This is a genomic window from Allorhizobium sonneratiae (genome assembly GCF_023700755.1).
Taxonomy (GTDB): domain Bacteria; phylum Pseudomonadota; class Alphaproteobacteria; order Rhizobiales; family Rhizobiaceae; genus Allorhizobium; species Allorhizobium sonneratiae.
The window spans coordinates 288,357-344,187 of record NZ_JAMKOJ010000003.1 but is presented as its reverse complement, the minus strand read 5'-3'; the positions used below and the strand labels follow the sequence as shown (position 1 = coordinate 344,187).

56 protein-coding genes (2 of these 56 only partly in view) are annotated in these 55,831 nt (G+C 57.8%); 26 read left to right on the top strand and 30 right to left on the bottom strand.

Annotation, left to right across the window (positions count from 1 at the left end; all coding sequences use genetic code 11):
• A protein-coding gene (ribH, locus tag NAC44_RS07245) for a 6,7-dimethyl-8-ribityllumazine synthase (protein WP_420839904.1) crosses the window boundary here: on the bottom strand, window positions 1-102 show its beginning. 351 nt of this gene lie to the left of the window's left edge; the window shows 102 of its 453 coding nt (coding positions 1-102); it begins with the start codon at window positions 100-102; its stop codon lies beyond the left edge, outside the window.
• Between the two features lie 627 nt (window positions 103-729).
• Here ribH and NAC44_RS07240 point away from each other — a divergent pair.
• Window positions 730-1,083 carry a hypothetical protein gene (locus NAC44_RS07240; protein ID WP_250939605.1) on the top strand — a complete coding sequence of 118 codons (354 nt, stop codon included), beginning with the start codon at window positions 730-732 and terminating at the stop codon, window positions 1,081-1,083.
• Window positions 1,084-1,269: 186 nt separating this feature from the next.
• Here the strand turns inward: NAC44_RS07240 and NAC44_RS07235 are convergent, their stop codons facing one another.
• Window positions 1,270-1,611, bottom strand: coding sequence for a hypothetical protein (locus NAC44_RS07235; protein WP_250939603.1), 342 nt, complete (start codon window positions 1,609-1,611; stop codon window positions 1,270-1,272).
• Window positions 1,612-1,703: 92 nt separating this feature from the next.
• On the opposite strand from NAC44_RS07235, the gene NAC44_RS07230 reads away from it, so the two are divergent.
• A complete protein-coding gene (locus NAC44_RS07230; RefSeq protein ID WP_250939601.1) occupies window positions 1,704-2,300 on the top strand; it encodes a TetR/AcrR family transcriptional regulator in 597 nt (198 codons plus the stop codon).
• Window positions 2,301-2,400: 100 nt separating this feature from the next.
• Here the strand turns inward: NAC44_RS07230 and NAC44_RS07225 are convergent, their stop codons facing one another.
• From NAC44_RS07225 to NAC44_RS07190, 8 genes are all read right to left on the bottom strand, one after another.
• Window positions 2,401-3,024, bottom strand: a complete 624-nt coding sequence (locus tag NAC44_RS07225) for a riboflavin synthase (RefSeq protein ID WP_250939920.1) — start codon at window positions 3,022-3,024, stop codon at window positions 2,401-2,403.
• Window positions 3,021-4,115: a bifunctional diaminohydroxyphosphoribosylaminopyrimidine deaminase/5-amino-6-(5-phosphoribosylamino)uracil reductase RibD gene (ribD, locus tag NAC44_RS07220; RefSeq protein WP_250939599.1), complete on the bottom strand. Its 1,095-nt coding sequence runs from the start codon at window positions 4,113-4,115 to the stop codon at window positions 3,021-3,023. Before ribD ends, NAC44_RS07225 begins: the two co-directional genes overlap by 4 nt.
• 4 nt (window positions 4,116-4,119) lie before the next feature.
• Window positions 4,120-4,596: a transcriptional regulator NrdR gene (nrdR, locus tag NAC44_RS07215; protein ID WP_250939597.1), complete on the bottom strand. Its 477-nt coding sequence runs from the start codon at window positions 4,594-4,596 to the stop codon at window positions 4,120-4,122.
• 12 nt (window positions 4,597-4,608) lie between these two features.
• Window positions 4,609-5,898: a serine hydroxymethyltransferase gene (gene glyA, locus NAC44_RS07210; protein ID WP_250939595.1), complete on the bottom strand. Its 1,290-nt coding sequence runs from the start codon at window positions 5,896-5,898 to the stop codon at window positions 4,609-4,611.
• 172 nt (window positions 5,899-6,070) lie between these two features.
• Window positions 6,071-7,399 (bottom strand): L,D-transpeptidase family protein, encoded by a 1,329-nt coding sequence (locus tag NAC44_RS07205; protein ID WP_250939594.1) that lies wholly within the window; start codon window positions 7,397-7,399, stop codon window positions 6,071-6,073.
• A 271-nt stretch (window positions 7,400-7,670) separates the two neighbouring features.
• Window positions 7,671-8,183: a transcriptional regulator LdtR gene (ldtR, locus tag NAC44_RS07200; protein ID WP_250939592.1), complete on the bottom strand. Its 513-nt coding sequence runs from the start codon at window positions 8,181-8,183 to the stop codon at window positions 7,671-7,673.
• Between the two features lie 132 nt (window positions 8,184-8,315).
• Window positions 8,316-8,792: a DUF6163 family protein gene (locus tag NAC44_RS07195; RefSeq protein ID WP_338022074.1), complete on the bottom strand. Its 477-nt coding sequence runs from the start codon at window positions 8,790-8,792 to the stop codon at window positions 8,316-8,318.
• Window positions 8,785-8,940: a hypothetical protein gene (locus NAC44_RS07190; RefSeq protein WP_250939590.1), complete on the bottom strand. Its 156-nt coding sequence runs from the start codon at window positions 8,938-8,940 to the stop codon at window positions 8,785-8,787. Before NAC44_RS07190 ends, NAC44_RS07195 begins: the two co-directional genes overlap by 8 nt.
• Window positions 8,941-9,146: 206 nt before the next feature.
• On the opposite strand from NAC44_RS07190, the gene hemB reads away from it, so the two are divergent.
• The 3 genes from hemB (at window position 9,147) to NAC44_RS07175 (ending at window position 11,637) form a co-directional block, all read left to right on the top strand.
• A complete protein-coding gene (hemB, locus tag NAC44_RS07185) occupies window positions 9,147-10,160 on the top strand; it encodes a porphobilinogen synthase (protein WP_250939579.1) in 1,014 nt (337 codons plus the stop codon).
• A gap of 155 nt (window positions 10,161-10,315) precedes the next feature.
• Window positions 10,316-10,789: an RDD family protein gene (locus NAC44_RS07180; protein WP_250939577.1), complete on the top strand. Its 474-nt coding sequence runs from the start codon at window positions 10,316-10,318 to the stop codon at window positions 10,787-10,789.
• 92 nt (window positions 10,790-10,881) lie between these two features.
• Window positions 10,882-11,637 (top strand): arginyltransferase, encoded by a 756-nt coding sequence (locus NAC44_RS07175; RefSeq protein WP_250939575.1) that lies wholly within the window; start codon window positions 10,882-10,884, stop codon window positions 11,635-11,637.
• 62 nt (window positions 11,638-11,699) lie between these two features.
• Here the strand turns inward: NAC44_RS07175 and NAC44_RS07170 are convergent, their stop codons facing one another.
• On the bottom strand, window positions 11,700-12,746 hold the full coding sequence (locus NAC44_RS07170) for a class I SAM-dependent methyltransferase (protein ID WP_420839897.1): 1,047 nt from the start codon (window positions 12,744-12,746) through the stop codon (window positions 11,700-11,702).
• Window positions 12,747-13,057: 311 nt separating this feature from the next.
• Between NAC44_RS07170 and NAC44_RS07165 the strand changes: the two genes are divergently transcribed.
• Window positions 13,058-15,094: a putative bifunctional diguanylate cyclase/phosphodiesterase gene (locus NAC44_RS07165; protein ID WP_250939570.1), complete on the top strand. Its 2,037-nt coding sequence runs from the start codon at window positions 13,058-13,060 to the stop codon at window positions 15,092-15,094.
• 133 nt (window positions 15,095-15,227) lie between these two features.
• Here the strand turns inward: NAC44_RS07165 and parC are convergent, their stop codons facing one another.
• Complete coding sequence (gene parC, locus NAC44_RS07160) at window positions 15,228-17,504, bottom strand: DNA topoisomerase IV subunit A (protein WP_250939568.1); 2,277 nt, start codon at window positions 17,502-17,504, stop codon at window positions 15,228-15,230.
• A 251-nt stretch (window positions 17,505-17,755) separates the two neighbouring features.
• On the opposite strand from parC, the gene NAC44_RS07155 reads away from it, so the two are divergent.
• Window positions 17,756-19,006 carry a hypothetical protein gene (locus tag NAC44_RS07155; RefSeq protein ID WP_250939566.1) on the top strand — a complete coding sequence of 417 codons (1,251 nt, stop codon included), beginning with the start codon at window positions 17,756-17,758 and terminating at the stop codon, window positions 19,004-19,006.
• A gap of 155 nt (window positions 19,007-19,161) precedes the next feature.
• Here NAC44_RS07155 and aspS read toward each other — a convergent pair whose 3' ends face one another.
• Complete coding sequence (aspS, locus tag NAC44_RS07150; RefSeq protein WP_250939564.1) at window positions 19,162-20,949, bottom strand: aspartate--tRNA ligase; 1,788 nt, start codon at window positions 20,947-20,949, stop codon at window positions 19,162-19,164.
• Window positions 20,950-21,308: 359 nt separating this feature from the next.
• On the opposite strand from aspS, the gene rnd reads away from it, so the two are divergent.
• The 4 genes from rnd (at window position 21,309) to NAC44_RS07130 (ending at window position 24,996) form a co-directional block, all read left to right on the top strand.
• On the top strand, window positions 21,309-22,460 hold the full coding sequence (rnd, locus tag NAC44_RS07145) for a ribonuclease D (RefSeq protein ID WP_250939562.1): 1,152 nt from the start codon (window positions 21,309-21,311) through the stop codon (window positions 22,458-22,460).
• Complete coding sequence (locus tag NAC44_RS07140; RefSeq protein ID WP_250939560.1) at window positions 22,457-22,969, top strand: GNAT family N-acetyltransferase; 513 nt, start codon at window positions 22,457-22,459, stop codon at window positions 22,967-22,969. The genes rnd and NAC44_RS07140 overlap by 4 nt, the downstream gene beginning before the upstream one ends.
• Before the next feature lie 105 nt (window positions 22,970-23,074).
• The gene (locus NAC44_RS07135) at window positions 23,075-23,992 is read left to right on the top strand and encodes a small ribosomal subunit Rsm22 family protein (protein WP_274706813.1); all 918 of its coding nucleotides are present in this window, start codon (window positions 23,075-23,077) and stop codon (window positions 23,990-23,992) included.
• The gene (locus tag NAC44_RS07130) at window positions 23,989-24,996 is read left to right on the top strand and encodes a DUF2891 domain-containing protein (protein ID WP_250939556.1); all 1,008 of its coding nucleotides are present in this window, start codon (window positions 23,989-23,991) and stop codon (window positions 24,994-24,996) included. Before NAC44_RS07135 ends, NAC44_RS07130 begins: the two co-directional genes overlap by 4 nt.
• On the opposite strand, the gene NAC44_RS07125 is transcribed toward NAC44_RS07130, so the two are convergent.
• Window positions 24,980-26,332 (bottom strand): Nramp family divalent metal transporter, encoded by a 1,353-nt coding sequence (locus NAC44_RS07125; RefSeq protein WP_250939554.1) that lies wholly within the window; start codon window positions 26,330-26,332, stop codon window positions 24,980-24,982. The genes NAC44_RS07130 and NAC44_RS07125 overlap by 17 nt on opposite strands.
• A gap of 296 nt (window positions 26,333-26,628) precedes the next feature.
• On the opposite strand from NAC44_RS07125, the gene mntR reads away from it, so the two are divergent.
• Window positions 26,629-27,090 carry a manganese-binding transcriptional regulator MntR gene (gene mntR / locus NAC44_RS07120; protein WP_250939918.1) on the top strand — a complete coding sequence of 154 codons (462 nt, stop codon included), beginning with the start codon at window positions 26,629-26,631 and terminating at the stop codon, window positions 27,088-27,090.
• A 35-nt stretch (window positions 27,091-27,125) separates the two neighbouring features.
• Here mntR and ppx read toward each other — a convergent pair whose 3' ends face one another.
• The 4 genes from ppx to NAC44_RS07100 all read right to left on the bottom strand — a co-directional run bounded on the left by ppx (window position 27,126) and on the right by NAC44_RS07100 (window position 32,778).
• Window positions 27,126-28,649: an exopolyphosphatase gene (ppx, locus tag NAC44_RS07115; protein ID WP_250939552.1), complete on the bottom strand. Its 1,524-nt coding sequence runs from the start codon at window positions 28,647-28,649 to the stop codon at window positions 27,126-27,128.
• A gap of 10 nt (window positions 28,650-28,659) precedes the next feature.
• Complete coding sequence (locus tag NAC44_RS07110; protein WP_250939550.1) at window positions 28,660-30,849, bottom strand: RNA degradosome polyphosphate kinase; 2,190 nt, start codon at window positions 30,847-30,849, stop codon at window positions 28,660-28,662.
• Between the two features lie 72 nt (window positions 30,850-30,921).
• The gene (gene hdaA, locus NAC44_RS07105; protein ID WP_250939548.1) at window positions 30,922-31,638 is read right to left on the bottom strand and encodes a DnaA regulatory inactivator HdaA; all 717 of its coding nucleotides are present in this window, start codon (window positions 31,636-31,638) and stop codon (window positions 30,922-30,924) included.
• Window positions 31,639-32,778, bottom strand: coding sequence for an AI-2E family transporter (locus tag NAC44_RS07100; RefSeq protein ID WP_250939546.1), 1,140 nt, complete (start codon window positions 32,776-32,778; stop codon window positions 31,639-31,641).
• A 399-nt stretch (window positions 32,779-33,177) separates the two neighbouring features.
• Between NAC44_RS07100 and purM the strand changes: the two genes are divergently transcribed.
• Window positions 33,178-34,251, top strand: coding sequence for a phosphoribosylformylglycinamidine cyclo-ligase (purM, locus tag NAC44_RS07095; RefSeq protein ID WP_250939544.1), 1,074 nt, complete (start codon window positions 33,178-33,180; stop codon window positions 34,249-34,251).
• Window positions 34,248-34,904, top strand: coding sequence for a phosphoribosylglycinamide formyltransferase (purN, locus tag NAC44_RS07090; protein ID WP_250939542.1), 657 nt, complete (start codon window positions 34,248-34,250; stop codon window positions 34,902-34,904). The genes purM and purN overlap by 4 nt, the downstream gene beginning before the upstream one ends.
• On the opposite strand, the gene NAC44_RS07085 is transcribed toward purN, so the two are convergent.
• The 7 genes from NAC44_RS07085 to NAC44_RS07055 all read right to left on the bottom strand — a co-directional run bounded on the left by NAC44_RS07085 (window position 34,894) and on the right by NAC44_RS07055 (window position 41,039).
• Entirely contained in the window at window positions 34,894-35,676 is a 783-nt protein-coding gene (locus tag NAC44_RS07085; RefSeq protein ID WP_250939540.1) for a sulfite exporter TauE/SafE family protein, read from the bottom strand. The two genes, purN and NAC44_RS07085, sit on opposite strands and share 11 nt — an antisense overlap.
• Window positions 35,676-36,107 carry a YeeE/YedE family protein gene (locus NAC44_RS07080; RefSeq protein ID WP_250939538.1) on the bottom strand — a complete coding sequence of 144 codons (432 nt, stop codon included), beginning with the start codon at window positions 36,105-36,107 and terminating at the stop codon, window positions 35,676-35,678. Before NAC44_RS07080 ends, NAC44_RS07085 begins: the two co-directional genes overlap by 1 nt.
• Window positions 36,107-36,514 (bottom strand): YeeE/YedE family protein, encoded by a 408-nt coding sequence (locus NAC44_RS07075; protein WP_250939536.1) that lies wholly within the window; start codon window positions 36,512-36,514, stop codon window positions 36,107-36,109. Before NAC44_RS07075 ends, NAC44_RS07080 begins: the two co-directional genes overlap by 1 nt.
• A gap of 11 nt (window positions 36,515-36,525) precedes the next feature.
• The gene (bigR, locus tag NAC44_RS07070; protein ID WP_250939534.1) at window positions 36,526-36,858 is read right to left on the bottom strand and encodes a sulfite-sensing transcriptional repressor BigR; all 333 of its coding nucleotides are present in this window, start codon (window positions 36,856-36,858) and stop codon (window positions 36,526-36,528) included.
• A complete protein-coding gene (gene blh, locus NAC44_RS07065) occupies window positions 36,852-38,138 on the bottom strand; it encodes a bifunctional sulfur transferase/dioxygenase Blh (protein WP_250939532.1) in 1,287 nt (428 codons plus the stop codon). The genes bigR and blh overlap by 7 nt, the downstream gene beginning before the upstream one ends.
• A gap of 193 nt (window positions 38,139-38,331) precedes the next feature.
• Window positions 38,332-38,928, bottom strand: a complete 597-nt coding sequence (locus NAC44_RS07060) for an NUDIX domain-containing protein (protein WP_250939530.1) — start codon at window positions 38,926-38,928, stop codon at window positions 38,332-38,334.
• Window positions 38,925-41,039 carry a molybdopterin-containing oxidoreductase family protein gene (locus NAC44_RS07055; protein WP_250939528.1) on the bottom strand — a complete coding sequence of 705 codons (2,115 nt, stop codon included), beginning with the start codon at window positions 41,037-41,039 and terminating at the stop codon, window positions 38,925-38,927. Before NAC44_RS07055 ends, NAC44_RS07060 begins: the two co-directional genes overlap by 4 nt.
• A 77-nt stretch (window positions 41,040-41,116) precedes the next feature.
• Between NAC44_RS07055 and NAC44_RS07050 the strand changes: the two genes are divergently transcribed.
• Both NAC44_RS07050 and NAC44_RS07045 read left to right on the top strand, forming a co-directional pair.
• Complete coding sequence (locus NAC44_RS07050) at window positions 41,117-41,968, top strand: 23S rRNA (adenine(2030)-N(6))-methyltransferase RlmJ (protein WP_250939526.1); 852 nt, start codon at window positions 41,117-41,119, stop codon at window positions 41,966-41,968.
• 27 nt (window positions 41,969-41,995) lie between these two features.
• Window positions 41,996-42,592 (top strand): glutathione S-transferase, encoded by a 597-nt coding sequence (locus tag NAC44_RS07045; protein WP_250939524.1) that lies wholly within the window; start codon window positions 41,996-41,998, stop codon window positions 42,590-42,592.
• Between the two features lie 68 nt (window positions 42,593-42,660).
• Here the strand turns inward: NAC44_RS07045 and NAC44_RS07040 are convergent, their stop codons facing one another.
• A complete protein-coding gene (locus NAC44_RS07040) occupies window positions 42,661-43,302 on the bottom strand; it encodes an outer membrane protein (RefSeq protein WP_250939522.1) in 642 nt (213 codons plus the stop codon).
• Window positions 43,303-43,688: 386 nt separating this feature from the next.
• On the opposite strand from NAC44_RS07040, the gene NAC44_RS07035 reads away from it, so the two are divergent.
• The 5 genes from NAC44_RS07035 to NAC44_RS07015 all read left to right on the top strand — a co-directional run bounded on the left by NAC44_RS07035 (window position 43,689) and on the right by NAC44_RS07015 (window position 47,981).
• A complete protein-coding gene (locus NAC44_RS07035; RefSeq protein WP_250939520.1) occupies window positions 43,689-44,486 on the top strand; it encodes an SDR family oxidoreductase in 798 nt (265 codons plus the stop codon).
• On the top strand, window positions 44,483-46,513 hold the full coding sequence (gene uvrC, locus NAC44_RS07030; protein ID WP_250939487.1) for an excinuclease ABC subunit UvrC: 2,031 nt from the start codon (window positions 44,483-44,485) through the stop codon (window positions 46,511-46,513). The genes NAC44_RS07035 and uvrC overlap by 4 nt, the downstream gene beginning before the upstream one ends.
• Window positions 46,514-46,635: 122 nt before the next feature.
• Window positions 46,636-47,226, top strand: a complete 591-nt coding sequence (gene pgsA, locus NAC44_RS07025; protein WP_250939486.1) for a CDP-diacylglycerol--glycerol-3-phosphate 3-phosphatidyltransferase — start codon at window positions 46,636-46,638, stop codon at window positions 47,224-47,226.
• A gap of 1 nt (window position 47,227) precedes the next feature.
• Window positions 47,228-47,482 carry a molybdopterin converting factor subunit 1 gene (gene moaD, locus NAC44_RS07020; protein WP_250939917.1) on the top strand — a complete coding sequence of 85 codons (255 nt, stop codon included), beginning with the start codon at window positions 47,228-47,230 and terminating at the stop codon, window positions 47,480-47,482.
• 1 nt (window position 47,483) lies between these two features.
• Entirely contained in the window at window positions 47,484-47,981 is a 498-nt protein-coding gene (locus NAC44_RS07015) for a molybdenum cofactor biosynthesis protein MoaE (RefSeq protein WP_250939484.1), read from the top strand.
• Window positions 47,982-48,047: 66 nt separating this feature from the next.
• On the opposite strand, the gene NAC44_RS07010 is transcribed toward NAC44_RS07015, so the two are convergent.
• Window positions 48,048-48,947, bottom strand: a complete 900-nt coding sequence (locus tag NAC44_RS07010; RefSeq protein ID WP_250939482.1) for a branched-chain amino acid ABC transporter permease — start codon at window positions 48,945-48,947, stop codon at window positions 48,048-48,050.
• A gap of 59 nt (window positions 48,948-49,006) precedes the next feature.
• On the opposite strand from NAC44_RS07010, the gene NAC44_RS07005 reads away from it, so the two are divergent.
• Both NAC44_RS07005 and NAC44_RS07000 read left to right on the top strand, forming a co-directional pair.
• Window positions 49,007-49,558, top strand: coding sequence for a CGNR zinc finger domain-containing protein (locus NAC44_RS07005; protein WP_250939480.1), 552 nt, complete (start codon window positions 49,007-49,009; stop codon window positions 49,556-49,558).
• Between the two features lie 103 nt (window positions 49,559-49,661).
• A complete protein-coding gene (locus NAC44_RS07000; RefSeq protein WP_250939478.1) occupies window positions 49,662-50,174 on the top strand; it encodes a hypothetical protein in 513 nt (170 codons plus the stop codon).
• A gap of 74 nt (window positions 50,175-50,248) precedes the next feature.
• Here NAC44_RS07000 and ndk read toward each other — a convergent pair whose 3' ends face one another.
• A complete protein-coding gene (gene ndk / locus NAC44_RS06995; RefSeq protein WP_250939476.1) occupies window positions 50,249-50,671 on the bottom strand; it encodes a nucleoside-diphosphate kinase in 423 nt (140 codons plus the stop codon).
• A gap of 102 nt (window positions 50,672-50,773) precedes the next feature.
• Window positions 50,774-51,457 (bottom strand): glutathione S-transferase family protein, encoded by a 684-nt coding sequence (locus NAC44_RS06990; RefSeq protein WP_250939475.1) that lies wholly within the window; start codon window positions 51,455-51,457, stop codon window positions 50,774-50,776.
• A 233-nt stretch (window positions 51,458-51,690) separates the two neighbouring features.
• Here NAC44_RS06990 and NAC44_RS06985 point away from each other — a divergent pair, with 233 nt between their 5' ends.
• From NAC44_RS06985 to NAC44_RS06975, 3 genes are all read left to right on the top strand, one after another.
• On the top strand, window positions 51,691-52,194 hold the full coding sequence (locus NAC44_RS06985; protein ID WP_250939473.1) for a DinB family protein: 504 nt from the start codon (window positions 51,691-51,693) through the stop codon (window positions 52,192-52,194).
• A 41-nt stretch (window positions 52,195-52,235) separates the two neighbouring features.
• Window positions 52,236-54,119 (top strand): ABC-F family ATP-binding cassette domain-containing protein, encoded by a 1,884-nt coding sequence (locus NAC44_RS06980; RefSeq protein WP_250939471.1) that lies wholly within the window; start codon window positions 52,236-52,238, stop codon window positions 54,117-54,119.
• A 463-nt stretch (window positions 54,120-54,582) separates the two neighbouring features.
• Window positions 54,583-55,443 carry a polysaccharide deacetylase family protein gene (locus tag NAC44_RS06975; RefSeq protein WP_250939469.1) on the top strand — a complete coding sequence of 287 codons (861 nt, stop codon included), beginning with the start codon at window positions 54,583-54,585 and terminating at the stop codon, window positions 55,441-55,443.
• 12 nt (window positions 55,444-55,455) lie between these two features.
• On the opposite strand, the gene NAC44_RS06970 is transcribed toward NAC44_RS06975, so the two are convergent.
• Window positions 55,456-55,831: the 3' portion of a DNA polymerase III subunit chi gene (locus tag NAC44_RS06970; protein WP_250939467.1), read on the bottom strand. It continues 74 nt past the right edge of the window; only the last 376 of its 450 coding nucleotides appear in the window; its start codon lies off the right edge, out of view — the gene reads right to left on this strand; the stop codon is at window positions 55,456-55,458.

Genomic DNA, 55,831 nt, shown 5'->3' with positions numbered 1-55,831 from the left:
CGCCTCATCGAGCGCCGCCTTGGCGCCGTCAAGCAAGGCGTCAGCCATATCGTCGTAAAAGCGGGCTTCAACGATCAAAAGATGCGGCGAAGATACGGACATGCTCATGGTCGGTCACCCCGGAAAACGAAACAGAGACGATGAATGAAAGCCCGGAGAAACCACGCCTGCCCCTGAATGGCAAGCGTTTTTCCTGTTCCGGACATGGAAATGCTGCGTGTTTTGAAGAATGAACGCTTGCCGCGTCATCCTGCGCGACCACACAGATAACTTTTTTGTGACATCCGCCCGCTCTTCGCAGATGCGAGACATGACACAGCGAAAATGCATCGCATTCGTCCCGGCGATCCTTCAAGTTCAGATCACGGCATTGTTTATCAATATGATTTTTGAACTTTTTCCTTGCATACAGACATCATTCCGTCCCCTGCAAAATCCGGCATTTTCATGACGCAATCTATGACGAATTTGTCATCAGTCAATCAACGCTCCTCCTCTGGAAAAAGCCGGAAATCGCGCTCACATCTTTGCTTGTGAGTGCTGCAAGGCAGCGAAAGCCTCTTCCTTATCAGAGGCTTCGCAGGAGGATCACCGGTCATGCGTCCTGAAAACAGCATGACGGTAAGACATCTCGGCAGTTCTCATAACAAACAGACTGCGCAGGATGCATTGCGAAAACCCATGGGCCTTTCTGGGGCAGTCTGCTGACATTGAACAAGGAGTAGACCGATGACATCAATCGGACAGTTGCTGAGTGCTTCAACCCTTGCCGCCGTTGCCTTTGGCGGTGCCGCCCCGGCAGACAGCGCCTCATCTGGCAGCGACCATGTTGAAACCGTGCGCAAGCCACTTTCGGACAAACGATTTGCCGTGACCCGTCTTAGCGCCCTTTCCTCGTCCGATCCGCTGCATGTGCAGCTTGCCCATGTCGATCCGCACAGCGCACAGGCGCGTCATCTGCAGGCCGCCGTCATCGCCAATCCGAAACTGCTGCACCATGTCGAGAAGCTTGGCGTCGATGTCACGACCATTGTCGCCATGGCGCAATCGGACGATGGGTTGATCACCGTCTTCACCGCCTGATATTGTCGAGGGATCACGATCTCCTTCAAAACTGTGTGCCTTTTAGGGCGCACAGTTTTGAAGGTGAAAGCGCAACCAGCCATGCCCTCGCTTCAGGATTGTGATATCTGCACAATCAATATCAAATCTATTTAACTTTATGGTTTTCGTGCTCAGAGATATGTCTTACTGATTGCATGAGACAGATCATTTCCCCCCAACAATACGCGCCTTCGTCTCCCACAAAGCCCTTACCTCATCCCAATCTGGCACTTGATCACTTTCAAAGCCCATGGTTTTGCCCGTCGCGATGGCTCCAAAACCCTTCATGGCTTTCAAATGGGCACCTGCGACAAGGTATCGGCGCATGGCGGCCTCATTGGTCCAGACAGTTCGCGTATGGTGAACGCCGTTGATGGTGCGGGCATCCACCGCCATCAGACCTTCCGCCTTCTTGGCCTGCGCCATGGCGGCAATAGCGTACCACCAAAAGCGCAGAGCGTGACGTTTGTGTTTCAGCTTGAGGCCAGTGATGGATATGTAGGGCATTTGCCTCTCCATGATTATCTTTACAGTGTCTAGATCTGTGGCTCAAATTTGAAGGCTGGTCAACGGCAATCTTGTCAGTGTAAAGATCGGGTATGAAGCAACCTTACCACCATGGCGCCTTGCGCACGGCCCTGCTGAATGCGGCAGAAGCGATTTTAGACCGAGACGGCATCAATGCCTTGACGTTGCGGGCAGCCGCACGCGAAGCCGGCGTGTCTCACGGCGCGCCCGCCCACCATTTTGGTGACGTGACCGGTTTGTTAACAGCGCTTGCAGCTCTGGGTTTTGAGCGTTTGCACGCCTATCTTGTGACGGAAACGTCCAATGCGGATCCGCTGCGCTTTGTAAAGCTTCTGGGCCACGCCTATGTCCGCTTCGCCCTTGCTCATAGAGGCATATTTCTTCTGATGTTTCGCTCAGAGCGGCTGGATTGGGCTGCACCGGACCTCAGTGAGGCCAGTGCGGCGGCTTTTTCACTGCTGACCAGCGATCAGCGTGTCGATGAACCGCATACAGCAGAGAACCTTCAGGCATTGATTGTTGCCAGCACACGCTGGTCGCTCATGCATGGGCTTGCCACGCTTTTGATAGATGGACCGCTTGTTGGCATCGCCTCTAAGTTTGAGGGCGCTGAGCTTGAAACGCTGATTGATCAGGTTTTAGAGCGCGGACTATCGGAACGGTTTTAAAGTTTGTCAGGGAAAACGGGAATAAAACCAATCTCCGCTTAGCCGATTGACTGCAATTGGCTTGAAGAAAAGCCCGGACGCCATCCGTCCGGGCTTCATGTCATGCAGGTTGAACCTGCGGAAACTCTGCCAGACGCGCAGCGTAACGCGCCATGGTATCCACCTCGAAATTGACGAAATCGCCCACCTTGCGCTCACCCCAGGTGGTGACCTCCAGCGTGTGGCGGATCAGGAGAATATCGAAATCGCAATGATTGACGGCATTCACCGTCAGCGATGTACCGTCGAGTGCCACCGACCCCTTGGGCGCGACGAAGCGGGCAAGATGCTCCGGTACGCGCAGGGTAAAGCGCATCGCATCCCCTTCAGCCTCGATCTTCAGGATCTCCGCCTTGCCATCGACATGGCCGGACACGATATGCCCGCCAAGCTCGTCGCCAATCTTCAGCGAGCGCTCAAGATTGATGCGGGTACCCTTCTGCCAGCTTCCAATGGTGGTCAGCCGCAGGGCTTCTTCCCAGGCCTCCACCTCAAACCAGCGGGCATTGCTGCCCTCTTCCGGCAGCCCCGTCACCGTCAGGCAGGTGCCCGAATGGGCAATCGATGCGCCCATGGCAATGGTCGCCGGATCGTAATGTGTCAGGATCCGCAGGCGGATTCCCTCTTTCAAGGGCGTGATCTGCTCCACTGTGCCAACATCCGTGACAATGCCTGTGAACATCAGAAATCCCTTTCATATTCCAGCAAAAGATCGGCTCCGAACACGGCCCGTCTGAACAGTGTGAATGCCGAAGGTATATTGTCCTTCGTCAGCGGCGATGCAAGGCCTTCCGGCCCGACAAGGCCTGCACCCTGATAAAGGTGGATGCGATCCACGAGATCCTGATCGAGAAAGGCCTTGGCCACAGCCGCACCGCCTTCGACCATCAGTGACGACAGACCATGTTCAGCAAGCCGGTTAAGGAGCGCTGCCAGGCTTTCCACCTGCCAGACCTCGACACCGACCGCCTGTAAGGCATGGCTGCGGCTTTGGCTGGCCTCGTCACACCGGAAAACCTCATCGCCGCAACAGGCGCAAATGGTTGGAGCCAGCGTCGTATCGGCAAGCTTTGACGGCACAGGCAATTCACAGCGTCGATCGAGCACAATCCTGAACGGCGACAGGTGATCCATTCCGGTCAGTCTGACGGTCAGTTCCGGGTTATCGGCTTTGGCGGTGCCGATACCGACCAGAATGGCGTCGGTCTCGGCCCGCAGCAGCTGCACCTGCGTGCGGGCGATGGGTCCGGTGATCGCCACCTGCCCTTCCCCTTGTCGGCCGATCATGCCATCGGCGGAAATCGCAAGTTTCAGAGTCACATGGGCGCGTTTTTCAACATGCCGGATGAGATAGGGCCTGAGATCCCGCATCGCCTGTTTTTGTAAGACACCGATCTCCACAACAATCCCGGCATCACGCAAGATGCCAATGCCACCGCCCGACACACGCGGATCGGGATCGACAACGGCAATCACCACACGCGCAACGCCGGCAGCAACCAGCGCATTGGCGCAAGGCGGGGTCCTGCCGTAATGGGCGCAAGGTTCAAGCGTCACATAGGCGGTCGCGCCGCGTGCCGCCTCACCCGCTTTTGCCAGCGCCTGGGTTTCGGCATGAGGCCGTCCGCCACGTGCAGTCACCGCCGCGCCGACAATAAGCCCGTCCCTGACGATAACGCAGCCGACGGAGGGATTGGTCGAGGTTTGCCCAAGATGCTGGCGGGCAATGCGGATCGCCGCGCCCATGAACCGCTCATCGTCACGCGGATCAATCATGGCTTTACTCGTTATCGTGGTCGCGGGAAATCTTGGCTGTGATTTCGGCAATCACCTGCTCGAAATCCTCGGCATGGGAGAAATCACGATAGACCGAGGCATAGCGGACGAAAGCGACGTCATCGAGACTTTTCAGGGCTTCCAGCACCTGAAGCCCGATCTGTTCGGAGGAGATTTCCGTCTCGCCCGAGCTTTCCAGCCGCCGAACAATGCCGGAGACGGCGCGCTCGATTCGCTCGCGGTCGACCGGGCGTTTTCTCAGCGCAATCTCAAAGGAGCGCACCAGTTTTTCCCGGTCGAAGTGCACCCTTCGGCCGGTCTTTTTCAACACGGTCAGTTCGCGCAACTGTACCCGCTCGAAGGTTGTGAACCGGCCACCACAATCAGGGCAGATCCGGCGGCGGCGGATGGCTGTATTGTCCTCCGCCGGGCGCGAATCCTTCACCTGTGTGTCAGCCGAACCACAAAAGGGGCAGCGCATGATCGTCTCTTTTTACAGATAGGGATACATCGGGAAGCGGCCGGTCAGCGCCACGACCTTGTCGCGCACGGCAGCCTCGACGGCAGCATTGCCCTCATCCGAATTGGCAACCTTCAGACCGTCGAGAACCTCGACGATCAGATTGCCGATTTCGGTAAATTCCGCTTCCTTGAAGCCGCGCGTCGTACCGGCGGGTGTGCCGAGACGCACACCAGAGGTGACGAAGGGCTTTTCCGGGTCGAAGGGAATACCGTTCTTGTTGCAGGTGATATAGGCGCGACCAAGGGCGGCTTCGGCGCGCTTACCCGTCGCATTCTTCTTGCGCAGGTCAACCAGCATCAGATGGTTGTCGGTGCCGCCGGAAACGATGTCGAGACCACTGGCCTTCAGCGTGTCGGCCAGCGTCTTGGCATTCTTGACGATCTGTGCGGCATAATCCTTGAATTCCGGCTGCAGCGCCTCGCCGAAAGCCACGGCCTTGGCAGCGATGACATGCATCAGCGGACCGCCCTGCAGGCCGGGGAAGACGGCGGAATTGAACTTCTTCGCCAGATCCTCGTCATTGGTGAGGATCATGCCGCCACGCGGGCCACGCAGTGACTTGTGAGTCGTCGTGGTGGCCACATGGCAATGCGGGAAGGGCGACGGATGCTGACCGCCAGCGACGAGGCCGGCAATATGGGCCATATCGACCATCAGATAAGCGCCGACCGAATCGGCAATCTCGCGAAAACGCTTCCAGTCCCAGATGCGGGAATAGGCCGTGCCACCGGCAATGATCAGCTTCGGCTTATACTGCTCTGCCTTTTTGGCAATGTCGTCCATGTCGAGCTGATGGTCGTCTTCGCGTACGCCGTAGGAGACGACATTAAACCACTTGCCGGACATGTTGACCGGCGAACCATGCGTCAAATGGCCTCCGGAATTAAGGTCGAGGCCCATAAAGGTATCGCCCGGCTGCAACAGCGCCAGGAAGACGGCCTGGTTCATCTGCGAACCGGAATTGGGCTGCACATTGGCGAAATTGACGCCGAAAAGTTTCTTGGCACGCTCGATGGCGAGTTCCTCGGCAATATCGACGAACTGGCAGCCGCCATAATAGCGCTTGCCCGGATAGCCCTCGGCATATTTGTTGGTCATGATCGAGCCCTGCGCCTCCAGAACGGCGCGCGAGACAATGTTTTCCGAGGCGATCAGCTCGATTTCATGACGTTGGCGACCGAGTTCCTTTTCGATCGCGCCAAAAATTTCCGGATCGGAGTCAGCAAGCGGACGGGAAAAGAAAGCATCGGTATTGGCCATGATCGCAGTCTCCTGAAAGCGTTGATGCCGTGGCGTATTACCTTTCCTGACGGCCAAGAGCAAGACAAGGGAACGACATTTACCGCTCTCGTTACGCAGCCGGCGAACGGCGCACAAACAAAAAGCCGCACAGCGTGCGGCTTTCAACATTATCGACGATCCAATCTGCCGATTACTGCTTCGGCAGGTTATCGTCTTCGATGGCGCCGGGGTTCTGCTCGACCCCGATATTGGATTGCAGCGCCAGCTGCTGATCGCCATCACGGTTATAGATGTCATCGCGGAACTGAACGATACCATCCTTGGCCGACCAGGCGGTGATATAGACGAAATAGACCGGTACTTCCTCGGTGAGCTTGACCGGTGTGTTCACGCGGCTGGCGATGACGCGCTCGATCTGCTGACGATTCCAGCCGGGCGTTTCCTTCAGCAGCCAGACATCGAGATCGCGAATGCTCTGCACCCGCACGCAACCGGAGGAATCAAAGCGTATGATCTTGTTGAACAGGCTCTGCTCGGGCGTGTCATGCATGTAGACCGAATAGGGATTATGGAAGTTCACCTTGGACGAGGCCATGGCGTTGATCTTGCCGGGATCCTGGCGGAACATCAGGTTCGGCGCCTTCGGGGCATTCCAGTCCACCGTATCCGGCGAGACTTCATTGCCCTTGGCGTCGAAGAGACGGATATTGTTGCGCGTCAGATAGGTCGGATCCTTCTGCATCAGCGGCATGATATCCTTCTGGATGATCGAGCGCGGTGCTGTCCAGTAGGGATTGAGGATGACCTCGAAAATCTTGGAATTGAGCACTGGGGTCGGGCGGCTTTCGCGCCCGACGATTGCCGTGCTGCGCAGCGCCACGCGGCCATCTTCAACCGCCTCGATATAGGCCGCCGGAATATTGACCTCGACATAACGACGACCCAGATCTCCCGACATGGCCTGAAGACGAACAAGATTGATGTTCAACTGGTTAAGGCGGATATCAGCGGGAACATTCATCGCCTTCAGCGTATATTCGCCGAGCGTACCATCGGTCGGCAGGCCGTGGCGGGCCTGGAAGCGGCGCAGGGCACCATCGACATAGGTATCGAAGGCGCTGGACATGCCGGCACCGCGCTGGAGATCGCCGGAAATCATCAGACGCTGGCGCAAGACCTGCACGCTGGGATCGGACACACCCAGCACGAGCTTGACGGTGGGATTGACCTGCGGCCAGCCGCCATTGGCGACGATCTGCTGATAGCTGGCGATCGCCTGCTGCATATACGGCATATTGCTGGCGCTCAGCATCGGCGTATTGGTCAACACATCAGCCATGGCGCGCGAGGTCTGTGCGTCGAACTGGTCATCCCAGTTGCCGCGATCACGGTCCTGAATGAGCTGTTGAACGGCGGATTGGGCAAAGGCGCTGTTGGCAAGCGTTGCCGCACCGGCAAACGCTGCCCCCCGAAGCAAGGCACGACGGGAAACGGGCAACATTCTCAACTTCTCCACCATGTGTTCTTCCTAAGCTCGGCGAGCGGATCACAACACGATCTGGCCGCCATTTCACCGCCTGTGAACGCAACAGACATATATCTTGTTCCACGCCGGTCTCTTCTCATGCGCTCCCATAGCAATATGGCTAAAGCTTGTCAGCAGGGTTGCAAACACAAACAGGAGTGTTGCAAACAGGCAACAAATTTTCGTAAACAGTGCAAACGGCCTTCTCAAGCCCGCGCCGGGAGGCACATGCCTCCCGCACGAGGATGCAACTGAAGGCTCTGCCTTACATGCGATAGGCGATCGTGTCGTTCCAGAAACGGTCGAGGCGCTGCAGCAGCCTGTTCATCTGGTTGAACTCATCCGGGCCGATGCCGCCGACCTTTTCGATCGAGGCAATATGACGCTCGTAAAGACGGGCAACGGTTTCGGCGATGTCCTGGCCTTCCTGCGTCAGCGAAATGCGGACCGAGCGACGGTCAACCCGCGAGCGTGCATGATTGATGAAGCCGAGGTCGACGAGCTTCTTGACGTTGTAAGACACGTTCGAGCCGAGGTAATAACCGCGGGACCGGAGTTCACCTGCCGTCAGTTCGGCATTGCCGATGTTGAAGAGCAGCAGGGCCTGAACGGCATTGACGTCATTACGACCCTGACGGTCGAACTCGTCCTTGATCACGTCGAGCAGACGGCGGTGCAAACGCTCCACCAGATGCAGCGAGTCAAGGTAAAGGGTGCGAACGCTCTGATCCTCGGCGTCCTGGGGTGCGGCTTGCGGCTTGATCTTGGTGTTGGTCATCTCTGAATGCCTCACTGTTTTGTTTGGCGGCTTTGTTCTTTTCACCCGCCTTGTGAGGGACAATATCGAATGCAGATAAAATTCTATTTAAAACGCAAGCTTAACAGAGGCTTACCAAGCAGGGACCCTGTATCAGAGTAAATCATTTCTTAGCGCAGCACTTGCCTTGCTATGCCGCTGCTGCATGAGAACAAGCTGAAAAGCCAGATAAACCAGTGCCACCAGAGCATGGAAAACGAGCAACAACGGCTCGCTTCCGAAGATCCGCGACCATATCCCATACATGGTGCACTGGATCAAAGCAGCGATCAGCCAGACCACCGCTCCCCAGGACGCCGCCATCCACAGCCCGACGGCCGCCACAGGAAAGATAACGGACAGAGACGACGCTGCCAGACGCCAGGGCACCGACAAAAGATCGAAGCGCCCAAGGCCATTGCCGGAATAGCCGATCAGCAGGCTCCAGAACTGCAGGCCCATGACAAGACAGGCCGTCGCGACGATCCTGAGGAAAATCACGAAGAGAAGACCTGTCAGGCTTTGCCGTGAAGCGTGAACGCTGTCATCCATCATTGCGTGAGAATAGCTGTATCCTCGCGTCTTAGCCATGGATGAATCCCGGTAAAAAGCGGCTTTCCTCCGCTTTCCGAAAGGAACTGACGACGTTTTGGCCAAGGCCAGTATCGCACGCTCGTGTACGGAACGGTGCATTTGCTGCCAAAACGGCTTCAATCGGATGTTTCTTGGCCGCATTCATCCACCTCTCCTTCTATTACGAATGGAAATGGGGCCGGGCATGGCTGACGGAAAGGGCCGGATCGGATTTATCCTTGCACATCGGCCTCTTCGTGCATCCCTCTCTTCAGACATTTCCGCTTGGTGCATCATGCCGCAGTGGGCAAATCTGCACCGGCGTGATAAGCGCAGGGTTCAGGAACCGGAAAGCACCGGAGGATGATGACCATGACAGACAAGACCCACCTCGTCGATGATATTACCGGCCACCGCCGGATGCGCCGCAACCGCAAGGCCGACTGGACAAGACGGCTGGTGCAGGAAAGCCGCCTGACGGTGGATGATCTGATCTGGCCGATTTTTCTGGTGCCGGGAACCGGCATTTCAGAACCGATACCTGCCATGCCGGGCGTCAGCCGCCTGAGCGTCGACCGGGCTGTGGAGGCCGTGAAGGAAGCTGCCGATCTTGGCATTCCAGCCATTGCCACCTTCCCGAATATCGAGATGGACCTGCGTGACCAGACGGGTTCCAATATTCTCGACGCCAACAATCTGCTGAACCGGGCCACGGCAGCTATCAAGGCCGCTGTGCCCAATATCGGCGTCATCACCGATGTTGCGCTCGACCCGTTCACCAGCCATGGACATGACGGGATTTTGCGCGGCGATGAGATTGTCAATGACGAAACCGTCGAGCAGGTGGTCAAGGCGGCGGTGATGCAGGCCGATTCCGGTTCCGATATCATTGCGCCGTCGGAGATGATGGATGGTCGCATTGGCGCCATCCGCCGCGGTCTCGATGCGGCAGGCCACCAGTCCGTCGGCATCATGTCCTATGCGACGAAATTTTCCTCCGGCTATTACGGTCCCTATCGTGAGGCGATCTCCACAGCCGGCCTGCTGAAAGGCGACAAGAACAGCTACTATATCAGCCCCGCCAACGGCACCGAAGCCGTGCGCGATGCCGCTCTTGATGTCGAGGAAGGCGCGGACATGCTGATGGTCAAGCCGGGCCTGCCCTATCTCGATATCTGCTGGCGGATCAAGGAAGCCTTCAGCCTGCCGGTTTTCGCCTATCAGGTCTCTGGTGAATATTCGCAGATCAAGGCAGCAGGCATGCAGGGCTTTATCGACGAGGAGCGGGTGATGATGGAAACGCTTCTCTGCTTCAAGCGGGCCGGCTGTGACGGCATCCTCACCTATTTTGCTGTGGAAGTCGCGCGCAAACTGGCAAGACAGTGAGATTTGAATTCCGCTTCAAGCCATCCCATATCTCTGGAAGAGCGTGAAAACATCAAGCCTTCATCCACAATGGCATGTTTTCAACTGAATGAACCCATGTCGTTCTCGCAAAACCGTTCACAGTTTGCGTGGACCATGCTGCCGGAGAAACGCGCATGAGCTTTGACCCGAATATCACCATCACCGTACCGCGGGACTGGCGCGCCTATAGCGGCGTGCTCTCCCGGCGCGTCTTTGCCTTCATCATAGATTACCTGCTGATCGGTCTTCTGTGGGTTCCTGCCGCCATTGCGGTATTTTTTCTCGGTGTCATCACCCTCGGCCTGGGTTGGATGCTGTATCCGATCCTGTTTTTCATCGTCGCTGGCCTTTATTTCGGCCTGTCGCTTGCAGGCCTTGGTCAGGCGACGCCGGGCATGCGGGCCATGGGCATTGCGCTGATTCGCCTTGATGGTGCAAAGATCGATTTCGTTACAGCCGTCGCTCATGTCGCGCTCTTCTGGATCCTCAATTCGGTGCTGACACCTTTCATCCTGCTGGCGGGGCTGTTCATCGAACGCTCAAGGCTGGTGCATGACCTGTTGCTTGGCACCGCCGTCATGCGCACGGATCCCGGATTTATTGGATGATTCAGTTTCAACTGTTCAAATCAGTTGACCTTTGCGAAACTTGCGTCATCCTGATACTTTAAGAAGTCGAAATAAAGGGTGCATTTCGGCGCATGAACACACAGGCTACGACCTCTCCGCAATTCTACCTGACAGCGCCCGCGCCCTGCCCCTATCTGCCCGGAGAAATGGAACGAAAAGTCTTCACCCATCTGGTCGGCGCGCGCGCCACGGAGATGAACGACCTTCTGACACAGGGCGGGTTTCGCCGTTCGCAGAATATCGCTTACCGCCCCGCCTGCGAACAATGCCGTGCCTGTGTGTCCGTACGGATCATTGCTGGCGAATTCACCGCCAATCGCACCATGCGCAAGGTGATGTCGGCCAATCGCGATATCGTCAGCGCTGTCTATCCCGCCCAGCCCTCGGCAGAACAATTTTCACTGTTCCGAAGCTATCTCGACCATCGCCATCAGCAGGGCGGCATGTCGGATATGTCGGCGCTGGATTTTGCCATCATGGTGGAAGACAGCCATGTGAAGACGCGGGTGATTGAATACCGCCTTCGCCCACAAGCCGATCAGGAGGGCCCCGGCGAACTCGTCGCCGTGGCGCTTACCGATATTCTGAGCGACGGTCTGTCCATGGTCTATTCCTTCTTCAACCCGGCACTGACGAAACGCTCGCTCGGCACGTTCATGGTTTTGGACCACATCCGCCGCACCCGCGAAATGGGCTTGCCGCATGTGTATCTGGGCTATTGGGTCAATGGATCGCGCAAGATGGGCTACAAGGTGCGCTTTCTACCGCAGGAACATCTGCTCAATCAGGGCTGGACACGCTATCAGCCGGATAGTGTAAAGGAATAGCCGAGCAGCTTGAACCGCGGCACCTCATACCGCCGGGCCCCCCACCCCGGCGATCGAGATCATCAATCCTTCCGGCGAATAAAGCCGTATACAATGTTGCGGTTTTCACCGAATCGCACCTGGCAATCCACATCCATATCCTTGCAGCTTTCATGGATGATACGCCACATATCCGCTTCCGAACGCATCAGCAAAGCCCAGTTCATATAGGTTTCCATATAGGCTGCATTGCTGTTTTCCTCCGTAAAATTGGCGAAGAGGAAAACACCGTTCGGCTTCAGCATCGACAGGCATTTGCGCGTCAGCTTTATCGCTACCTTGTCGTTCAGATAATCGTACAATCCCGAGGCATAGACGAAATTGAACTCTCCGAGATCATGCTGATTGGTGAGCAGGCTACGCACCGAGCCATCGACCGGATCAACACAAGTTCCAGCAAATTCCCGCCGCATGGCCCCCACACTCAACGGATCCTGATCAAGGGCAATCCATCGTTTGATCTGAGCGTTCTGTAGAGCAGATGAGCGATTTGCCTCCCGTAAATGGCCAGCGGCAATGGTCAGAATTTCGAGCTCGCCTCCATAAGAAGACGCCATCTCATCAATGTGACGCGTCAACAAATCGCGTCTTTCGCGAACGGCTACCGATGATGAAACCTCCATGGCATATCCATGGAGGCATTGGCCAAGCTCACTAGCTGCCACAATATGATTATTCATGCTTTCATGTCTGTATATAAAATCAATAAGCTGCGCATCGCCAGAATATCCTCTTGGCTTCATAACAGACCATTTTGTAAATGGATCATTCTGAAAATACTGTGCTGAAGAATTATTTTGTATAAAGGGAATTAGTTCAGACCACACAACTGGCGTAAATTTTTTGCGCATCTCACACAAACGCTCAACTGTGAATGACATAATAGTACTCGGATGATTTTCGTTGGATATCATTTTCTCAATCAAGTTAAGAGTGATAGCCAATTCGGCCTCGGCCAAAGCGCGATCATCGCTCCTTTTCTCAGTGTTTTTCGCGACAAATATTTCAGCCGCAATAGAATTCGGCGTAATGAGACTTTCACCATCAAACATCGGATTTATATTTTTCATTAGATTCACCTTTAACAATTGGGAGGAATGTTAACGATTTGATAACTATAAAATCTGAAAATTGATTTGGCGATTGCCAGTCTGGGCTTTGTTTAAATAGGGTTAACGTTCACGACATATGATAACCTAAAACTCGATGATGTCGTGAGTTACCACATCAGGGTTAAGCCAAGGGGCGGCTCTATCCTCTTAGGACGTCAATAAATTTAGAATATTATGATGATCAGAGAGTAAGAGGACGCGACGGGTGATGGCCGGAATGTTAAAAACACTGTTTATGCCCGTGGACACGTTTTGGTCCGGATATCATGATGGAGCGCTATTTTCGCGACATCGATCCACCGATATTGTTGCCATTCCCTGAACCGAAGCGAGCAATTGACATCGTGAACCTTTATCGCGACGAAAGCCGAACACAACGCATCATAACTGCGCGTTACGGATTATGGGCTGCCATATTCGTATATATATTATTTTCAATTACTGATTTTATTCTCATTCCAGACGTAGCATGGGCCGAAACTGTAACACGATTCGCTGTCGGGATTGTTATTTTTGGCTTTCTAGAAATACAAATTTCATTGAAAGCTAATCATAAATTTATCGATATAACCTGCGCATTTTCTTTGATTGCCGGATATGCCGCATGGTTACACTTTGCTACACAAAGCCATCAATTAGAAAACCTGAGATATTATATGGTTTTCGGGACAATATTCATGATGGGAGCAAATTTATTTTTCGGATTGGATCTATTACTATCAATTGCAACATCCTCAGCAGTCCTTATCCTGTTTTTTTGGACAATTTTTCACCAGGACATTGGCAACACCGCATATAACATCGCCTTTGGCGCCTTTTACATCTCCTGTTTCGTCTTCACCAGCTACATCAATTTTCGCCTGAACCGGGAACGTCATCACGTTTTTTTGAACGCAACAGAGGCCAGAAAGCAGCATCGCGAAGCGGTGGAGCGTGGCAAGGCTCTGCTGAGACTATCCAATACCGACTATCTCACCGGGCTTGAAAACCGGCGCGCCATCGATCAGCGGCTGCGCGATTTCTGGGGTGAGTGGCAAAATTCCGGCAAAGATTTTGCCACGCTGCTCGTCGATGTGGATTTTTTCAAAAATTACAATGATTTTTACGGCCATCAAGCCGGTGATCATTGCCTTGTGCTTGTCGCCAATGCACTGAAGGAGGCAATGCTTCCCTTTGGCGGGCTGATCGGGCGCTATGGCGGCGAGGAATTCATTGCCCTTGTACAGACCGAAAATGCAGACAAGGTCGAAGAGATCGGCGAGACCTTACGCCGAACCGTGCAATCGCTTGCGATCTCACATGAGCCGCGCAAGGATGGACTGCATGTCGTTACGGTCAGCGTAGGTGCATCCTTCACCCATCTGCAATGCTGCGAAAAAATGGAGCGGCTCGTCACCGATGCCGACAGGGCTCTTTATTCCGCCAAGGCCAACGGTCGCAATTGCGTGCGTATTTACGACCCGGCTGATCCCCATACCGGAGACAGCAACGAACACATCGCAGCCCTTTTGCGCACTGCGGTGCAAAAGGGCCTCGTTTCCGTCGTCTACCAGCCGATCATCAATCTCAAGACAGGCCATGTCGATGCTGTCGAGACTTTGATGCGGATGAACCTTCTGGATGGCTCTCCGGTGCCGCCCAGCGTCTTCATTCCCATTGCCGAACGCACCGGTTCGATTCACGATCTGGGCCTGTGGACCATCAGACAGGCCTGCAAGGATATTCTGGCCCCGAGACTGTCTCCGATCGTCAGCGTCAATGTCTCCCCCATGCAGCTCAAAACCAAGGGCTTTGCCCAGACCGTCGCTGCCATCCTTGAGGAATATGACGTCAAGGGTCATCAGCTTGCGCTCGAAATCACCGAGGGCATCGATATGGCTGGACAATCCGATATTATTCTGTGCCTGAAAGATCTGGGCGCAATGGGCATTAATATCTGGCTCGATGACTTCGGCACAGGTTTTGCCGGTCTGTCATGGTTGCGCCTTTTCAACTTCGGCACCGTCAAGATAGACCGGTCCTTCCTTCAGGATTGCGACAGCCAGCAGGGCCGAATCATGCTGAAGGATATCGTCTCGCTGATCCGCAATCGCGGTCACAAGATTCTCGTCGAAGGGATAGAAACCCAGGATCAACTCCTGCTTCTACAGACCATGCGCATCGATCAGGGACAGGGCTATCATCTCGGACGCCCCGTTGCGTTGCCGGTCCTGCAGGACCTGCTTCGCGCAGACAAGAGTGCTGATATCGCCTTCCTGCCGCAGGATACAACGCCCAAAATCGTCAGAAAAGCCGCGACGGATTAGGATCAAAACCCACTCAGTATGGGTTTTGATTTTACAGCGCCATGCGCCAAATATGGCACACAAAGGTCGCAGTAACACTTTAAAGCCCGACAGTATGTCGCGTTTCATCGTCCGCATTGAAACGCGACATGCTTCAGGCCGTGAACTTCCCGGTCCGTGGAAAACCTTTGGGAAGCGGCCTGCCGGCGGCGGCGCGATCTCCGATCCATTCCAGCAGCTCATCCCTGCTGCGGGTGAAGCTGCGACCGGCGCTGTCCGTCCAGCTCAGTCCGTCAGCCATGGCGAAACATTTGATGTCGCTGACGCCGCCATCATTATAGCGTTGCAGCCGCACACCCTTGCCGCGGGCCATTTCCGGGATCTGGACGATGGGGAAAACCAGCATCTTGCGATTTTCGCCGATGATGGCGACATGATCACCGACAACAGGCGCAACCAGCCGGGTTTCGTCCGGCATGGCAACATTCATCACCTGCTTGCCCTTGCGGGTATTGGCGATCATATCGGTTTCGGCGACAACGAAGCCATTGCCCGATGTCGAGACGATCAAGCGCTTGCGCTCCGGGTCGTGAACGAAGGCCGTCAGCACATCCTGATCATTGTCCATATCGACCATGATACGGATCGGCTCACCATGCCCTCGCCCGCCCGGCAGCTTGTCGCCACCAAGCGTAAAGACCTTGCCGCCGGTGGTCACGAGCAGGATCTTGTCGGTTGTCTGGGCCGCAAAAGCCACTTTCAGCCCATCGCCCTCCTTGAAGGTCAGGCTGGAGGTGTCGGCAATATGTCCCTTCAGAGCGCGGATCCAGCCCTTTTCCGAGACGACGACGGTGATCGGTTCTTTCTCGATCATCGCCTGCTGGATGGCTTCGAGATCGGCCTCAGGCGCATCAGAGAACTGGGTGCGGCGGCGGCCAAGCTCGGTCGCCTTCGCATATTTCTTCTTCACCTCGCCGATTTCGGCGGCAACGGTCTGCCATTGCTGCTCGGTGGAGGCGAGCAGAGCCTCGATCTCGGCCTTTTCCTTGGAAAGCGCCTCATGTTCCTTGCGGATTTCAAATTCCTCAAGTTTGCGCAGATTGCGCAGCCGCATATTTAGGATGGCCTCGGCCTGATTGTCGGTTAGCGTGAAGGCGTTGATCAAAGCCGGTTTCGGCTCGTCCTCCTCGCGAATGATGCGGATCACCTCATCGAGATTGAGATAGGCGATCAGCAAGCCGCCAAGAATTTCCAGCCGACGGTCGATGGCAGCAAGACGGAAACTGGAGCGGCGGACAAGCACGTCCTTGCGGTGTTCCAGCCATTCGGTCAGCACCTCGTGCAGCCCCATGACCTTCGGCACTTTGCCCTGGCTCAACACGTTCATGTTGAGCGGAATGCGGCTTTCCAGTTCGGTCAGCTTGAACAGCGATTCCATCAGCAGCGTCGCATCGACGGTGCGGTTTTTCGGCACAAGAACGATGCGGACATCCTCTGCCGATTCGTCACGGACATCTTCGAGAAGCGGCAGCCTGCGAGCGATCAAAAGCTCGGCGATCTTCTCGATCAGCCGCGATTTCTGCACCTGGAATGGAATTTCGGTGACGACGATCTGATAGCCGCCGCGGCCGAGATCCTCCGTCTCCCATTTCGACCGCACACGAAACCCGCCGCGGCCAGTGCGATAGGTCTCGATCATGCTTTCGCGACGATCAACGATAATGCCGCCAGTCGGAAAATCCGGGCCTTCGATGCCGCCGCGCTCCGGGCGGGCGGGATCGAACATCAGTTCTTCCACCGGCGCGCCGGGATTCTTGATCAGATAAAGCGCTGCATCGCACAGTTCATGGGCATTGTGCGGCGGGATCGAGGTGGCCATGCCGACGGCAATGCCGGAGGCGCCATTGGCAAGAAGATTGGGAAAGGCGCCGGGCAACACGACCGGCTCGTCATCTTCCTCGTTATAGGTCGGGCGGAAATCCACCGCATCCTGATCGATGCCCTCCAGCAGCAGCGCCGCCACCTCGGTCATCCGCGCTTCGGTATAACGATAGGCAGCCGCGGAATCGCCATCGATATTGCCGAAATTGCCCTGCCCGTCGACAACGGGATAGCGCTGGGAGAAATCCTGCGCCAGCCGCACCAGTGCGTCATAGACCGACTGGTCGCCATGCGGATGGAATTTACCGATAACGTCACCGACGATACGGGCGCATTTCTTGAAGGCGGAATTGGGCCTGATGCCCATCTCGCTCATCGCATGGATGATACGGCGATGCACCGGTTTCAGACCATCGCGGACATCAGGAAGCGCCCGATGCATGATGGTGGACAGTGCATAGGCCAGATAGCGCTCTTCCAGCGCGGATTTCAGATCGACCGGCGTGACGCCGTCGCCGCCATCACCGGGCGGCAAGAGATTGTTTCCCATAAGCCCCAGTCCTAAACGAGAAGCCCCCACACGGCAAGAAACCGGCAAGACCCTTCTGTGGATTGTCATATGTGTGCAGTGAAAGGCCGATAGCGGCATCCAGCCGCAAATTTCAGAGGAGGATGGCAAATCCGCTTTGCGACCTCGACTTAACATCTGTAAAACATAATGCAAATGCCCGGTGACAAAACGCCGGAACCAGAACAGTATGCCACCGGGTCAGGCTGGCAATTTCCATGGGAAGGACATCCATGACGCTTTTCATCTCCGCCCGACGCCTGATGGCTGCGACGGCCGTGTTCATTCTGCCCGTTTCGGCCCATGCGCTCGATGGAAAAGATCTGCTGGCCAAGATCAACGCCGCCTATGGCGCTGACAATGTGGCTCTGTCGGTCGCATCCATCGATGTGAAGGGCGACGATATGACCTTTCACGCGGCACGTATCACACCTCTGAAACCCGCCCCGGAACCGGCACAGCCCGCGCCCGGCCAGCCTGCGCCTCCGCCCCCTGCCCCGCAAGCGACCAGCCTGTCGCTTGGCGACATCGAGCTGAAGGGCGTGACCGCCAATGATGACGGCTCCTACGATATTGACAGGGTCGAGTTTCAGCCGCTCGACATGCAGACACAGAAGGACAGCATCAAGGCCAGCGACCTCTATCTGGAAGGCGTGACCATTCCCGGCAAAACCAGCGGCAAGGACCTCTCTTCGCTGATGATCTGCGAGAAGGCTCATAGCGGCCCGGTGACGGTGACGGAAAACGGCAAGGTGGTGTTTGCCATCGCCTCCGCCGACAGCAACACGTCGATCGAGGACGATGGTGCAAGTCTCGATTTCGATGCCGCCGTCAAGGGGTTGAAACTGGATATGACCACGGTGCCAGATCCAAAACAGCGCGATATGCTGGAAAAGCTCAATCTTGTCCATCTCGATGGCGACATGACCATGCAGGGCAATTGGGAGCTGCAATCAGGCACGCTGGATCTCGACAGTCTCGATTTTGATTTTGCCAATGTCGGCAAACTGTCGGTCGCCTTCAGCTTCTCCGGCTATACGCTTGATCTCATGCGGCAATTGCAGGAAACGGCCAGGACCATGCAGGTGACCGCCGCCGACAAACAGGCCAATCAGGCGGCAAGCCTTGCCATGTTCGGCCTTCTCCAACAATTGTCATTTGAAGATGCCGATATCCGCTTTGAAGATCACGGCCTGACGAACCGGGCGCTTGCCTATAGCGCCAGCGAGCGCAATATCGCGCCCAAGGACATGGCACAGATTGTCAAGGCCATGGTGCCGCTGATGCTGGCACAGGCCAAGCTGGGTGATCTGCAAAACAGCGTCTCAGCCGCCGTCAACACCTTCATCGACAATCCGAAAAGCCTCGAGATTGCCGCAGAGCCGGAAAATCCCGTTCCGCTGCCGCTGATCATCGGTGCGGCCATGGGCGCACCGAGCAGCCTGCCGAAAGTGCTGGGCGTGAAGGTCACGGCCAATCAGTAAAACCGGTTTCATCCCGACATAACGACAAAACCAAAAAACCGTCTGCATCCTCTCCGGCGCAGACGGTTTTCTTTTGGCTCTGCAGTACATCACACAATAAAAAACACGCCCATCGGGGATGGGCGTGCTGAAACAGACGATGGAATTGACGCCGCTTATTCCTTGGCGGTCGGCATGACCCGCAATCCAAGCTCTCGCAATTGCGCAGGCGTGGCGGCAGAGGGCGCGTTCATCAACAGGTCCTGCGCCTGCTGGTTCATCGGGAAGAGCGTGATTTCACGCAGGTTCTTTGCCCCGACCAACAGCATGACGATGCGGTCGATGCCGAAGGCGCAGCCACCATGCGGCGGTGCGCCATACTGGAAGGCGCGGTAGAGACCGCCGAAGCGCTCTTCCACATCCTGCTGGCTGAGCCCCACCTTTTCAAAGGCCTTGACCATCAGTTCCGGCGACTGGTTGCGGATCGAGCCCGAGGCAATTTCAAAGCCGTTGCAGACGGCGTCATACTGGTAAGCCTTGAGCTCCAGCGGGTCCTTGGCGTCGAAGGCCTCGATGCCACCTTGCGGCATGGAGAAGGGGTTGTGGGCAAAATCCACCTTCTTTTCGTCTTCGTTCCACTCATAGAAGGGGAAGTCGACGATCCAGCAGAATTCGAACCGGTCGCGGTCGGTGAGGTTCAGTTCGTCACCGACGCGGGTGCGGGCTTCACCGGCGAATTTATAGAATTTCGACGGCTCACCGGCAACGAAAAAGCAGGCATCGCCCGCTTCAAGGCCGAGCTGAGTGCGAACAGCTTCCGTGCGCTCCTCGCCGATATTCTTGGCGAGCGGGCCGGAACCGCCGATCTTGCCGTCCTCTTCCTTCCAGAAGATATAGCCGAGACCCGGCTGACCCTGGCTCTGCGCCCAGGCATTCATCCGGTCACAGAAAGCGCGCGAACCGCCTGTCTTTGCCGGAATGGCCCAGACTTCCACCTTCGGGTTGGAGGCGATCATATTGGCGAAGACCTTGAAGCCGGAACCGGCGAAATGCTCGGTCACAGCCTGCATGACGATCGGGTTGCGCAGGTCCGGCTTGTCGGAACCATATTTGCGGATCGCTTCATCATAGGGAATGCGCGGCCAGTTCTTCGTGACCGGCTTGCCCTCGGCAAACTTTTCGAAGACGGCCGACATCATCGGCTCCATGGTTTCCCAGACTTCTTCCTGGGTCACGAAGCTCATTTCGACGTCAAGCTGGTAAAACTCGCCCGGCAGACGGTCGGCGCGCGGGTCTTCGTCACGGAAGCAGGGCGCGATCTGGAAATAGCGGTCGAAACCGGCCACCATCAGCAACTGCTTATACTGCTGCGGCGCCTGCGGCAGGGCGAAGAATTTGCCCTGATGGATGCGGCTCGGCACCAGAAAGTCGCGCGCACCTTCCGGCGAAGACGCCGTCAGGATCGGCGTGGTATATTCGGCAAAGCCTGCCTCACCCATGCCCTGACGCATGGCAGAAATAATCTGCGTGCGCTTGACGATGTTCTTGTGCAGGGTTTCGCGGCGCAGATCGAGGAAGCGGTAGCGCAGACGCACATCTTCCGGATAATCCGGCTCACCAAACACCGGCAGCGGCAATTCGTTGGCTGCCGACAGGATCTCGATCTCTTTGGCGTAAAGCTCGATCTCGCCGGTCGGCATGGTCTTGTTGACCGTTTCCTCGGTGCGCGCCTTGACGAGACCGTCAATGCGGATCACCCACTCACCGCGCACGGTTTCGGCCAGTTTGAAGGCCGGGCTGTCGGGATCGGCGACAACCTGGGTGATGCCATAATGGTCGCGCAGGTCGATGAAGAGCACGCCGCCATGGTCGCGGACGCGATGAACCCAGCCGGACAGGCGAACGGTTGAGCCGACATCGGTTTTTCTGAGGGCGGCGCAGGTGTGGCTGCGGTAACGATGCATGTCGATGATCCTGAACTTCAGACGGGCCTCACACTCGCGCCGGAAAGACGCGAAAAGGCATGGGAAATCGGGCGGAAAAGCGCATGACCGGGCCGATTTGTCAAGGCAAAACCCGAGGGCGACCTCTGCGACAGACGCAAGAGGACAGGCCCTTGCCATATTTGTGCTGATGAAGCGTCGATCTCCGGCAGATCACTCAGCCAGACATAATGCCATATATTTTGTGCAGCTCAGCCACAGGCATGGCAAATTCTGGCCCTGATCACGGCAAAGACAGCGTCAACATCTGTCATAAACTTGACAATTGGCGCGCAAGGGGGAAGGAAAGAGGCATTGTGTTATAGATTGACCGGATTCAAATGATTGTCACCACACGGGAGCTGGAAGCGGCTTGTGAAACGCTGGCCCAGTCCGACTTCATCACCATCGATACCGAGTTCCTGCGGGAAACAACGTTCTGGCCGGAATTGTGCCTGATCCAGATGGCAAGCCCCGATCTCGAGGTGATTGTCGACCCGCTTGCCTCGGGGCTCGATCTTGCCCCGTTTTTCACCCTGATGGCCAATGGCAATGTCACCAAGGTGTTTCACGCTGCGCGTCAGGATATTGAAATCATCTTTCATCTCGGCAATCTCATTCCTCATCCGATTTTCGACACCCAGGTCGCGGCCATGGTCTGCGGTTTTGGCGACAGCGTCTCCTATGATCAGCTCGTGCAGAAAGTGAAGAACATTCCAATCGACAAAAGCTCGCGCTTTACCGACTGGAGCCATCGACCGCTTTCCGAAAAACAGCTCGATTATGCTCTCGCAGATGTGACGCATCTGCGCGATGTCTATCTCAAGCTGAAGGCCGAGCTCGAGCGCGAAGGCCGTGCCGACTGGCTGAAGGAAGAGATGGCCATTCTGGAGTCCCGCGAGACCTATGATCTCCATCCCGACGATGCCTGGCAGCGGCTGAAAATGCGGTTGCGAAAACCGCAGGAACTGATGGTGATGAAATCCATCGCCGCCTGGCGGGAGCGGGAAGCACGCGCCCGCAACGTGCCGCGGGCGCGGGTGCTGAAAGACGACGCCATCTTTGAGATTGCCCAGCAGCAGCCAAAAACATCTGACGCACTCGGACGTTTGCGCACCATTCCCAAGGGATGGGAGCGCTCCAGCGCCGGAAGCGCCATCGTCGATGCCGTCAATGCCGCCTTGGCCATCCCCAAAGCCGAATGGCCGAAGCTGGAACGCCATCAGCAGGCGCCCGAAGGCGCTGCCTCCGCAGTTGAATTGCTGAAAGTGCTGCTACGGTTGATCTCGGAAAAACATGGCGTCGCCGCCAAGATGATCGCCAACAGCGACGATCTCGAAAAAATCGCCACCGAAGGTGAAAATGCCGATGTCGCCGCCATGCGCGGCTGGCGCCGCGAGTTGTTCGGCGATCAGGCCCTGAAAATGATTGCGGGCGGCATTGCACTGCGCTTTGCCGGCAAAAAGATCGAAACGGTGGATATTTCCCCGTGATCGCCGTGTCGCTGCGTCCGGCCACCGTCGATGACATAGCCTTCATGATGGCGGAGGAACGTCAGCCCGGCTATGAGCATCTGGTCGGACGGTTCAGCGAAGAAGAACACCGCGCCAATCTCAACGATCCGACAACCGCCTATAAACTGGCGGTGGGAGACGATGGGCAGGCCTTGGGCTTCGTCTTTTTTCGTGATCTGAACAGCCCTTATCAGAGCGTCTACATCAAGCGGGTTGTGGTTGCTGAGCCGCAGCGCGGCGTCGGCACGGCCATGATGCGGCTTGCCATTTCCTGGGCCTTTTCTCAAGGTGGTGCCCATCGCCTCTGGCTCACCCATCTGCCGGACAATCTTCGCGCCCGCGCCCTTTATGAAAAACTCGGCTTTCAGCAGGAAGGCGTGTGGCGGCAGGCCTATGTCAGGCCCGATGGTTCACGCTGCGATCTCTTGCAGATGTCATTGCTGAAGCCGGAATGGGAGAGAATGGACATATCCACAAGCCGCGTATAACGCTTACCCGTCTCTGCCAAATCCGGAAATCCGCCTGTGGACCTGCCCTCTTCCATTAGAAGCGCCGTAGAGCGCCTGCTTGAAAACCAACCGCTCTCAGCCTTGATGAGAGCATCCGAGCGCTTGACACGGCGCTATCGCGGCGAGGTGCGTGATGGCCACCTGCATATCGATAGCGAGCTGGCAGCACTTGCCTATCTGGCGGCGCGGCTGCCGGCGACCTATGCCGCCGCCCGCGCGGCCATGGAGATGGTGCACAATGTGCATCCGGATTTTCAACCGAAAAGCCTGATCGATCTCGGCTCCGGCCCCGGCACGGCGCTGTTTGCCGCCGCCGATTGCTGGCCATCGCTCAACACGGCGACAATGATCGAGGCGAGTGACGCCATCCGCCGCATCGGTGAGGGTCTGTCATCCGCGCTTTCCCTTGAAAGCAACTGGCAGAAGGGCGATGTGCTGCGGCAGCTTGCACCCCTGCCCGCCGCCGATCTCGTGACGCTTGCCTATGTGCTCGACGAATTGCCGCTCGATGCGGTGGAAAAAACCGCCTTGAAACTCTGGCAACTCACGCGCGAGGCGCTGATCCTGATCGAGCCCGGCACGCCAGCCGGTTGGCAGCGCATTGTGGCAGCCCGACAAGTGCTGCTTGAGGCTGGCGCGCATATCATTGCGCCCTGCCCGCATCACGCCGCCTGTCCGATCATCCCGCCGGACTGGTGCCATTTTTCCCGCCGGGTGCAGCGCTCTCGCCTGCATCGGCAGGTCAAGCAGGGCGAAGTGCCCTATGAGGACGAGAAATATATTTTTATCGCCATGTCGCGTCAGCCGGTCCCGGCCGCCCCGCCACCGCGTATTCTCGCGCCGGTGAAACTGTCAAGCGGTCTTGCACGTTTAAAACTCTGCCGTCTGGACGGCACGGCTGGCGAAACCACCATTACCCGCCGCGACGGTTCGCTTTTCAAAGCCGCACGCCGGGCAGACTGGGGTGACGGATTAAACCTTTCCCCGGAGGACAAGGCATGAGCCAGCTTGACCAGACGATGGCCAATCAATTTGCCGGAATTGCTCTTGGTCACGTGCAGCGGGAATATCCCAACCACATCATGCATGTCTTTGCCGACAGCGACGATGGCGGGACACCTTCAACACTGCACCCGGTCTTTTACGGCAGTTTCGACTGGCATTCCTGCGTGCATGGCTATTGGCTGCTGGCGCGGCTTTTGCTGCTTTATCCTGACATGGCGCGGGCGGAAGCGATCAGAACCCTGTTCGACACCATGCTGAGCGCCAACAGGATTGCCGGAGAATGCGCCTATTTCGACCGTCCTGCCGCGCGCGGCTTCGAGCGGCCCTATGGCTGGGCCTGGCTGCTGAAACTGGCGGCTGAACTGCATGGCCATGAAAATCCCGTCTGGGCTGAAAGGCTCGCGCCGCTTGCCGGGCGGATCGTCACCCGCTTTACCGATTTTCTGCCGCTCAGTCCCTATCCGGTGCGCACCGGCACCCATTACAACACCGCCTTTGCCCTGCGGCTCACCGCAGACTATGCCGAGGTGAGCGGGAATACGGCCCTTCTTTCGCTTTTGCAGGAAACGGCGCAGCGCTGGTATGGCAGCGACCGGGCCTGCCCTGCCTGGGGGGAACCCTCCGGCGATGATTTTCTCTCATCCAGCCTGATCGAGGCCGAATGCATGCGCCGTCTTCTGCCAAAGGATCAGTTTGAAAGCTGGTTTGCCGATTTCTTTCCCGATCTGGCGAAGGGAAAGCCGGAGGCGATTTTTTCTCCAGCATCGGTGTCTGATCGCAGCGACGGCAAGATCGCCCATCTCGACGGGCTCAATCTTTCACGCGCCTGGTGTTTTGCCGCGCTGGCTGAGGCCCTGACGATGGATGATCCGCGCCGTGTAGTGCTCACCTCAGCAGCAGAGCGACATCTTGAAAGCGCCTTGGCGCATGTCAGCGGCGATTATATGGGCGAACACTGGCTGGCGAGCTTTGCCGTGCTGGCGCTCACGCCGCACCGCTGAACACATCGATCAGCAATTTGACATTCAGCACGATGATAATCGCCGTGACGATCCAGGCCATGACCGCCATCCAGCGAGGGATGACGAAATGGCCCATCTTGGTTCTGTCGGTGACAAAGCGCACCAGCGGCACCATGGCGAAGGGCAATTGCATGGAGAGCACCACCTGGCTCATCACCAGAAGCTCCGCCGTGCCCTTTTCGCCATAGATCCAGGTGACGACCACGACCGGCACCACCGCCAGCAGTCTTGTGATCAGCCGCCGCGCCCAATGGGGAATGGTAAGCCGGAGAAAACCTTCCATGACGATCTGCCCGGCCAGCGTCGCCGTCACGGTGGAATTGACGCCGGAGGCAAGCAGCGCCACGGCAAAGAGTGTTGAGGCAAGTCCAAAGCCCAGCATCGGCGCCAGCAGCTGATAGGCGTCACCGATTTCCGCCACATCGGTGCGGCCATGGGCATGAAACACACCCGCCGCAACGATCAGGATCGCCGCATTGACGAACAGCGCCAGCATCAACGCGATGGTGCTGTCCAGCGTTGCCCATTTGATCGCCTGCGCCCGGCCCTTGTCATTGCGCTCATAGGCGCGGGTCTGGACGATGGAAGAATGCAGATAGAGATTATGCGGCATGACCGTGGCACCGATAATGCCGATCGCCACATAGAGCATGTCCGGATGGGTCAGCACTGCGCTTTGCGGTACAAAGCCCTTGAGAATTTCGGCAACCGGCGGCGCAGCAGCAATGATCTGCACCAGAAAACAGAGCGCAATAATGGTCAGCAGCGTGACAACAAAGGCTTCGAGAAAGCGGAAGCCGCGCTTCATCAAAGCAAGCAGCAAAATCACATCCAGCGCCGTGATCACCGCCCCCCAGATCAGCGGAATGCCGAAAAGCAGTTGCAACGCAATGGCCGTGCCGATCACCTCGGCCAGATCGCAGGCGATGATTGCCAGTTCGCAGGCAAGCCACAGCGCGATATTGATGACCGGCGGATAATGATCGCGACAGGCCTGCGCCAGATCGCGACCGGTGACAATGCCGAGCCGGGCGGACAGCGCCTGCAACAAGATCGCCATCAGATTGGAGATCATGATCACCGACAGGAGCGTATAGCCAAACTGCGAGCCGCCGGCGATATCCGTCGCCCAGTTGCCGGGATCCATATAGCCTACCGAAACCATATAGCCCGGCCCGGCAAAGGCGATCAGTTTGCGCAGCCAGGAGCCGTTTTTCGGCACGGCAATCGTGGCATGGACCTCCGACAGACTGCCAAGATCCTCTCCCGGCCTGGCGAAATTCCATCCCGTCTTCGACGCAGTTTCGGCACTCATATTTGTTCTATCCTGCGGCCAATTTTTTATTGCGATTAATTTGCAACAAGTCTGCGTCGGTTTCAAAAAATATGCAAGAGGCTATATTCTATCGCCGAGGCTTATTCTGTATCGGCAATCCACCAGCTTTCTTCATGGAGGCGCAGCATCGCCAATCAAAATCGGCGATTGAAATCGAATGCTTATTGACGCCATTGCGGACGGAACCCGCCAAAGCCACCTGTGTTCCGCGACACAACCGGACTGTTCAACCGCGAAAGGGTCGGATAAAAGATAAGAAAAGGAAAAGACGCTTGATCCGAAAATCCGACCATCACCGGCTGACATCCGCTCTTCCCGACGCCGAAACCCATTGCGAGGGCTTTCGTCAGACGCGCCAGTCGCAACGTCTGGCGCTGGTGGAGGATTATGTCGAGCTGATTGCCGATCTGATTGCCGAGGGGCGCGAAGCCCGGCAGGTGGATATTGCCCAGCGCATGGGCGTGGCCCAGCCCACGGTGGCCAAGATGCTGGCGCGGTTGACGGAACAGGGACTGATTTCACGCAAGCCCTATCGCGGTGTGTTTTTAACCGAGGCGGGCGAGAGGCTGGCGCAAGAAAGCCGCGAGCGTCACGAAACCGTGGAAAATTTCCTGAAAATGCTCGGCGTGGATGAGCGCACAGCCCGTATCGACGCCGAAGGGATCGAGCATTATGTCAGCGCGGAAACGCTAGATGCCTTTCGCCGGGCGCTGCAAAGCGGCAAGCTTCCGGCATAGGAAGCTGCATCTGCCACCAAAATCGATAGACTGCCCTATTCTTCGAAACGGAACGCCAGCCGCTTGCCGGTCAGCTTCGACAATTGCTGCAGCCGCCCGTCGAGCCTTTCTCCCATGAAATCGTGGTAGGCTTTCGGCACGACGAATTCGAGATCGAGATCGCTGCGTTCGGCGCGGACGAAATAGAGATGATCAACCACGCCCGGCATCGAGGCTGAAAAAAGATAGACGACGCGCAACAGCCCGCCAAGCAGCTTGGCCCGGTCGAGCAGGCGCTGGGTGGCAATCGTCGCCAGCGGCCCGGTCTCACCATTGTCGTGCAGGCCCTCGAAGCGGTAGTAATTGGCCAGCGCAATGAAGGCGCGGCCGGGATGGGAAATGCCGACGAAGGAAGAATGAGCGATCAGGTTGAGCGCCTGCAAACCGCGATAATCCGGATGCGCCCGCCAGCTGATATCGGCCACCAGACAGGCCGCCTGCCGGTAACGTGCCTCCTCCGGCGTTTCCACAACATCGAAGAGCGGCATCATCTCGCCGGTCCATTTGGCAAGCTCGCGAGCATGTTCGGGCGAGCGGGCACGCAGGATGGCCAGTTCATTGGCGGCTTCGAGCAGCGGGTCAAGCGCGCGCTCTTCTTCGCTCAAAAGATGATAGAGATAGCCTTCGCGCACCCCTTGGGCCGAAAAGACGACGCGCGATGGCTGCATGGCCAATAGCACCTCGCGCAACGCCAGCGCCCCGAAAGGAAGAAGCGCACGACGGTTCTTGGAAATCGTCTGCCACGCCGGAGATTTGGCGGCAGTGCCGGATAAAATCTCGTCGAGAAACACAAGAATTTCGGCAGGATCGACGTCATAGCCCTGCATCATGTGCAGCGGATAGCCGCGCATTTCCATATGCAATTTGGCGATATTACGCCAGGTGCCGCCAACGGCATAGAACGTCCGGCCCTTGCCCTTTTTCAGCAAACTGGCGTCTTTCACCAGCTTGCGTGTGATCGGCGCGGCTTTTTCCACCGAACCTTCCGCCTGTTCAGACAGCCGCAAACCGCCAAGTGGCAAGGTAATGCCCTTACCCACTTCGGAACCGCGAATATCGACGAGTTCCAGCGAGCCGCCGCCAAGATCACCCGCAATGCCATCGGGATCATGAAAGCCGCTGATGATGCCATAGGCAGAATAAAGCGCCTCTTCCTCGCCCGAAAGAACCTTGATCGAGCAGCCGAGAATGCGCTCAGCATCGGCAATGAAGGCAGGACCGTTCTTGGCTTCACGCGCGGCAGCCGTCGCCAGAACATGCATGGACACCGCCCTTGCCTGTCTGGACAGGGCATGGAAGCGGTGAAGCGCCTGAAGAGCCCGGTTCACACCGTCTTCATCCATGCGCCCGCTGAGCGCAATACCCTTGCCCAGACCGCACAGCACCTTTTCATTGAAAAGAATGGTGGGCGCCCGCGACAGGCCTTCGTAAATCACCAGGCGGATCGAATTGGAACCGATATCCACCACGGAAACAGGGGCAATTCCGGGCAGACGCCCCTGCGCTTCTGATTGTGTCATGCAGATCCAGTTATTTGCGGCCCGAAACAACACCGGCGATGCGTTTCGGTGCGCTCGATTTCAGGGCTTCTCCACGGCCAGACAGGCTGGGATTGGTCATGAAATACTGCTGCGCGTTAAAAGGTTCCTCTCCTGAGCGCACATCCATGCGTCTCGACGTACCATCCGGCAATATCTCGTAGCTCTGCTGGTTGTCAATCAGATTGCCCAGCATGATCTGGGAGAGAACCTGTTCATGCACGGTGGGATTGGTCAGCGGCACCAGCGTTTCCACCCGCCGGTCGAGATTGCGCGGCATCAGGTCGGCAGAGCCGATATAGACCAGCGCATGTTCCGAGGGCAGACGGTGACCGTTGGCGAAGCAGAAGATGCGGCTGTGCTCAAGGAAACGACCGACAATCGACTTGACCCGGATATTGTCGGAGAGACCCGGCACCTGCGGTCTGAGACAGCAGATGCCGCGCACGACGAGATCGACCTCGACGCCGGCCTGGCTTGCCCGGTAGAGCGCATCAATGATGTTGGGATCGACCAGCGAATTCATCTTCATCCAGATGCCGGATGGTTTGCCCGCCTCCGCATTGGCGATTTCCTCGTCGATATGCCTGAGAATGCGCTTGCGCAGCGTATGCGGCGATACGGCCAGCTTCATGCTCTCCTCCGGCTCGCCATAGCCGGTGATGAAGTTGAAGACATTGGCCATGTCATGGGCAATCTTCGGATTGCAGGTGAAATAGGACAGGTCCGTATAGATCTTCGCGGTGATCGGGTGATAATTGCCGGTGCCGAGATGGCAATAGGTCCTGAGCTTGCCATCCTCGCGACGCACCACCAGCGACATCTTGGCATGGGTTTTCAGCTCGATGAAGCCGAAAACCACCTGCACGCCGGCCCGCTCCAGATCGCGCGCCCAGCGGATATTGGCCTCCTCGTCGAAACGCGCCTTCAGTTCCACCAGCGCCGTCACCGATTTGCCAGCCTCCGCCGCATCGATCAGGGCACGCACGATCGGGCTGTCATTCGAGGTGCGGTAAAGCGTCTGCTTGATGGCGAGAACATCCGGGTCGTGGGCGGCCTGCAACAGGAATTGCACCACCACATCGAAACTCTCGTAAGGATGGTGAACCACCATGTCCTTTTCGCGGATCGCGCCGAAGCAGTCGCCCATATGTTCGCGCACCCGCTCGGGAAAGCGGGCGTTATAGGGCTCGAAGCGCAGATCGTCGCGCGGGGCCTTGGTGATTTCCGACATGGTGTTGAGCGCCAGAAGACCGGGCAGAACCGCCACGCGGTCATCCGGCACGCCAAGCTGCTCTACCACGAACTGGCGCAACGCCGGCGGCATTTCCGAATCGGTCTCGATGCGGATCACAGACCCTCGGCGGCGGCGCTTCAGGGCCGTCTCGAAGAAACGAACCAGATCCTCGGCCTCTTCCTCGACCTCGATATCGCTGTCGCGGATGATGCGGAACGTGCCGTAGCCCTTGACCTCATAGCCGGGATAGAGCCGGTGAATGAACATGCCAACCACATCTTCCATGGTGATGTAGCGAATGGTGTTCCTGTCGTCCGGCAGGCGGATGAAGCGGTCGAGCGTGGTCGGCAGACGCAAAAGCGCCGTCATCGGTTCGCGCCCGCGCAGGCTTTCCAGCTGCAGCCCCATGGAAAAGCCGAGATTGGGAATGAAGGGGAAAGGATGGGCCGGATCGATGGAGAGAGGCGTCAGAACCGGAAAGATGGCGGTTTCAAATTCGGTTCCCAGCCACAGCCGGTCGTCGTCGGATAAAGCAGCCGGCCTGACGATCAGAATGTCTTCCTGGGCCAGATATTGCTGGAGCACGGCAAGAGAGGCCTGCTGCTCCATCTGCAGATTGTCGATCTCTTTGAGAATATCCTCGAGCTGTTCGCCCGGCGTGCGGCCATCGGGGCTTTTCACTGCAATCTTCTGCTTGACCTGACCTTCGAGCCCAGCCACCCGCACCATGAAGAATTCATCAAGGTTGGCGGCAGAAATCGACAGAAACCTGACCCGCTCCAGCAGTGGATGGGCTGTATTCAGCGTCTCCTCCAGAACGCGGCGATTGAACTGCAGCCAGGAGAATTCCCGATTGATGAACCGATGCGGGCTTTCCATCAGGCTTTCGCGCGCCACCTCTTCGCCGCCCAGCGATACCGTTTCCTGAGAGATCGTCTGCTCCATGTGTTCCGCCTTATGATTCACATTGCCTTGCGGCGATTTATCCCATCTCAACGACGCGACTGTGACACGTCATCAACGCAACGATGCCTCGTCGCCACGCTGGATCGCATCCAGCGCCTCTGTGGCAAGCGCGCGTGAAATCCTGACCCGCCGCGAGAGCGCCATACGGTCCAGCCATTCGACGATCGTCTGAGCGGCAGCGAAGGAGCGCTCCATGCGGCTGACGATATAGGCCACCAGCCTCTCATCCACCGAAAGCTGCCGATCAGCAAATAGTTTGACGATCACCTGCGCCAGAAGCGCCTCGTCCGGCTCACCGATCTCTACCAGCGTTGCCGCTCGCAGACGCGAGCGCAAGTCCGGCAGGCTCACATTCCAGGCAATCGGCCAGGTGCGGGCAGTGATCAGCAGGCTCGTGCCGTGCTGGCGCACGCTGTTGATCAGGTGGAACAGTTCGGTTTCGTCAAAGCCGCGACGATCGGCATCCTCGAACAGAACCGGACCGTTCACGGCAATCGCGGCAGCATCGGCACCGGGGGCAAGCGATACGGTTTCAGCGCCGCTGGCCTTGCGCCAGATTTCGGCGAGATGCGATTTGCCCGAGCCTTGCGGTCCGGTCAGCACCACCACCGGCGATGGCCAGTTCGGCCAGCTGTCGACCATCGACACCGCCGCAGCCAAACGGGCGGAGACGAGCAGATCGTCCCGGCCATTGGCAGGTGTATGATCGAAAACAAGCGGCAATTGTTCCGCCTTGCGCCGCTCTTCGGGTTTGATGACATCCTGCATTTATTGCTCTGAAATCTGCTGCGGCCGCTTTTCCTCAACGATGACCGCCGGCTCTCCATAGTACAAATCACTGGCAAGATACCGCCGCACGGCAAAACGGACAAGCACGCCGACGGCCGCAGCACACGGCACCGCCACCAGGACCCCCAGAAAGCCAAAGAGCGCACCGAAGGCAAACATGGCAAACATCAGCCAGACCGGATGCAGCCCGACGCTGGAACCGACCAGTTTCGGCTGGAGGACATTGCCTTCAAGAAACTGGCCGGAAAAGAAGAAGACCAGCGTGATGATGACATGGATATAATCCGGCCAGTATTGCACCGCCGCCATGCCGACAGCGACAATCAGCCCGACGGTTGAGCCGACATACGGGATAAAGCTGATCATGCCGGTGAAAAAGCCGATGAGCAGGCCGAAATTGATGCCGATCACCGACAGGCCGACGGCATAATAAATGCCGAGAATGATGCAGAGCGAACCCTGCCCGCGCACGAAACCGGCAATGGTGTGATCCATATCGCGGGCGATCTCACGCACCGCCTCCACCTGATTGCGCGGGATGAGGCTGTCCAGCTTCGCGATCATCCGGTCCCAGTCGAGCAGCAGGTAAAAGGCAACGACCGGTGTCACCACCAGAAGCGAGATGATGTCGAGCAGCGCCTTGCCGGAATTCCACAACTGCGACAGAAGCGTGCCGAGAAAGCCCGCGCCTTCCGTCAGATATTTGGAAAAATTATCCTTCATCGCCGCCATCTGGCTGCTGATCTGGCTGTTAAGCCAGCCCGGCACCCAGGCAGCGTCGGAATGGGAGAGCTTGCCCTGCAGCTGGCTGACATAATCCGGTATGTTATGGATAAGGTCGTTGAGCTGACCGATCAGCACCGGAATGATCAGCATCAGCGATAGGGCGAAAACCACAACGAAAGAGACAAGAATGAGCGTCGTCGCCATCATCCGCGACAGGCCGATCTTCTCCAGCCGGTCAGCCACCGGATCAAGGAAATAGGCAAGCGCCATGCCCGCCACGAAGGGCAGAAGAATGGAACTAAAGGTCAGGAGAAAGAAGACCAGAACAGCCAGCATACCGATGCCGAACAGCACCTGCCGCCAGAAAACGGGACCGCTGACACGTCTCGTCATGATTTTTCCTCTCCGGATACGACTGATCCGATCATCATATAGGGCGGATAAACTGGATTTCTGAAACCTGATCGCCTATTTTTTGGCGAAAATCCTGCACAAACAGAGCAATTGCATGACTCAAGCCCGGTTACGTCCATAAAAGTCCCCACCGCCAGCGCGAAAACGTCATGCCATGCTCTCTTCGCACATGCACATAAAATGAGAGCGGCCAAAGGGTCAAGCGTCTGGCTCGTTGCGGCAAAATTACCGGGATCATCGCCCTTTCTCTTGCATCGCGCCCACTCTCATGCCATGGCGGGCTTGAGAACATGTCGCGTGCAATTGCCCATCGATGAAGGATAATGCACATGCGGCAAAAGACGACCTGAAGCCTGTCGCAGTGAGCGGAGAAACACCATGAGCCAGCACGGAAAAAACGGCCTGACCTATAGCGATGCGGGCGTTGATATCGATGCCGGAAACCTGCTGGTGGAAAAGATCAAGCCTGCCGTGCGCTCCACCCGCCGCCCCGGCGCCGATGGCGAGATCGGCGGCTTTGGCGGACTGTTCGATCTGAAGGCCGCAGGCTTCAAGGACCCGATCCTGGTGGCCGCCAATGACGGTGTGGGCACCAAGCTGAAAATCGCCATTGACGCCAATCTGCATGACACGGTCGGCATCGATCTCGTTGCCATGTGCGTCAACGATCTTGTGGTACAAGGTGCCGAACCGCTTCTGTTTCTGGATTATTTTGCCACCGGCAAGCTCGATCCCGAACAGGGGGCTGCCATTGTCGGCGGCATTGCCGCGGGCTGCCGCGAGGCGGGCTGCGCGCTGATTGGCGGCGAGACGGCGGAAATGCCCGGCATGTATTCCGGCGGCGATTACGATCTGGCCGGTTTTGCCGTGGGGGCAGCCGAGCGCGGCGAACTTCTGCCCGCCGGCGATATTGCCGAAGGCGATGTGATTCTGGGCCTTGCCTCCTCCGGCGTGCATTCCAACGGCTTTTCGCTGGTGCGCAAGATCGTCACCCTTTCCGGTCTTGGCTGGGATGCGCCCGCCCCCTTTGCCGAAGGGCAGACGCTGGGGCAGGCACTGCTGACGCCCACCCGTATCTATGTCAAACCCTTGCTGAAAGCCATCCGCGAGACAAAGGCGCTGAAGGCGCTTGCCCATATCACCGGCGGCGGTTTTCCGGAAAACATTCCGCGCGTGCTGCCGAAACATCTGGCCGCCGAAATCGATCTTGCCGCCGTCACCGTTCCGCCCGTCTTCTCCTGGCTTTCCAAAATCGGCGGCGTGGCGCAAAACGAAATGCTGCGTACCTTCAATTGCGGCGTCGGCATGATCGTCGTCGTGGCACCGGAAAACGCCGATGCGGTTGCGGCCATCCTCACCGCAGAAGGTGAAACGGTGTCCCGTCTTGGCCGGATGATTGCCCGGGAAGACGGTGCACCCGGCACCGTCTACAAGGGAGTGCTCGGCCTGTGAGTGATAAAAAAAAGCGGATTGCCGTGCTGATTTCCGGCACCGGCTCCAACATGCTGGCACTCGCCGAAGCAGCACAAGCCCCTGATTTTCCGGCCGAGATCGTTGCGGTCATCTCCGATAAGCCGGAGGCTCAAGGTCTTGCAAAGGCTGCCGCCCTTGGCATTGAAACTGCGGCCTTTGCCCGCAAGGATTATGCCAGCAAGGCAGAGCATGAAGCGGCAATCCTTGCGGCACTGGATGAGGTAAAGCCGGATTTCATCTGTCTCGCCGGCTATATGCGCATTCTCTCCGGTGATTTCATCCGCCGCTATGAGGGCCGCATTCTCAATATTCATCCCTCGCTTTTGCCGCTTTTCCCCGGGCTGCACACCCATCAGCGGGCGCTGGACGCCGGGATGCGGATCAGCGGATGCACGGTGCATTTCGTCACCGAAGGCATGGATGAAGGCCCGATTGTCGCCCAGGCCGCCGTCCCGGTCCTGCCGGGCGACACGGCAGACAGCCTTGCCGCCCGGGTTTTGACCGTGGAACATCTGAGCTATCCGCTCGTCCTCAAACAGGTGGCGGAAGGGGTGGTGCGCATGCTGGATGACGGAAGCGTTACCCGTGACAAGGCTGTTACAGCCGCGGATGCACGCCTGATCAGCCTGTAACGATCTGGCCGACACTCTTATAGATGATATAAACGGCCACCACGAAAATCACCCCGGCAAAAATACGGTTCAGGGTGTTTTTCGACTGGCCGAGTTTTGTGGCGAGCAGCGTGCCGATCAAACCACCGGCAAGACCGCCAGCGATGAATTCGCCAGCCACCGGCCAGTCCACCATGCCTGACAGCGAATAATTAACCGCTGTCGCCAGGCCGAAGGTGGTCACCGCCATCAACGAGGTGCCGACGGCATTGACCATGGGCATGCCTGTCGCCAGCATCAGCCCCGGCACGATGAGAAACCCGCCGCCAATGCCAAAAAATCCGGAGGCTGCACCCGTGGCGATGGCTGTGAGCGCCGTCAGCGCGCACATGGTGAGCGTATCCGATCGCGTGCCTTGCGCCGCCACTTTGCGCGGTTTCAGCATCAGGGCACCGACAACGACCATCAGAATGCCGAAGGCAAGCAAAAGCTGCGATCCGTTGATCGCCTTGCCAAGTGACGATCCGGCAAAGGCGCCGACAACGCCAAAGGCGGAAAACACCAGTCCGCAGCGCCAGCGCACATTGCCCTTCATCGCGTGGTTGACGAAATTCAGCGCCGCATTGACCGCCACGGCCAGCGCACCGGTGCCGATGGCAACATGCGGTGAGGCAACACCAACGACATAGAGCAGCAGGGGCGTGGCCAGAATGGAGCCGCCGCCGCCCAGAAGACCGAGCGTAAAGCCCACCAGTCCGCCGGAGCCGAGCGCGGCAAAAAGAGCTGTGCTCATCAAAGCCTCCCGGCAACAAAACGGTCATGGACGATCATGCCGATCACCATGGCCACCACAAACACCACACTCAGGCCGAAACCGAGCGGCAAGGCGGCCAGCGCCGGCCCCGGACAAAACCCGCCCAGTCCCCAGCCGATGCCGAAAAGTGCCGAGCCTGCAACGAGCGGCAGATCGATAGTGCGCTTGGTCGGCATGTTGAAGCTTGCCGCCAGAACCGGCTCTCGCATCCGCCGCACAAAGACCATGCCGATAAAGGCCACCACCACCGCACCGCCGAGGACGAAGATCAGGCTTGGGTCCCAGGCCCCGAAAATATCGAGAAAACCCTGAACCCGCATCGGGTCCAGCATGCCGGAGAGCGACAGGCCGAAACCGAAGACGGCGCCGCAGAAAAGCGCGGCAAGCGATTGGGAGAAAACGGTTTTCATCAGAGGCTCCCACGCAGCAGAGTGACAGTTACAACCCCCGTCGCCAGAAAGGTGATGACGGCGACGAAGGAGCGTGGCGAGAGCCGGGCAAGTCCCAGCACCCCGTGGCCACTGGTGCAGCCGGAGCCCATGCGCGAGCCGAAACCGACGAGCAGACCCGCGGCAATGGCCAGCGGCAGGCTGGCGGTGATGGTGACTGCCGGCCATGCCCCGGTCAGGGCCAGATAAAGGACCGGCCCGAGCATCAGGCCGATGACAAAAGCGCCGTTGATCCAGGGGCTTGCGCCCTCGGCCAGACGTCCGACAATGCCGCTGATCCCGGCAATCCGGCCATTGAGGATCAGGAACAGGATGGCAGACAGGCCGATCAGCATGCCGCCGAGCAGCGAGAAAAGATAATGGACCATGATCGGTCTCCTCAGGCGCAGAAGATCGTGAACAGCGCTGCAATCAACTGACGGGTCTTGGCTTCCGTCAGACGATAGAAGATCTGCTTGCCATCGCGCCGGGTCTCGACAATCCCGGCATCGCGTAGCACGGTCAGTTGCTGGGAAAGCGTCGGCTGGTGAATGTCGAGCCGCTCCTCCAACTCGCCGACGGAATATTCGCCGCCAACCAGCGTACAGACCAGCATGAGACGAACCGGATGGGCGAGCGTTTTCAGATGGCCCGAGACTTCTGCCGCCCGTTCGCTCATGAATTCGGGCGTCATCTCCGGCTTCAGCGCAAGATCGTCAAGGGGATTTACCATGCCGCTCCCTCCAAAGTATCCAGTGGAATTTTAAGATAACGGCGACCGTTATTTTCCGGTTCCGGCAGGCGGCCGCCGCGCACATTGACCTGAAGCGCATGCAGGATCAGCTTCGGCATCGGCAATGTGCGGTCACGCGCCTGACGCAGCGCCACAAAGCTTTCCTCGCTCACCCCGGCGATATGCGGATTGGCGGCTTTCTGTTCGGCCACCGTGCTTTCCCAGCGCGGCTGACGCCCGCCCGGCTGATAATCATGGCCGGTGAAAATCCGGGTGTCATCCGGCAGCGCCAGAATATCGGCCATCGAGCGCCAGAGCATATGGGCGTCGCCGCCGGGAAAATCGGCCCGCGCCGTGCCACTGTCGGGCATGAACAGCGTGTCATGAACGAAAGCGGCATCGCCGATGACATAGGTGATCGAGGCCAGCGTATGGCCGGGCGAAAACAGCACTTTGGCATCGATGGCGCCGAGCTTGAAGGTCTCACCATGATGAAAGAGATGATCCCATTGCGAACCGTCCGTCACCAGTTCCGGCCAGTTATAAAGCCCCTTCCACAGCGCCTGCACATCGACGACATGATCGCCGATGGCGGTTTTCGCAGCGGTTTTCCCCTTGAGATAATGCGCGGCGGAAAAATGATCGGCATGGGGGTGGGTGTCGAGGATCCACTCCACCGTCAGTCCCTTTTCCGCGATATAGGCGAGAATACGGTCGGCATTTTCCGTCGAGGTCTGGCCGGATTTTTCATCATAATCCAGAACCGGATCAATGATGGCGCACAGCTTTGTCTTCGGATCTGAAACGACATATTGCACGCTCCAGGTGCGAGGGTCGAAAAAGCCTTTCACCTGCGGGGTCTTTGTCGCATGGCGCGCCAGCCAGTCCAGGGCGGGCTGCAAATCCATGCCGTATTGTGCGCCATAGGGCAGCACCTCGGCCTCACTCATGCGGCCATCGAGAACAGAGGCCAGAACGTGAAGCATCAGCGCCCGCCTGCCCGTGCCGCAATGGGCAAAAACCGGCCCGTTTTCTGCGGTGAGCACACGAAATGCATCGATATCGGCCTCGGTTATACCGTCCATGGTGACAGGCAGAAACCGATAGGCAAGACCCGCATCGTCAGAAGCACGACGCTCTATCTTGTTGCCAAGTGCGCCCTCTTCTGCGTCCGGGCGCAGGTTGATCACGGCCTTGTAGCCCTGCTCCGGCAAAGCGGCAATCTCTGCCGCCGTCAGTTGCGGGCCAATTGTCAGGGTCTGGGAAAGTGCGTGCGACATGGCTTCGATCCTCTTCAATATACGATATATATAATTGTATATCGTATATATTACAAGAGCCAATTTGCCGCATCAGAGCGCCTCACTGTTTCACAGAAACACGGAAGCACTCTAACTCTTTGTTTTTGCGCATTTCCGGACGCAAAACCGGATTCCACTTTTCCCTGACAACCTCTAACGACAATCGCTGTTTTCAGAGTTTCGATGCCATCAGGTTCAACGCTGCCCATTGCAAGAGCATAACAGTCTTGGCATCGACAATCTCGCCGCGACCTATCATGGCATAGGCCTCGGCAAGCGGCAGTTCGACCATTTCCAGATCCTCGTTTTCCTCATCGAGCCCACCGCCCTCGGCAACTTTCTGCGAATCGGTCACTTCGGCAAAGAAGAAATGGATTTTCTCCGTTACCGCACCCGGCGACATATAGGTGGAGAACAGGAATTGCGGCTTGTCGATGCCGAAGCCGGTTTCCTCCAGCGCTTCGCGGGTGACGGCAACATCCGGGGCCTGTCCGTCGGCCATGCCGGCCGGCACTTCCAAGAGAAAGGGCCTGTCACCCATGAGATAGGCCGGAATGCGGAACTGCCGCACCAGAATCACGGTTTTCTTGACCGGATGATAGAGCAAAAGCGCCACCGCATGACCGCGATCGAAGACTTCCCAGCTAATGCGGCGGGTGTCGCCGTCGGCAGGCGTATAATCGAAGGACATCTTGCGCAAATGGCTCCAGCCCTTCCACAGGGTCTTGTCCTCGACGATCTCGATGCGGGTGCTGTCGAACTTGCTCATGCTTTTTCCATAAAAACCTTGTTATCGTGAAAGGCCGCACCGCCATGGGGTGCTGGCGCATCGGCACCGGTCAGCACATTGATGCCCTCGCCATCCAGATGCGCCTTGTTCGGCCACAACCCTTCCGCCACCAGCACACCGGGCCGCACCTCTTGCGTGACCCGCACATGAATGCGCAAGACGCCGCGACGATTGCCAAGCCGGGCGATATCGCCCGAAACAAGCCCCAGCCTTGCGGCGTCCTCGGGATTGACCATCACCTCCGGCCTGCCCTCCTTGGCCACCGAGGTTTTCGTCTCGGCAAAGGTGGAATTGAGGAAATTGCGCGCCGGCGAGGTTGCCAGCCGGAAAGGATGGTCTTCATCGGCAAGCTCGATCACATCGACCTGATCGGGAAAGTCCGGCAGGCTGGCAACCGGCCCCAGAAGCCCGATGGATTTGGGCGGACGGTTCGGTGCGGGCGCGCCCGCCCAGTCGGGCCGGAAGCGGAATTTTCCGTCCGGCTGGGCAAAGCCCTTGAGATAATGCGCCTCTTCAAACTCCGGCTGGCAGTCCAGCCACTTTTCCTGCTCGAAGAAGCTCAAATCCGGCCTGCCGCTGGCCTTGAGCATATGCTCGATATGCGCGCGTTCGCTCAGGCCGAAACCGGGATAATCGGCAACGCCAAGACGTTTGGCCAGTTCCTCGATGACATAGAGATTGGTGCGCACCGTCTGCGGCGGCTCCACCAGCTTCGGGCCAATGAGAATATGGCTCTGGCCACCACCGCGATAGATATCGTCATGCTCGACGAACATGGTGGCGGGCAACACGATATCGGCCAGCTCTGCCGTTTCCGTCATGAAATGCTCGTGCACGGCAACGAAAAGATCATCCCGCAGAAAGCCCTGTTTCACCAGCCGCTGCTCCGGCGCGACATTGACCGGATTGGTGTTCTGGATCAGCATCGCCGTCACCGGGCCGCGATGGCGCAAGGCCTCGGCGTCGCCGGTCAGCACCCGGCCGATCTGAGATTGATCGAGCATGCGGATATCGGGATCAGCATAGGCCGTGCCCATCAACGCGGCCTTGTTGATGCGGAAAATATCATTGTTGGAATGAAAGGCCCCACCGCCCTCATATTGCCAGCTGCCCAGCACCGTGGCGAGCGACAGCGCCGCATGCATGGAGACCGCGCCATTGCGGCTGCGGGTAAAGCCATAGCCCAGACGGAAGAAGCTCTTTTTCGTCTGGCCAACGAGTTTGGCGAAGGTCTCAATTTCCTCGACGGAGAGCCCGGTGATGGCGGCAGCCCATTCCGGTGTCTTGTTCCTGAGATGCGCTTCAAGACCTGCGGGATCGTCAGCGAATGTCTCCATATAGGCCCGGTCGGCATAACCATCGCGAAAGGCGATATGCATGGCCGCACAGGCGAGCGCCGCATCGGTGCCGGGCTTCAGGATCAGGCCAAGATCGGCCTGTTTCATCGTTGGATTGTCATAGATATCGATGACGACGATCTTCGCGCCGCGTTCCTTGCGCGCCTTGATCGCATGGGTCATGACATTGACCTGGGTGGCAACCGCATTGGTGCCCCAGATGACGACGCAATCGGACACCGCCATCTCGCGCGGGTCCGGCCCGCGCAAAGCCCCGGTGCCCATGACATAGCCCGTCCAGGCGAGATTGGTGCAGATCGAGCCGAAAAAGCCGGAATATTTCTTCGCGTGCCGCAGCCGCTCGATCGAATCGCGCTGCACCTGGCCCATGGTGCCGGCATAAAAATACGGCCAGACCGCCTCGCTGCCATAAGCCGCTTCCGCCTTGACGAAGGCATTGGCGATCTCGTCCAGCGCGTCGTCCCAGCCAATCTCCTGCCATTGACCATCGCCCTTTGCCCCACTGCGGCGCGTCGGCGTCAACAGCCTGTCCGGGTGATAGAGCCGCTCGGCATAACGGGCAACCTTGGCGCAGATGACGCCCGCCGTATAGCTGTTGGCGTTTGCGCCGCGCACGCGGCCGATGCGCCCATCCGGGCCGAGATCGACCTCCAGCGCGCAAGTGGATGGACAGTCATGCGGACAGGCCGTATGACCAATGGTGGATTTATGGAGGGGGCGCAGCTCGTTCATGGCTTCAAGCTATAGGCCAAGTATCTGAGCGCAAAAAGCCCCATTCCAGAAAATCATCACAGCAATCGGAAGCCTTGATGAATTACCGTCATATCTATCACGCGGGCAATTTTGCCGATGTTCTCAAGCACGCGGTTCTCGCCCGGCTGATCACCTATCTGCAGCAGAAGGACAAGGCCTTCCGCCTGCTCGACACCCATGCCGGGATCGGGCTTTACGATCTCTCGTCGGAAGAAGCGCAAAAGACAGGCGAATGGCAGGACGGCATCGGCAGGCTGCTGTCCGAGCCGCTGTCTGCCGAGGCTGAAACTGTGCTCAAACCGTATCTCGATGCGGTTCGGAGCCTTAATCCGCAAGGCGGTGTGACGCTTTATCCCGGCTCACCGAAGCTGGCGCGGCTTCTGTTTCGCCCGCAGGACCGGCTGTCGGCCATGGAACTGCATCCCGCGGACTACCGGGCACTGTCGCGCCAGTTCGAAGGCGATTTTCAGGTGCGGGTGACCGAACTTGATGGCTGGCTGGCGCTGGGTGCCCATCTGCCGCCGAAGGAAAAGCGCGGTATCGTGCTGGTCGATCCGCCCTTCGAGCTGGAGGGGGAATATGAGCGGCTGGCAGACGGCCTTGCCAAAGCCCATAGACGGTTTTCCACCGGGGTCTATTGTCTCTGGTATCCCATCAAGAAAGGCGCGCCGATTGCCGCCTTCCACGAGGCATTGCAGGAGAGCGGGATCACCAAAATGCTCTGCGCCGAGCTTTCGGTGAAAAGCGACCGCGACACGACGGGGCTGAGCGGCACCGGCCTCATCATCGTCAATCCGCCGTTTACCTTGAAAGAGGAACTGCATGCGCTTCTGCCCGAGTTGAAGCGTGTGCTTGCACAGGATCGATTCGCCTCGCAGCGCTGTTTCTGGCTACGTGGCGAAGAATAGCCATCAATGACCACAGGACCGAGCCCCATGAAACTGCTTTACGCCCCCGCCTCCCCCTACTCCTCCAAGGTGCGCATGGCCGCCCGCCATGTCGGCATCACGCTTGAGGAAATCAAGGTTGACACCAATGCCAATCCGGCTGAACTGGTCGAGAACAATCCGCTCGGCAAGATCCCGACGCTGATCACCGATGAGGGTCAGGCGATTTATGACAGCCGCGCCATCATGCAGTATCTGAACCGCGTGTCCGATGGCGGCCTTTACCCGAAAAAGGCCGAAAAGCGCACCGAGGCGGAAGTGCTGGAAGCGCTGGCTGACGGAATCACCGACTGCCTGCTGGCGATCGTCTATGAAAAGCGCAGCCATCCGCCGGAAAAGGTGCATCAGCCCTGGATCGACCGGCAATGGGAAAAAGTCACGCGCGGCCTTGACCATCTCAATGCAAATATGCCGAAAACGGGCAAGAAGCTGAATGGCGGCCATTTCGCCATGGCAGGCCTCATTGGCTATCTCATGCTGCGCTTTCCCGGCGAATGGGAAGATGGCCGCGTGGAACTGACGGCATGGCCCGCCCGCTTTGCCGAAAAATTCGAGCAGTATCAAACGTTGCGGCCACAGGCTTGAAAAAATAGCGTCCCATAAAAAAACCCGCCGGATCGCTCCGGCGGGTTTTTTGTAACGATGCTGAAGGATCAGAACTTGACGCCGATACCAACCTTGACGCTCTGGTCGTCGAAACCGCGCGAAACGCTGGTGTTGCCGATATCGTAGTTCTTGTTGCCGTAGTTGGTGTAGCGATATTCGATGCGGGTGGTGATGTTCTTGGTCACCATGGCTTCCACACCGGCACCAACCGTGTAACCGAAGGCCGTCTTGCTGTCGGAACCGACATTGTTGGAGATCTTGGTGTCGGCAGCAGCGAGACCAGCCGTACCATAAACCATGAAGGGGCTCAGATCATAGCCGAGACGACCGCGGATAGAGCCGTTCCAGCCTTCCTTGCCGCTATAACCGTCGGAGGCGTCGGAATGGCCGCCAGCATAGCCCATATCGGCTTCTGCACCGTAAACGATCTTATCGGTCTGCCAGTTGTAACCGCCGTACAGCGCACCACCGAGGGCGTGACCATCAAGGTTCGGGCCGCCCGAACGGCTCCAGGTATAGGTACCTTCACCACCGACATAAGCGCCAGCCCAGTTGGAAACAACCGGAGCCGGGGTGTCGACAGCAACAGGCGCCTGCGGGATCTGAGACACGGCATCGGCTGCCTCAGCGCCGCCAACCATGGCAAGACCTGCGGTGGAAGCCAGCATAATCATCAGAAATTTACGCATACTCAATTCTCCTTTTCACAAACATGCCGCGTTCGTTTTCAGAACATGTTATCGGCACGTAGATTTTGCACGGATGTCCCTGCCCGTCTCGAACTGAAACTGACGTTCAATTGCGGAATTGGAAGAGCCGAAATGTGATATTTTTGCGGCGCAGCGCAGGCAAAAATGAGACGTTGCTTAATCGCCACAGGGACTTTGTTAAGGATAACAAATGGTGAAGATTGCTTTATTTTGTTTACCCTTGGCAATACTTGCAACCATGTACGGGAAAGAAAGCCGCAGTCCACAGTGAATCGCAGACAATCAGCCTTCAATAAGGCGCCGGCGACCATATATTGGGTGCCAGACCGAAAAGAGGGTGATGAATTGTGACTGCGCCTCATGCGATGACCACTCCTGAAACTGCCGGGACAACGCCCCTTGGAACCGCCCCGAAAACCGCCCTCATCACCGGTGCGGCCAAACGGATCGGTCGCGCCATTGCCGAGGATCTTGCGGCCCATGGTTTTGCCGTTGCCATTCATGCAAACGCCTCACGGGACGAAGCAGAAACCCTTGCGCGCGATATCCGTTCCGCCGGTGGGCGCGCCATGGCGCTTTGCGCCGATCTTCGTGACATAAATGCAACAGAGGCCTTGATCACCACGGCGACAGAGGCTCTGGGGCCGCTTGGCCTTCTGGTCAACAATGCCTCGATCTTTCTCGAAGACGATGCCAGCGCCTTTGATTCGCAGCGCTTTGCCGCCCATTTCGATCTGCATCTGCGCGCACCGGCTATTTTGTCGGCAGGTTTTTACAGGCAATTGCCGGAGGCAACCTCCGGCCTGATCGTCAACATCATCGATCAGCGCGTCTGGGCGCTGAAACCCACCTTCTTTTCCTATACGCTTTCAAAATCGGCATTGTGGACGGCCACCCGCACCATGGCCCAGAGCTTTGCGCCGAAAGTCCGGGTCAACGCCATCGGCCCCGGCCCGACCCTGGCCAATGAGCGGCAAAAGCCCAGCGACTTTCAGGCGCAGATCGACAGCCTGCCGATGAAACAGGGACCAAGGCTTGACGATTTCGGCCGCACCATTCGCTTTCTCTTTGACACGCCGTCGATCACCGGCCAAATGCTGGCACTCGACGGCGGCCAGCATCTGATCTGGCCCGGCGCCAATGGCATGGAGATTGCGGAATGACGACAGGGAAGCAGCCGGAAGGCGGCATTCTCTATGACGGATCAGAAGACGAGGACGAGGATGACGGCATCGAGACCGTAGCCGCGCCGCTTGCCAGCGTGGACTGGAATGAAACCGGCCTGCATGGCAGCGGGTTGACCGGGCCGGAGCTGATCGGCGAATTCGTCAAGAAACTGCCAAACAGCCCTGGCGTCTACCGGATGCTGAACGCGGCAGGCGACGTGCTTTATGTCGGCAAGGCCCGCAGTCTGAAAAAGCGGGTGACAAATTATGCGCAGGGGCGGCTGCATTCCAACCGCCTGACCCGGATGGTGCGCGAAACCGCCCATATGGAATTCGTCACCACGCGCACCGAGGTCGAGGCGCTGCTGCTCGAAGCCAATCTGATCAAGCGCCTGCGACCGCGCTTCAACGTGCTTCTGCGTGACGACAAGAGCTTTCCCTATATCCTGATCACCGGCGACAGCCGTGCCCCGGCGATTTACAAGCATCGCGGAGCGCGCGCCCGCAAGGGCGATTATTTCGGTCCCTTCGCCTCGGCCAGCGCCGTCGGCCGCACGATCAATTCGCTGCAACGGGCCTTTCTCTTGCGCACCTGCACCGACAGCGTGTTTGAAAGCCGCACAAGGCCCTGCCTGCTCTATCAGATCAAGCGCTGTTCCGGCCCCTGCACCCATGAAATTTCCGATGGCGATTATGCCGCGCTGGTTCACGAGGCGAGAGATTTTCTCTCCGGCAAGAGCCAGAACGTCAAGGAAGCCATGGCGAAGGCGATGAACGAGGCGGCGGAAGATCTGGATTTCGAGCGCGCCGCCGTCTTCCGTGACCGGCTGGCGGGTCTATCCCATGTGCAGAGCCATCAGGGCATCAATCCGGCAGGCGTCGAGGAGGCCGATATCTTCGCCATCCATCACGAGGGTGGCCTCACCTGCATTCAGGTCTTCTTCTTCCGCACCGGGCAGAACTGGGGCAACCGCGCCTATTTTCCCAAGGCCGATCCGCAGATGACCGGCGCCGACGTGCTGAGTGCCTTTCTGGCGCAGTTTTATGACGACAAACCCTGTCCACGGCAGATCCTTCTGTCCGAGCCCATAGAGGAACAGGACCTGCTGGCCGAGGCACTCTCGGAAAAAAGCAGCTACAAGATACAGGTTCTGGTGCCACAGCGCGGCGAGAAGAAGGATCTGGTCGGCCATGTGCTGGCCAATGCCCGCGAGGCGCATGGCCGCAAGCTGGCGGAAACCTCCTCCCAGTCGCGGCTGTTGCAGGGGTTCGCCGAAACCTTCACCCTGCCCTACACGCCGCGCCGCATCGAGATTTACGACAACTCGCATATCATGGGCACCAATGCCGTCGGCGGCATGGTGGTGGCCGGGCTCGACGGCTTCATCAAGAGCCAGTATCGCAAGTTCAACATCAAATCGACCGACATCACCCCCGGCGACGATTTCGGCATGATGCGCGAGGTGATGACGCGGCGCTTCTCCCGCCTGCTGAAGGAAGAAGGCAAGCCCGACCGGAGCGCCGCCGCCGCCACGGAAGATGGTGCGGATGCCGCCTTCCCCGCCTGGCCGGATGTGATCCTGATCGATGGCGGTCAGGGCCAGATGACGGCGGTGCGCGCTATTCTCAACGAGCTGGACATTGCCGATTGCGTCACGGCCATCGGTGTCGCCAAGGGCGTGGACCGCGATGCCGGGCGCGAGCGGTTCTTCGTCGAGGGCAAGGCGGATTTCACCCTGCCGCCGCGCGATCCGGTGCTGTATTTCATCCAGCGCCTGCGCGACGAAGCGCATCGCTTCGCCATCGGTTCGCACCGGGCAAGGCGCAAGAAGGAGATGGTGAAAAACCCGCTGGATGAGATTTCCGGAATCGGGCCGACGCGCAAGCGCGCGCTTCTTCAGCATTTCGGCACGGCCAAGGCGGTGTCACGTGCCGCCATCGGCGATCTCACCGCCGTTGACGGGATTTCCGAGGCCGTTGCACGACAAATTTACAACCATTTTCATGAAGGACAGGCCGAATGACTCTATACATTCTTCCTATCGGCAGGAATTTTACCGGCAGGCAATCTGACCGAATTGTTTCTGCCGCTTGACGGTACCCCGTCTTCGACGCCATCCTCCGACCAACAGAAGAGACAGTACCCATGGCATCGCGCACTTACAGCATCCCCAATCTGTTGACCTATGGCCGGATTGTCGCCGTTCCGCTGATCGTGTTGTGCTTTTTTCTCGAGGGAAAATTGCAGAGCACCGATTCGGCCCGCTGGGCGGCGCTGGCGATTTTCATCATCGCCTCGATCACCGATTTCTTCGACGGCTATCTCGCCCGCATCTGGAACCAGACCTCGAATATCGGCCGGATGCTGGACCCGATCGCCGACAAGCTTCTGGTTTCCACCTGCCTGCTGTTGATGGCCGCCGATACGGAGCGCACCATTGCCGGATGGTCACTCTGGGCGGCGATCATCATTCTGTGCCGGGAAATTCTGGTTTCGGGGCTGCGCGAATATCTGGCGGAGCTGAAGGTTTCCGTGCCGGTGACGCGGATTGCCAAATGGAAAACCACGGTGCAGATGCTGGCGCTGGCCTTTCTGCTGGCCGGGCCTGCCGGAGACAAGGTGCTGCCGCACACGACGCAGATCGGCATCACCCTTCTGTGGATCGCGGCTCTTTTGACCATGTATACCGGCTATGATTACTTCAAGGCCGGATTGAAACACATGGTGGATGATTGAGATGGTCAAGCTCGTCTATTTTGCCTGGGTGCGGGAAAAGATCGGCAAGGGTGAAGAAGAGATCGACCTGCCGGCAAGCGTGACAAACGGCACCGAACTGATCGACTATCTCGCCGGGCTTGGCGAGGCTTATGCCGAAGCATTGCAATTTCCCAAAGCCATCCGCATTGCCGTCAATCAGGAGCATGTGGAGCATGACGAGCCGATTTCCGGCGCGCGCGAAATCGGCCTCTTTCCGCCGATGACCGGGGGTTGACATGGTGAGGCCGTTCATCCGGGTCTGCCGCGAGGATTTCAACACCGAGGCAGAAACCGAAGCGCTGACCGCTGGCCGCAAGGATATCGGCGCGCTTGTCGCCTTTACCGGACTGTGCCGGGATGAGCAGGGCCACCTCGATGCGCTGGAGCTTGAACATTATCCCGGCATGGCCGAGGCCGAACTGACGCGGATCGGTGACGATGCCATCGCACGGTTTTCGCTTTTGGGTCTTCGTGTCATTCACCGCTACGGTCGCATTGCCGCAGGCGAGCGGATCGTTCTGGTGATTGCCGCCGCCAGCCATCGGCAGGCCGCCTTTGACGGGGCCAATTTCGTCATGGATTTTCTCAAGACCGCCGCCCCCTTCTGGAAGAAGGAACACAGCAAGGACGGACGGAGCGGCACATGGGTCGCCGCTCGTGACGCCGACGATACGGCGCGTGAGAAATGGGCTACAGCGCCGCGCGCCCAATATGGCGCACAAAACTCGCTGTAACACTTTTAATCTGCTGCATAATTTTCACCTTAAATCGCTTCCGATTGAAGGAATTATGCAGTCGCGTCAGGGAATGATCCGTTCGCGGCGGCTTACAACCAGCAACAGAACCAGCCCGCCTGTGACGACAAAATCGCGCCAGACCATCGGCCCGTAACCGCTCCACAATGTCTCGGCAAAAGCGACCGCGACACCGCCAAGGGCGGCATGAAGCGGGCGTGACTGGCCACCGGCGGCGGCAATCAGCGCCACCTTGACGCCGAAGACAAGGCCACTCGAAAAATCCATTGTCCCATAATAGCTTGTTGCCAGACAGGCGGCAAAACAGGCGATGCAGGACGCGGCAAGACAGGCGACCAGAAACACCCTGTCGGTATCCACCCCGCAAAAGCGCGCCGCCTGCCGGTCATCTGACACCGCCTTCCAGATCCGCCCGAGCTGCGAGCGCTCCATAACAAAGGCACCGGCAAGAAGCAGCGCCAGCATCAAAACACTGTTCAGAAGCTGAATGAGCGTCAGGCTGGCGGCAAAGCCGTCTCCATCGCGCATCACGATCAGCCGCCGGTTGAGAAAGGGCGACAGCCAGATTTCGCGTGCGTCGGAGGCAAGCCGTGCCGTTTCCGTCAGAAGGAGGAGTACCCCGACGGAAGCCACCAGAACGGCATTCAACGAGGCATTCGATAAGGGCCGCATCACATGGCGGGCAATGAGCGCCGACGAGCCCAGCGTATAGGCAAGACTTGCGGCGGCGCCAAGCCCGAGCGCTGCGGGCAGAACCCAGTAATAAGTGCTCCAGCCGCGATCGGTGAACAGCACGAAAATCTGTCCGGCAAAGGCAAACAGCGCCCCATAGGTGATATCCACCCGCCGCGTCATGCCGAAAATCAGCGCATAGCCAAAGGCAAGCGTTGCATAAAGCATCGCCTGCGGCACCGCATTGAGGATCTGTTGCAGCAAATAGGCCATATGCCTGCCATCCCAAATATCTAACTGGTAAAAACCATTTTACTGGTTATAATGCAAGCATGAGCTTTACCTGGACACCCCATCGTTTCGCCGGCGGTGCGCTGGCACTGGACGTTGCCAACAGCGTCATCCTGCGTTTTGACCCGGAACGCAGCCTCGATCGCTTTGCCGATCCGGCACAGTTTGACGCCTTTGCCGATGCCGCCACGGAATTTTCAGCCGAACGCGACCTGTTCGGCCCGTTACAGCCGGTCGCCTCAGATAACCGGGCCGGATTTTTATCGCTGCGTGAAGAAATAGATCGCTATTTTCGCGCGCGTATAGGCGGCGAAACGGATCGGCAGAGGCTGGCCGACCTGCTCACAGCCATTGCCGCCATGCTGCGGGCAGCCCCGTCTGACAATTCGCTTGAGGCGCAAACCGCCTATTCCGCTCTGCGGCTGATCGACCTGAAACAGCCGCAGGCCCTGAAAATCTGCCAGCATTGCGGCTGGCTGTTTCTCGACCGCAGCAAGAACAAAAGCCGGTTGTGGTGCGACATGGCGGTCTGCGGCAACCGCGTCAAAGCCAGGCGCCATTACAATCTTCAAGCGCAGCTTCGTGTTTCATAGAAACACGGTGCCGCTCTAACTCTTTGTTTTTCCGCATGTCTTCATCCCAAAACCGGGAGTCGCCTTTGGGATGGAGACATGCTCTAAAAGAGGGGAATAACCGATGAAAAAAATCGCCATCACCATGGTCTGTCTGACACTGGCACTGGTTTCCGGCTGCCAGCGCGAGGACAAGAACGATCCGCTGAAGATTGCAGGCAAGATTTTCATCTTCAACTATCGCATCGCCGAGGCGACCTATGTTCTGACGCTGGCGCGCAACGGTCCCCTACCCGATGACAGCTATGTCGAGGCCCGTTTCGACAATCCGGCAGGCGGTGCACCTTTGACGAAGCGGGAAAAAATCTTCCCCTTCTGGGACAAGATCACCGTGGAAAGCCCGCCGGTTCACTGCATCGTCAAGAACAAGCCCTATGCGGTGAATATTCGTATCGTTGATGGCAAGGACAAGCTGATCCAGACCATTGACACAACAATGACCTCGACACTGGACCAGACCATCCTGCCCGGCAAACCGCTGGTGGTCGGGCCGATCTATACGCCCAACCCGAACGTGTTCAGGGCCGACGGCACAACGGATTTTTCGCCGGAAACCGGCTGCCCGGCCAAGACATAACATCAGCACGCATAACGCAAAAAGCCGGAGCCTTGCGGCTCCGGCTTTCTCATCGGTCAAGACAGGTCGAAAAATCAGCCGACGATTTCGGTGGCTGCGAACCAGTAAGCGATTTCTTCAGCAGCGGTTTCCGGAGCGTCGGAGCCGTGTACCGAGTTTTCGCCGATGGAGAGCGCGAACTGCTTGCGGATCGTGCCTTCGGCAGCCTGGGCCGGGTTGGTGGCGCCCATGATTTCGCGGTTCTTCAGGATGGCGTTTTCGCCTTCGAGAACCTGAACAACGGTCGGGCCGGAGGTCATGCCTTCAACCAGTTCGCCGAAGAAGGGGCGATCCTTGTGCACGGCGTAGAAGCCTTCGGCTTCGCGCTTGCTCATCCATACGCGCTTGGAAGCAACGACGCGCAGGCCGTTTTCCTCGAAAATCTTGGTGATCGCGCCCGTCAGGTTCCGCTTGGTTGCGTCCGGCTTGATCATCGAAAAGGTGCGTTCAATCGCCATCGTGTCTTCCTTTGAATATAGGGAAAGTGGGCGGTTTCTACCCGCCCCGATTCGCGAAGACAAGGGGGTCTGCTGAATTTCACCGCACCGTCATAAAGCGGATCAGGCCACCTTGCGCCCGACGCCCTCATGAAGATCGAGCAGCCGCTCGAACCAATGCGCCACCGGATCGTCTTCCGGCAGGAAGATCGAGCCGGACGATACTTTCAGCCATTGCAGCGCGCCGAAGACGATATAATCTGCAAAAAGCGGCGCATCTCCACCAATGAAGGGTTGACGGTTCAGCATATGCCTGAGCGGCTTGAGGGCATTCACCAGATCACCGATCGCTTGATCGCGATTTTCCGCAAACTCTTCCAGCGTCCGTCCAAGCAGGTTCTCCCGGCTTTCACGGAAATAGGCCTGATCGACCGGGCCGAGCATGGCGTGAATATCGCAAATCGCAATACGGGTGACGAGCGGATGGATGGTGGTCTGGGAATAACTCTCGACGAAGCGGGCCATGGCCTTGCCGCCCTCGCCGCCGAACAGGCTTGGCGCATAGGGATAGGTCTCTTCCAGATAGAGTGCGATCTGGAAACTGTCGGCAACCAGCGTATCCTCATCGCGCAGGATCGGCACGATCTTGGAATAACCGCCCTCCAGTTTCGGCACCTCGGTAAAGCCCACCGGCTTTTCCGTAAATGCCAGCCCTTTGTGATGAAGCGCCATCACCGCTTTCCAGCAATGGGGTGAAAAGGGACGCGCGGCATCAGCGCCTGCCAGCGAATAAAGCGTGATCGCCATCATCTGTTCTCCAATTGAACCTAAAGCCTGTCGCAGTGAATTCCGTTCACGGCGACAGGCTTTAGTTCTTGCTTTCTCGCATATGCGTTATCGTTTTATTGAGGACAATAAAACGCGACATGCTTTCAATATCAAACAGGGATGAGACAAAAATCCAATCAGAAAAAATCATGACTGCCATCAGCTTGATTGACCCGAAGCCATGATAGGTTCGGACAAAAGAGGAGAATGCCATGATCGACCACTGGACAATGTTTGCCGGATATAATCAATGGGCCAACGCTTTGCTGTATAAAGCGGCGGGTGAATTGAGCGAGAAGGAGCTGAACCGTGACACGGGCGCTTTTTTCCACTCGCTGTTCGGCACCTTGACCCATCTCGTCGTTGCCGACCAGATCTGGCTTTACCGTCTCACCGGCACGGGGCCGAGCCATGCGCAGCTTGCGGCCCGCCCCTTTGCCACACTGAGCGAGCTTCATGCCGCACGGAAGGAGACCGATCAGCGCCTGATCGATTTTTGCGCAGCACTGACGCCGGAAAAGACGGCGGGCATGCTCTCCTATACGCGTGTCAGCGCTCCCGAGCCTGTGCATCAACCCATGGGAGAAGCGCTGGCCCATATGTTCAACCATCAGACCCATCATCGCGGTCAGGCGCATATGATCCTGACGGTGCTGGGCAAGCCATCGCTGGAAATGGACCTGATTTTTTATCAGCGCAGGCCCCGTCAGGCCTGAAGACACTTGTCTTTGAGTGATCGATCCGCCAAAACGCGGGCATGATTACGATTTCCGACCTTTCCGCCCGCATTGCCGGCCGCCTGTTGATCGATCACGCCACGCTTTCCCTGCCCGCCGGCATCAAAGCCGGTCTGGTGGGGCGAAACGGTGCGGGCAAATCCACCCTTTTCAAAGTGATCACCGGCGATATGACAGCGGAAAGCGGCGGCGTCACCATTCCCAAACACGCCCGCATCGGACAGGTGGCGCAGGAAGCGCCGGGAACGGAAGACAGCCTGATTTCCATCGTGCTGGCCGCCGACAAGGAGCGCACCGCCCTTCTTGCGGAAGCCGAAACCGCCACCGATCCCAACCGCATCGCCGAGATCCAGACACGGCTTGCCGATATCGGCGCCCATTCGGCAGAAGCGCGCGCGGCCACCATTCTTTCCGGCCTCGGTTTCGATCATGAGGCGCAATTGCGTCCGGCCTCGTCCTTTTCCGGCGGCTGGCGCATGCGCGTGGCACTGGCCTCCGTGCTGTTTGCCGAGCCGGACCTGCTGCTGCTCGACGAACCAACCAACTATCTCGATCTCGAAGGAACGCTGTGGCTTGAGGATTATGTGCGGCGTTATCCGCACACGGTGATCATCATCAGCCATGACCGCGACCTGTTGAACAATGCCGTCAACGCCATCATCCATCTCGACCAGAAGAAGCTCACCTTCTATCGGGGTGGCTACGACCAGTTTGAGCGCCAGAAAGCCGAAGCCGACGAATTGCAGATGAAGGCGAAAGCCAAAAACGATGCGGCGCGCAAGCACCTGCAAAGCTTCATCGATCGATTCAAGGCCAAGGCGACGAAAGCAAAACAGGCACAAAGCCGCATCAAGGCGCTGGAGCGGATGGGAACCGTCGCCGCCGTAATCGAAGATCACGTCCAGCCGATTACCTTTCCCAAGCCGGAAAAACTGCCCGCTTCGCCAATCGTGGCGGTAAACTCCGGCGCGGTCGGCTATGAGACCGGCAAGCCGATCCTGAAAAACATCAATTTGCGCATCGACAATGACGACCGCATTGCGCTGCTGGGCGCCAACGGCAACGGCAAATCCACCTTCGCCAAATTCATCTCCGGCAGATTGTCCGCCATGGCAGGCGACATGAAGCTTGCGCCGGGTCTCAGCATCGGCTTTTTCGCCCAGCACCAGCTTGACGACCTGATGCCGGAGGAAACGCCGGTGGCCCATGTGCGCCGGCTGATGCCGACGGAGCCGGAGGCCAAGGTACGCGCCCGCGTCGCCCAGATGGGTCTTGCCACCGAAAAGATGGATACGGCCGCCAAGGATCTTTCAGGTGGCGAAAAGGCGCGGTTGCTGATGGGTCTTGCCGCCTTCCACGCGCCGAACCTTTTGATCCTCGACGAGCCGACCAACCATCTCGATATCGACAGCCGCAAGGCGCTGATCGAGGCGCTCAACGATTATGAAGGTGCCGTCATCCTGATCTCGCATGACCGCCACCTGATCGAGGCGACGGTGGACCGGCTGTGGCTGGTCAATAATGGCACGGTGGCCAGTTTCGACGGCGATATGGAGGAATATCGCAACCTGATCGTTGCCCCGCCGAAGAAGAAAGACGACAAAACCGACAGCGCAGCCGAACAGGTCAACAAGGCCGAACAGCGCAAGGCCGCTGCCGACAAGCGCCAGTCATTGGCGCCGCTGAAGAAAAAGATCAATGAAATCGAATCCCTGACGAAGAAACTTGAGACACTGATCAAAGCACTTGATGCAGAGCTTGCAGATCCCGCCCTTTACGAGAAATCACCGCAGAAAGCCGCAGAAAAGGCAAAACAGCGCGGTGAAGCGGCAGCAAAGCTTTCCGAGGCGGAAGAAAAATGGCTGGAGCTTTCCGCCGAATATGAAGAGGCCATGGCGGGCTGACAATGACGGGCTGACACTGGCTCGGCTGCGACCTCCTTCTCCCTTTCAGATTTATAGTCCTGTCATTATGCAAACGCTATCATCGGCGTTGACAGCATTGCTTATTTAAACCCCTGCCGCCTTCACATCAAAATCCTTCGCCTGTCTCCAGATTTGCGCGATGTCAGCACAGCGACTGCATCATTCCTTCAATCGGGTGAGATTAAGGTGAAAATGATGCAGCAGATGAAAAGTGTTACAGCGCGTTTTGTGCGCCATATTGGGCGCACGACGCTGTAGAGCATCATGCGGGCTGGCAAGGCAGGTAAAGGCTTTACAAAATCCGAGTATTTCCCTGCCGGATGAAACCGCTCTCATGGCGAGCGGCAAAGTGGAAAAGCTTAATACGGCCACGGTCATCATAAGAAATTATTAACCATAAAAGCATTACGTAAGAATATCCTTTTCTACATGGAATCGCGCCATGATTCTCCGTCTTCTTTCTTCTGCCGCTCTCGTTTTGTGCCTTGCCGCCTGCGCCACGCCGCCGGACAAGGCAGCGTCATCCGCCTTGAAGACAGCCTTTTTCCCGGTGGCGGAAAAGCCGAAACATCTTGGCGCAAAAGACCCCGTGCCGATGGAACCGAGCAAATGGCTGGAAGGTGACAGGCAAACGGATAACCGACTCACCGGGCGGGTGCTGACGGTCTCAAGCCTTGCCGATCTCAAACTTCAGCCGAAAGAGGTTCTCCTGACCTTCGATGACGGACCGGCGGCGAAGAAGACGGAGAAAATTCTCGACATCCTCGATCATTATCACGTCAAAGGGACGTTCATGATGGTCGGCGAGATGGCCAAGGCAAGACCGGAGATCGTCGCCGATGTCGAGGCCCGCGGCCACACCATCGGCAGCCACACCTTCCGCCACCCCAATCTGAAAGCCATGGCCTTCGATCAGGCAATGGCGGAAGTGATGAAGGGGGAGAAAGCGGTGGCAGCGGCAGCCCATGTCGACGAGGTGCATTTCTTCCGCTTCCCCTATCTGGCGGAAACCGGCAGGCTGCGCGCAGCCCTTGCCGCCCACAACATCGTCGTGCTCGACGCCGATATCGACAGCAAGGACTATTTCAAGGATACGCCAGAAACCGTGCTGAACCGCACGATGAAGGAACTGGAAAAGCGCAAGAGCGGCATTATCCTGATGCATGACATTCATGGGCGCACCGTTGCCATGCTGCCGCATCTTCTCGAGCGCTTGCGGGCAGAAGGTTATAAGGTTGTCACCCTGCATTATGGCGCAGCGCCCACCCAGCTTCTGGCCTCCCGCCACAGGTTAAAGCTTTAGCAGGTAAGTGTTTTACGCCTTCTTTTCCCAGCGGCCCTGATTGTTCTGCTGCCAATAGGTCAGCGCATGGCCTTGCGTTTTCAACGCTTTCCATTGCGCTCTGGCCGTTTCCAGCTCGCTCTGGTCATGGCCGTCAAAAACGAAGACGACACGCTCATAGGTCAATGGCCCTTCCGGCACCGCTCCGTCGATATAAAACCGCACACTTGCCCCATTGGCATTGGCCGCAGACAGGCAGAGAAGCACAGGCTGCATCTCGGGGTTTTCCCCAGCTTCGCTGCCATGCGGCAGAAAGCTGTCTTCCCGATAGGTCCATAAATGCTGGTCGAGCTTGTCCAGCCGGTCGGGATCGCGCAGTTCCACGCCGACCCGCCAGCCTCGCTCGATG

What these genes read in the sequence shown, in the direction of transcription:
- NAC44_RS07240 (WP_250939605.1), top strand. Translation starts at nt 730, where the DNA reads ATGACATCAATCGGACAGTTGCTGAGTGCTTCAACCCTTGCCGCCGTT.
- NAC44_RS07235 (WP_250939603.1), bottom strand. Translation starts at nt 1,611, where the DNA reads ATGCCCTACATATCCATCACTGGCCTCAAGCTGAAACACAAACGTCAC.
- NAC44_RS07230 (WP_250939601.1), top strand. Translation starts at nt 1,704, where the DNA reads ATGAAGCAACCTTACCACCATGGCGCCTTGCGCACGGCCCTGCTGAAT.
- ribD (WP_250939599.1), bottom strand. Translation starts at nt 4,115, where the DNA reads ATGATTGATCCGCGTGACGATGAGCGGTTCATGGGCGCGGCGATCCGC.
- nrdR (WP_250939597.1), bottom strand. Translation starts at nt 4,596, where the DNA reads ATGCGCTGCCCCTTTTGTGGTTCGGCTGACACACAGGTGAAGGATTCG.
- glyA (WP_250939595.1), bottom strand. Translation starts at nt 5,898, where the DNA reads ATGGCCAATACCGATGCTTTCTTTTCCCGTCCGCTTGCTGACTCCGAT.
- NAC44_RS07205 (WP_250939594.1), bottom strand. Translation starts at nt 7,399, where the DNA reads ATGGTGGAGAAGTTGAGAATGTTGCCCGTTTCCCGTCGTGCCTTGCTT.
- ldtR (WP_250939592.1), bottom strand. Translation starts at nt 8,183, where the DNA reads ATGACCAACACCAAGATCAAGCCGCAAGCCGCACCCCAGGACGCCGAG.
- NAC44_RS07195 (WP_338022074.1), bottom strand. Translation starts at nt 8,792, where the DNA reads ATGGCTAAGACGCGAGGATACAGCTATTCTCACGCAATGATGGATGAC.
- NAC44_RS07190 (WP_250939590.1), bottom strand. Translation starts at nt 8,940, where the DNA reads ATGAATGCGGCCAAGAAACATCCGATTGAAGCCGTTTTGGCAGCAAAT.
- hemB (WP_250939579.1), top strand. Translation starts at nt 9,147, where the DNA reads ATGACAGACAAGACCCACCTCGTCGATGATATTACCGGCCACCGCCGG.
- NAC44_RS07180 (WP_250939577.1), top strand. Translation starts at nt 10,316, where the DNA reads ATGAGCTTTGACCCGAATATCACCATCACCGTACCGCGGGACTGGCGC.
- NAC44_RS07175 (WP_250939575.1), top strand. Translation starts at nt 10,882, where the DNA reads ATGAACACACAGGCTACGACCTCTCCGCAATTCTACCTGACAGCGCCC.
- NAC44_RS07170 (WP_420839897.1), bottom strand. Translation starts at nt 12,746, where the DNA reads ATGAAAAATATAAATCCGATGTTTGATGGTGAAAGTCTCATTACGCCG.
- NAC44_RS07165 (WP_250939570.1), top strand. Translation starts at nt 13,058, where the DNA reads ATGGAGCGCTATTTTCGCGACATCGATCCACCGATATTGTTGCCATTC.
- parC (WP_250939568.1), bottom strand. Translation starts at nt 17,504, where the DNA reads ATGGGAAACAATCTCTTGCCGCCCGGTGATGGCGGCGACGGCGTCACG.
- NAC44_RS07155 (WP_250939566.1), top strand. Translation starts at nt 17,756, where the DNA reads ATGACGCTTTTCATCTCCGCCCGACGCCTGATGGCTGCGACGGCCGTG.
- aspS (WP_250939564.1), bottom strand. Translation starts at nt 20,949, where the DNA reads ATGCATCGTTACCGCAGCCACACCTGCGCCGCCCTCAGAAAAACCGAT.
- rnd (WP_250939562.1), top strand. Translation starts at nt 21,309, where the DNA reads ATGATTGTCACCACACGGGAGCTGGAAGCGGCTTGTGAAACGCTGGCC.
- NAC44_RS07135 (WP_274706813.1), top strand. Translation starts at nt 23,075, where the DNA reads ATGAGAGCATCCGAGCGCTTGACACGGCGCTATCGCGGCGAGGTGCGT.
- NAC44_RS07130 (WP_250939556.1), top strand. Translation starts at nt 23,989, where the DNA reads ATGAGCCAGCTTGACCAGACGATGGCCAATCAATTTGCCGGAATTGCT.
- NAC44_RS07125 (WP_250939554.1), bottom strand. Translation starts at nt 26,332, where the DNA reads ATGAGTGCCGAAACTGCGTCGAAGACGGGATGGAATTTCGCCAGGCCG.
- ppx (WP_250939552.1), bottom strand. Translation starts at nt 28,649, where the DNA reads ATGACACAATCAGAAGCGCAGGGGCGTCTGCCCGGAATTGCCCCTGTT.
- NAC44_RS07110 (WP_250939550.1), bottom strand. Translation starts at nt 30,849, where the DNA reads ATGGAGCAGACGATCTCTCAGGAAACGGTATCGCTGGGCGGCGAAGAG.
- hdaA (WP_250939548.1), bottom strand. Translation starts at nt 31,638, where the DNA reads ATGCAGGATGTCATCAAACCCGAAGAGCGGCGCAAGGCGGAACAATTG.
- NAC44_RS07100 (WP_250939546.1), bottom strand. Translation starts at nt 32,778, where the DNA reads ATGACGAGACGTGTCAGCGGTCCCGTTTTCTGGCGGCAGGTGCTGTTC.
- purM (WP_250939544.1), top strand. Translation starts at nt 33,178, where the DNA reads ATGAGCCAGCACGGAAAAAACGGCCTGACCTATAGCGATGCGGGCGTT.
- NAC44_RS07085 (WP_250939540.1), bottom strand. Translation starts at nt 35,676, where the DNA reads ATGAGCACAGCTCTTTTTGCCGCGCTCGGCTCCGGCGGACTGGTGGGC.
- NAC44_RS07080 (WP_250939538.1), bottom strand. Translation starts at nt 36,107, where the DNA reads ATGAAAACCGTTTTCTCCCAATCGCTTGCCGCGCTTTTCTGCGGCGCC.
- NAC44_RS07075 (WP_250939536.1), bottom strand. Translation starts at nt 36,514, where the DNA reads ATGGTCCATTATCTTTTCTCGCTGCTCGGCGGCATGCTGATCGGCCTG.
- bigR (WP_250939534.1), bottom strand. Translation starts at nt 36,858, where the DNA reads ATGGTAAATCCCCTTGACGATCTTGCGCTGAAGCCGGAGATGACGCCC.
- blh (WP_250939532.1), bottom strand. Translation starts at nt 38,138, where the DNA reads ATGTCGCACGCACTTTCCCAGACCCTGACAATTGGCCCGCAACTGACG.
- NAC44_RS07060 (WP_250939530.1), bottom strand. Translation starts at nt 38,928, where the DNA reads ATGAGCAAGTTCGACAGCACCCGCATCGAGATCGTCGAGGACAAGACC.
- NAC44_RS07055 (WP_250939528.1), bottom strand. Translation starts at nt 41,039, where the DNA reads ATGAACGAGCTGCGCCCCCTCCATAAATCCACCATTGGTCATACGGCC.
- NAC44_RS07050 (WP_250939526.1), top strand. Translation starts at nt 41,117, where the DNA reads ATGAATTACCGTCATATCTATCACGCGGGCAATTTTGCCGATGTTCTC.
- NAC44_RS07045 (WP_250939524.1), top strand. Translation starts at nt 41,996, where the DNA reads ATGAAACTGCTTTACGCCCCCGCCTCCCCCTACTCCTCCAAGGTGCGC.
- NAC44_RS07040 (WP_250939522.1), bottom strand. Translation starts at nt 43,302, where the DNA reads ATGCGTAAATTTCTGATGATTATGCTGGCTTCCACCGCAGGTCTTGCC.
- NAC44_RS07035 (WP_250939520.1), top strand. Translation starts at nt 43,689, where the DNA reads ATGACCACTCCTGAAACTGCCGGGACAACGCCCCTTGGAACCGCCCCG.
- uvrC (WP_250939487.1), top strand. Translation starts at nt 44,483, where the DNA reads ATGACGACAGGGAAGCAGCCGGAAGGCGGCATTCTCTATGACGGATCA.
- pgsA (WP_250939486.1), top strand. Translation starts at nt 46,636, where the DNA reads ATGGCATCGCGCACTTACAGCATCCCCAATCTGTTGACCTATGGCCGG.
- moaD (WP_250939917.1), top strand. Translation starts at nt 47,228, where the DNA reads ATGGTCAAGCTCGTCTATTTTGCCTGGGTGCGGGAAAAGATCGGCAAG.
- NAC44_RS07015 (WP_250939484.1), top strand. Translation starts at nt 47,484, where the DNA reads ATGGTGAGGCCGTTCATCCGGGTCTGCCGCGAGGATTTCAACACCGAG.
- NAC44_RS07010 (WP_250939482.1), bottom strand. Translation starts at nt 48,947, where the DNA reads ATGGCCTATTTGCTGCAACAGATCCTCAATGCGGTGCCGCAGGCGATG.
- NAC44_RS07005 (WP_250939480.1), top strand. Translation starts at nt 49,007, where the DNA reads ATGAGCTTTACCTGGACACCCCATCGTTTCGCCGGCGGTGCGCTGGCA.
- NAC44_RS07000 (WP_250939478.1), top strand. Translation starts at nt 49,662, where the DNA reads ATGAAAAAAATCGCCATCACCATGGTCTGTCTGACACTGGCACTGGTT.
- ndk (WP_250939476.1), bottom strand. Translation starts at nt 50,671, where the DNA reads ATGGCGATTGAACGCACCTTTTCGATGATCAAGCCGGACGCAACCAAG.
- NAC44_RS06990 (WP_250939475.1), bottom strand. Translation starts at nt 51,457, where the DNA reads ATGGCGATCACGCTTTATTCGCTGGCAGGCGCTGATGCCGCGCGTCCC.
- NAC44_RS06985 (WP_250939473.1), top strand. Translation starts at nt 51,691, where the DNA reads ATGATCGACCACTGGACAATGTTTGCCGGATATAATCAATGGGCCAAC.
- NAC44_RS06980 (WP_250939471.1), top strand. Translation starts at nt 52,236, where the DNA reads ATGATTACGATTTCCGACCTTTCCGCCCGCATTGCCGGCCGCCTGTTG.
- NAC44_RS06975 (WP_250939469.1), top strand. Translation starts at nt 54,583, where the DNA reads ATGATTCTCCGTCTTCTTTCTTCTGCCGCTCTCGTTTTGTGCCTTGCC.